This is a genomic window from Rathayibacter sp. VKM Ac-2801 (genome assembly GCF_009834245.1).
Classification (GTDB): domain Bacteria; phylum Actinomycetota; class Actinomycetes; order Actinomycetales; family Microbacteriaceae; genus Rathayibacter.
On sequence record NZ_CP047183.1, the window covers coordinates 903,081 to 959,317 of the forward strand.

The following is a 56,237-nucleotide window of genomic DNA, read 5'->3' on the forward strand; positions in this document are numbered from 1 at the left end:
CGAGCGAGCGGGAGCCGACCGACACCACGCGCTGCCGGGTGTGCTTCTGCAGCGCCTCGACGAACGAGCCGGCGATCGAGCCGGGCGCGATCACCCCCCAGCGCAGGACGGGGGAGTCGAGGAGGGAGGGGAGTCGGGGCTCGGGGAGCGTCAGTGCCATGCGTCCACGCTAGGGCCCCGTGCCCGGCGGGGGCGAGGGGGTGCGCGGCGGTCCCCTAGGGTGTGACGGCACGCGCAGTCGCGGGCGGAGGAGGACGTCATGCCCGAGTGGTACACCCTGGGCGTCGTCGCCCTCGTGATCGTCGTGGTGGTCGTCGCGATCGTGCGGTTCCGGTTCAACCCGGTGCTGGCGCTGGCCGTCGGAGCGGCCGCGATCGGCCTGCTCACCGGGCTCGGCCCCGTCGACACGGTCTCCACGATGACCACCGGCTTCGGCGAGGTGATGATGGAGGCGGGCCTCCTGATCGGCTGGGGCGTGCTCATCGGCGCGATGCTGAACGAGATGGGCGCCGTCGTCCGGCTCGTCGAGGGCCTGCTGCGCGTCTTCGGCCGCCGCGGGATCCCCTACGCGCTCGGCCTGTCCTTCGCCACGTACCTGCAGACGATCTTCGTCGACGCGCTGATCGTGATCGCGGCACCCCTCGCGCGCCGGATCGCGCCGCGGCTGGGGCGCGCGGGCACCGGCATCGTCGCCGTGACCTTCGCCGTCGGGCTGGAGACGGGCATCGTGATGATGGTGCCTGGCTTCGCCGCGGTCGCGCTCGCGGGGCTGCTCGGAGTGCCGCTGGGCGTGATGATGCTCGGCGGGTTCGCGGTGGTGGCGCCGACGGTCGTGGTCACGATCCTGCTGATGTCGCTCGCGTTCCGCCTGGGATTCTGGGACCCGGCGCGCGACGAGCAGCTGGTCGTGCGCGACGACACGACCGGACTCGCGACAGTGGGAACGGCGCCGGCCGCGGACGGCGGACGGCTGCCGTCGTTCGGCGCCCGGGGGAGCGGCGGGGCGTCCTCGAGCGGAGCCGGAGCGGCGTCGGGCGGCTCGTCCGGAACGGACGCGGCGTGCCCGGACGGGGCGCACGACGCCGACGCCGGCCGCGAGCGCCCGCTCCTGCTCCTCTTCGCTCCCATGCTCCTCGCCCTCCTGCTCATCGCCGCGCAGGCGGTGCTCACCGTCTCCGGGATCGAGCTGCCGGTGCTGCAGTTCCTCGGGAACCCCGTCATCGCGCTCCTCCTCGCCGTGATCGGCACCGGAGTGGTCGGCCGGTCCACCGTGGGCACCGCGCGGATGGAGAAGGCTGTCGCCAAGGGCTTCCAGGACGGCGGGCAGATCTTCCTGCTCACCGGCGTCGGCGGGGCGCTCGCCGCGGTGATCGCGCAGGGCGACCTCGGCGAGATCCTGAAGGGCTACTTCTCGACCTCGGCGACCGCGCCGCTGCTGCTCGTCTGGGTGATGGCGGCCGTGCTGCACATCGCGGTCGGCTCGGTCACCCTCTCGGCGATCACGGCGGCCGGAGTCGTCGCGCCGGTCGCGGCGACGCTCGGCCTCGACCCGCTGCTGATCGCGCTCGCCGCGGGCTCGGGCGCGCTGTTCTGCATCCACGTCACCTCGAACACCTTCTGGCTGCTGCAGAGCTTCCTCGGCCAGTCGGTCCGCGGCGCCCTCAAGTCCGTGACCGTCGGCGTCTCCCTCGCCTCCGTCCTCGCGCTCGGCGCCACGCTCGTCCTCTCCCTCTTCCTCTGACCGGAGCCCGCCCTCCTCCCTTCGCGAGATGCCACTTGAGTACGGGACACGCCGCGCGAGGCGTACCCAAGTGGCATCTCGCGCAGGGTGGCCCGGCCGACACCTGACGGAAACATGGAGCCTCTATCTTCCTGAGAGGGTTCACATCCGATTCGGAGATCCAGACGCCGACGGGGGCCCGATCCGTTCCGTCACACCTCGACAAGGGAAGAACTCCGCTTGAGATCTCGAACCGCTTTCGCCTCCGGATGCGCCGCGCTCGCGCTCGCCGCCGGCGGCCTGCTGGTCGCCCCGCCGGCGATCGCCACCACCACAGCACCCGCCGACTACACCCGCGTGGACATCGTGCGTCCGCCGTCCGCCCCGATCGCGGTGCCGACCAGCTACCCGCAGCAGACCCCGCTGACCGAGGTGCCCGTCGACCCGACCGACGCCTCGCTCCTGCGCGGAGTCACCCCCTACGACGCCATCGCGCCGCAGCTGAACGCGCTCGCCGCCCGCTCCGACCGGGTCTCGACCCAGGTGGTCGGGAAGTCCGGCCTCGGCCGCGACATCTACCTGGTCACCGTCACCGCTCCCGAGACCGAGGCCGAGACGGCGCAGCAGGCCCAGTGGCGCGACCGGCTCAAGTACGAGCCCGCGGCCGCGGCCGCCGACGCCGAGCTGATGGACGGCTACAAGGTGCCGGTCTGGTTCAACGGCAACATCCACGGCAACGAGTGGGAGGGCAGTGACGCGATCCTCGAGTACATCGAGGGCGTCGCCACCGCCGAGGACGCCGGGACCGAGGCGCTGCTCGAGGGCAACCGCCTCTACTTCACCGTCACGAACAACCCCGACGGCCGCGCCCTCGGCCAGCGCGCCGTCGCCGCGGGCTACGACCCGAACCGCGACATGATCACCGGAGCGACCAGCGAGGCGGCCGTGATCCGCGACCTCTCCAGCGTCCTCCAGCCCACGTACTTCATCGACATCCACGGCTACACCGGGATCCTCCAGGTCGAGCCCTGCGGCCCGCCGCACGGCGAGAACTACGAGTACGACCTGTTCCTCCCGCACGCCTACGCGACCGCGCTCGAGATCGAGCGCCGCGTCGTCGAGGCCGACGTGCCCGGCAACACGTACCTCGCCGAGGACGGCAGCGCCACGACGGACAACACCGGGAAGATCCTGATCCCCTACCGCGACATCCGCGCGGGCTGGGACGACTGGCCGCCCATCTTCGCCCCGCAGTACGTCGCCTTCCAGGGCGCGATCACCAACACGGTGGAGCTGCCGCTCGGCCGCACGGCGAACAGCACGCCCGAGGAGATCGCCCAGGGCCAGGCCAACGCGGACATCGACGTCGAGGTCGCCGGGATCGTCATGGACGCCTCGGTCGACTACATCGAGGCCAACCGCGACGCGCTGCTGAGCAACCAGGTCGCCATCTTCGAGCGCGGCGTCACCGGCGCCCCCGCCGTCGAGATCCCCGCCGACGTCTCCGCGGCCGACCTGCCCGCGGGCATGCCGACCGAGTGGACCGAGATCTGGGACGAGACCGACGTCTACACGACCGAGTACCCGCGCGCCTACGTCATCCCCGTCGACGGCACGCAGCGCTCCGTCTCGGACGCCGAGACGCTCGTCGCGCAGCTCCTCGCCCACGGCGTCGAGGTGTCGCGGACCACGGCCGCCACGAGCGTCGGAGGAGTCTCCTACCCCGCCGGCACCTACCTGGTCGACATGCACCAGTCGGTCCGCGGCCTCGCCAACGTCCTCCTCGCCGACGGCAGCGACATCTCGAGCCGCGTGCCCGAGATGTACGACGTCTCGGCCTGGAGCCTCTCGCTCCTCTGGGGCGCCGACGTGCAGGCGATCGGCTCCACCGCCGACGCCCTCCCGGCCGTCGGCCTGGAGCCGGTGACCGCCGTCGCTCCGACCGGCTCCGTCCCCGCGGACGCCGACTACCTCGCCTTCGAGCCGCGCGGCGTCCTGGAGTACCAGGCCGTCAACGCGCTGCTGGCCGACGGCGTCGCTCTCGAGCAGTTCGAGGACGGCACGATCGCCCTGCGCGCCGACGCCGCCGGGCTCGCGGCCGCCGAGGGAGCCGCCGCCGTCTTCGGCGTCGACTTCACGGCGACCACCGCCGACCGCGTGCGGGCCGAGGACGGGAAGGCGCTCGACGCCCTCCGCGTCGCCTACTCCGGCACGAACGAGGACCGCGACGCGCTGGCGAAGCTCGGCTTCGCCGACGCGGTCGCCGTCGACGCGGCCGCGCTCACCGCGGGCACCGCGACCCTCGAGGGCGCGGACGTGCTCTACGTGGGACGCGCCCTCTCGTTCACCCCGGAGCAGGCCGCGGGCCGCGCCGTCGTCGAGGAGTTCCTCGCGGCGGGCGGCGACGTCGTCGGGCGCGGCGGTGCCGGAGCGGCGTTCGTGTCCGACTTCGGCCTGGCCGCGCTGACCGCGCAGACCGGCACCAGCGGCTCCAACGGCATCGTCTCGGTCGAGACGCCCGCCGGCGGAGTCCTCGGCGACTACCCGCAGGACACCGCGTTCGTCTCCCCGGCGCTGTGGTTCGCCGGCTTCGACGAGTCGGTCGCGGTCGAGCAGAGCTACTCGGAGGACGGCACGTTCGTCGCCGGGCACTGGGTCGACTCCGAGGGGCAGTCCCGGAGCGACGCGGCCGGGCAGGCCTCGGCCGTCTCGTTCTCGACGGAGTCGGGCACCGAGGGCTTCCTCTTCGGCACCTCGCCGGTGTTCCGCAACCACCCGGTCGGAGCGTTCAGCGACGTCGCCCGGGCGCTGCTCGCCGTGGCGCCGGAGGGCGCCGCCGTCGAGCTGCCGGGGACCCCGGAGCCCACGCCGACGCCGGAGCCGACCGGCTCGCCGGAGCCGACCGCGACTCCGGAGCCGACCGCGACTCCGGAGCCGACCGCGACGCCGGAGCCGACCGCGACGCCCGAGCCGACCGCGACGCCCGAGCCGACCGTGAGCCCCGAGCCCACGGCGACCCCGCAGCCCACGGTCGTGCCGACGGCCGGACCGACCGCCACGGCCGCGCCGATCACCGCGCCGACCGGCCCCGGAGGCCTCCCCTCCACCGGAGTGGAGACCGGCTCCTGGCTGCTGCTCTCGGGAGGTGCTGTCGCCCTCGGCCTCGGCTCGCTCCTGATCGCCCGCAGCCGCCGCCGTGAGGACCAGGAGGCGTAGCCTCCGCCTCGGGGAGGGATCGGGCGCCCGCCGCCCGGTCCCTCCCCGTTCCCGTTCCCCGTCCCCTCGTCGCGCGTCCCGTCTCCGCCCCCTGCCTGCTGCGCCCCTCCCCGTCACTCCCGTCCCGTCCCGTCCGCCCGTTCCCCCTCTCCCGTTCCCGTCCCAGGAGGACCGATGCCGTCCCGCTCCGCCCGCACCACCGGGATCGTCCTCGCCGCCCTCGGACTCGTGGCCGTCGTCCTCGCGATCGTGCTGCTCGTCCGGCCCGCCGACGGAGGAGGGCCGAGCGCCGGCACGGCGTCCGCAGGCCCGTCCTCGGAGCCGTCCGAGACCGCTCCGGCGACGTCCGCCGCTCCGGGCTCCGCCGAGGCGACCGGCGGCGCCGCCGCCCCGGCACCGACGGTCTCCGCCGCTCCGTCCGAGGCCGAGTCGGGCGGCGGATCCGACGCTCCTCCCGCGATCGTCTCCTTCGCCTCCACCCCCGCCTCCGTCGACTGCGAGGGCGACCGCACCGCCTCCGTCCCGCTCGCCCTGTCGTGGGAGACGAGCGGGGGCGACACCGCCCGCCTGGCCGTCGGCACCACCGACGCGAGTGCGGGCGAGCCCGTCGACCTCGCCTCCTCCTCCGCCGCCGTCACCGCCGACTGCCGCGACTCCGAGACCCTGATCACCCTCGCCGTGCTCGCCCCCGACGGCACCACCGCCCAGCGCACCCTCGTCGTCCCCGCCTCCTGACCCCCCTCGCCCGCATCCGTCCCTCCGCGAGATGCCACTCGGGTACGCGACACGCCGGTGCAGGCGGACCCAAGTGGCATCTCGCGGAGGCGGCCACGGAGGCGTCGAGCGGCCCCGGCACGGCAGAATGGGACACGATGACCTCCACACCCCCTCCGCTCGGCCTGCTCCTCGACGTCGACGGGCCCATCGCGAGCCCCGTCACGCGCACGATCTCGATCCCCGAGATCGCCGACGACCTCGTCGCCCTGGCCAACGCCGGCATCCCGATCGTGTTCAACACGGGCCGCTCCGACGCGTTCCTGCGCGAGCGGGTCCTGCCCGCGCTCCTCGAGCGCGGCGTCTCGGCCGAGGCGCGCATCGTGTGCGTCTGCGAGAAGGGCGCCGTCTGGTTCACCGTCGACTACCGCGGCACCTCGGAGCCGATCGTCGACGAGTCGCTCGCGATCCCCGAGCCGGTCGCCCGCGATCTCGAGCGGATGATCCGCTCCGACTACGACGACCTGGTCTTCTTCGACGAGACCAAGCGCGCCATGGTCTCCGCCGAGCAGCTGGTGGACCTGCCGAGCGAGGACTACCTCGAGCGCCAGCTCGTCTTCGACGCCGACGCGCTGCAGATCATGACCGCCGCGGGCCTCGGAGTCGAGCGCCGCGGCATCCGGTACCCGAACGAGGAGGGGACTGTCGACTTCCGCATCGACCCGACCGTCATCTCGACCGACATCGAGTCGAACCGCCTCGGCAAGGACCTCGGCGCTCAGCGCGCCGTGGAGCTGCTCGGAGCGACCGGCGCGATCCCGCAGCGCTGGCGCACCGTCGGCGACTCCCGGAGCGACTACGCGATGGCCGACTGGCTGTTCGAGCACGCCTACGACGTCGCCCACGTCGACGTGCGGCCCGCCGAGGGCGTGCCCGAGAAGCCCTACCCGGTCCTCGTCGTCGACGGAGCCGTGAACGACGCGGCCGGCGCCGCCGTGCTCCGCCGCTGGACCGAGCTCGTCGCCGACGAGACGACGCCCGAGGTCGGCGGCGCGATTTCGCTCCACTCGCGCGTCTGATCCGCCACCCCTCGCCGCCCCCGCCGCGGGCCCGTTAGCGTTCGAGCATGAGAATCGCAGTCACCGGTGGATCCGGCAAGCTCGGCCGCCACGTCGTCACCCGCCTCCGCGCCTCCGGGCACGAGGTCTTCAACCTGGACCGTGCGGGGGACCGGGGCGCGGGATTCGTCCGCATCGACATCGCCGACTACGGCCAGGTCGTGGACGCGCTGCAGGCGGTGAACGACCAGTACGACGGGATCGACGCGCTCGTGCACCTCGCCGCGATCCCCGCGCCGGGCCTGGTGCCCGACGTCGCCACGTTCCACAACAACATGATCGCGACGTTCAACGCGTTCCACGGAGCGATCCGGGCCGGGATCCGCAACGTCGTCTACGCCTCCAGCGAGACCGTGCTGGGCCTGCCCTTCGACGTCCCGCCGCCCTACATCCCGGTCGACGAGCAGTACCCGGCGCGCCCGGAGTCGGTCTACTCGCTCACCAAGCACCTCGAGGAGCAGATGGCGATCGAGCTGTGCCGCTGGCACCCGGACCTGAAGATCACGGGCCTGCGCTTCTCGAACGTCATGGACGAGGCCGACTACGCCGAGTTCCCGTCGTTCGACTCCGACGCGCTGCTGCGCAAGTGGAACCTCTGGGGCTACATCGACGGCCGCGACGGGGCACAGGCCGTCGAGAAGGCGCTGCTCGCCGAGACGACCGGGTTCGACCGCTTCATCATCGCCGCGGCCGACACCGTGATGACCCGCCCCAACGCCGAGCTGGTGGCCGAGGTGTTCCCCGGCGTCGAGCTGCGCGGCGACCTGGGGACGAACACGACCCTCCTGTCGATCGACCACGCCCGGGAGGTCCTCGGCTACGCCCCCGAGCACTCCTGGCGCGACTCGCCGCAGGCCTGACCCGCGCTCGAGACCCGCCGTCCGTGCGTGGCGGATCTCGATCGGCGGGCTCCGCCGACCACCATCCGCGCGCACGGACGCGCCCGGTCCGCAGGATTCCTGCAGGCCGGGCGCGTCCGTGGAGCCGGGGTCAGCTCGGGATCATGTTGAACGTGTCGGGGTCGGGGCCGGTGCGGTGGCCGCGGTCGAGCGCCGTGATGTCGGTCATCGCCTCGTCGTCGAGCTCGAAGTCGAAGAGGGCGAAGTTCTCCTCTACGCGCTGGCGGGTGACCGACTTCGGGAAGACGATGTCGCCGCGCTGGATGTGCCAGCGGAGGACGACCTGCGCCGGGCTGCGGTCGACGTTGCGTGCGATGCGGGTGATGGTGTCGTCGTCGAGGACGAGGCCCTGCGCGATCGGCGACCAGGCCTCGGTCGCGATGCCGTGCTCGGTGCCGTAGGCGCGGAGCTCCTGCTGCACGAGGTAGGGGTGCACCTCGATCTGGTTCACGGCCGGGACGATGGTCGCCTCGGCGCGGAGCCGGTTGAGGTGGTTGGTCTGGAAGTTGGAGACGCCGATCGCCTTCGCCTTGCCGCTGCGGTAGATCTCCTCCATCGCCTTCCACGTCTCGACGTAGTCGCCGACGGCGGGCAGGGGCCAGTGGATGAGGAAGAGGTCGACGTAGTCGAACTGCAGCTCGCCGAGGGTGACGTCGATCGCGGCGAGAGCGTCCTCGCGGGCGTGGAAGCCGTTGTTGAGCTTGCTGGTCACGAAGACCTCGGAGCGGTCGAGGCCGGAGGCGCGGACGGCCTCGCCGACTCCCGCCTCGTTGCCGTACATCTCGGCGGTGTCGATGTGGCGGTAGCCGACCTCGAGGGCCGCCAGGGTCGCGTCCTTGGTCTCGGCCGGGTCGATCTGGAACACGCCGAAGCCCAGCTGCGGGATCTCCACGCCGTTGTTCAGGGTGATCGTGGGGACCGTTGCGGTGTCGTCGCTCATGAGCGAGTACGTCCTTTCGTCGGGGCGAGGGCGCAGTGGAGCCGCGCCGTCGTGCCTCCAGTCCATCGTCTGCGGCTCCCAGCATCAACCCCTTGCGCGCTCGGCGGACACCCAGCTTCTCCACGGCGGAGGGGTCCGAGCGCAGGAGCAGGCGTGCGGCCGTCCGGGAACGCCGAAGGCCCCCGGCACGGATGCCGGGGGCCTTCGGGGAGCGCGACTTACGCGCGGGACTTGCGGCCGACGATCGCGCCGTAGATGAGGAGGACGACGATCGCACCGACGACGGAGACGATGATGCTCACGATGTTGATGCCGTTGACGGCGTCCTGGATGCCGAACAGCGTGCTGAGGAAGCCGCCGAGCAGCGCGCCGACGATGCCGAGGACGATCGTGATGATCCATCCGCCGCCCTGCTTGCCCGGGAGGATGAGCTTGGCGAGCGCACCGGCGATGAGGCCGAGGATGATCCAGCTGATGATGCCCATGATGTTTCTCCTTCAGTTCGTGCTCGATCGGCCGTTCCGATGCGAGCGGAGACACCGGCGGGCCGGCGTCCTGTGAGTCGTGTAAGCGGGGGTCAGCGGAGGCGGCGCTGCACCTTGTCGCGAGCCCTGCTCGCGATGGCGGTGAGCTGCTTGGCCTCGCGCTTGGAGGTCTTCTTGAGCTTCTTGCGCGTCTTCTTCGTGGCCGGGTCGTTCCACACGCCGAGTGCGAGATGGCGGAGCTCTTCGTAGCGGCCACGGCCGGCGCGGGAGCCGAACACGTAGGCGGTGAAGGCGACCAGTGCCAGCAGGACGAGGCGGGGATTCATGCGGTGACCCTTCCATCGGAGAGCACCGGGTCGTGCTCGACACCCATTTGACTCTCCTGCGCAATCCATGACAAACCGCGGCCCGACCATTGACAGGGACCCCTCGCATCGTGTTCCGCGTGCGCGTGTACCGGATTCAGCCGCCGGCCGGAGTCGTCTCGGCCGGGAAGCGAGCGTGGAGGTAGCGGCCGTAGCCGCCCTCGACCCGGTTGTCGCGGCGGCCGGAGGTGACCACCTCGCCGCGGTCCGTCGCTCCGACCCGGGCGCCGCTCGCGCGCAGCCGCTCGACGAGCAGGACGTCCTCGTGCAGCGGCTCTCGCCCGAACCCGCCTGCGGCGAGGTACGCGCTCGCCCGGACGCCGAGGTTCGCGCCGTGGATGCTGCCGATCGACTCCTCCCGCGCGCGGACGTCGCGCCAGCGCGAGTAGGCGCCGGGGGAGAGGTCGGCCGGGTCGGGCCGGACCGTGCCGAGCAGCGCGTCGTGCCGTCGGGCGTGCTCGACGTGGGCGGCCAGCCAGTCGCGGGGGACCACGGTGTCGGCGTCGGTGTTGGCGATCCACACCTGCTCGAGCGGAGCGGAGACGGAGGAGAGGGCGTGCTCGATCCCGGCGGAGCGGGCGGCGCCGACTCCGCAGCGGGCGAGCTCCAGCACCTCGGCGCCGGCGGCACGGGCCCGCTCGACGGTCGCGTCGGAGCAGCCGTCCGCGGCGACCACGAGGCGCATCCCGATGCCGGGCGCCCGGAGGGCGAGGTGGGTCGCGCTCGCCCGGACGGAGGCGATCAGGCCGCCGATCCGCTCCTCCTCGTCGCGCGCGGGCACGACGACCAGCACCTGCGCGAGCCGGCTCACACCAGCCCCGTCCGGCGGGCGACCGAGCGGGAGTCGCGGGCGTGGACCTCGAGCAGGACGTCCTCCTCCTCGTGGCGGGCGAGGCGGTGCAGACCCAGTTCTGCCACGGCGGCCTGCACGGCGTCGCCGTCCAGAGCGAGCCCCTCGATCGGGTGCCGCCAGTGCACGGTGACGAGCTCGCCCGCGGGGGCGAGGGCGTCGCGGATGCTGCGCAGCACGCCGGGGAGGGCGTCGCCGAGGTAGTAGCCGACCTCCGAGAGCACGACCAGGTCGAACGGACCCTCCGGTACTCCGCGGGTGATGTCGTGGTGCTCGACCCGCACGTGGCCGAGCGGAGCGAGGCGGCGGGCGGCACGCTCGACGGCGGCGCTGGACACGTCGATCGCCAGCAGACGGTCGGCCCGGTCGGCCAGCGCCTCGGCCAGCACGCCGATCGAGGCGCCGATCTCCAGCACCGAGCCGTAGCGCTGCTCCGGCAGGCTCGCGAGGGTGAGGGCGCGCTTGCGCTGCTCGTACCAGCGGCTCGTGTAGCCCCACGGGTCCTCGTGGCGGGCGTAGAGCTCGTCGAAGTAGCTCATGCGATCCTCACCAGCCGGTCGTCCCCGGTGAAGGTGCGCAGGAAGAGCGGGTGGAGCACCGGGGCGGTCCCGTCGGGTCCGGGGCGCGTCTGGCTGGGGTAGCGGGAGCGGGCGCGGCGGGTGCGCTCGAGCAGCTCGTCGTCGAGCGGCAGGCGCACGAGGTCGCCCCACGGCACCTCGGGGTCCTCCGGGACCGCCCAGTGCCACAGCCAGATCGGCGCGGCGAGGAGCGGCTGCCCGAGCTCGCGCGCGACCTCCGCGCAGACCTCGCCGACCACGCGGTGGTCCCGGTGCCCGTCCCCGGTCCAGGTGGAGAGGAGCTGGACGGTCCCGGCGTCGCCGGCCGCCCGCTCGCGCACCTCGCGCGCGATGCGCTCGCGGTGCTCCGGAGTCGCCGAGTCCGGCACGTCGAGGAAGGCGAGCCCGATGCCGGGGCCCAGCTCCGCCAGGGCGTCCTCGGCCTCCCGCCGGCGCTCGGTGGCGAGGTCCGCGTCCCGCTCTCCGTGGGCCGCGGCTCCGTCGGTCACGACGACGACGTCGACCGCGATCCCGAGCCGGCGCGCGAGCGCGATGGTGCCCCCGCAGCCGAGGGTCTCGTCGTCGGCGTGCGCGACGACGACCACAACGCGCTGGATCTCGTCGGGCAGGGTCAGCTCGGGGAGCCGGTCGCGGCGGCCGTCCGCGCTCCAGCGCTCGAGAGGAGTGCCCTCGAGGCGCCCGTCGAAGGGCCGGCTCACCAGGAGGCCGCCTCGCCCGAGGCGAGCACGGCACGGCCGAGAGCGGCGTCGTCGCGCTCGGCGTGGTGCTGGCGGACGTAGAGCGTCAGGTCGGCGACGCGCTTGGCGTGCTCGGCGTCGAGGGCGAGCGGAGCCGGACCGAGGGCGCGTCCGGCGCGCAGCAGGATCTCCTCCACAGCATCGGCGACGCTCGCCCGCACGCGCTTGGCGAGAAGCGAGCCGCGGGAGCCGTCGGCCTCGCCCGCGTCGATCGCCGCAGCGGCCTCGTCCAGCGCGCGGCGCGAGGCGGAGAGCGCCGTGTCGATCGCTCCGAGGTGGGCCAGGAGGTGCGGGTCCTCGCGTCGGGCGGCCGCTGCCGCGACGGCCGCCGCGACCCCGAGGGCTCCGCCGTGCCAGCACGCGGCGACGCCGATCCCGCCCCAGGCGAAGCCGGGCCGCGAGAGGTACCAGCCAGCGTCTCCCACGGGAACCGCCCGGGACCCGGAGAAGCGGACCGGTCCGCTCGGCACCTCCGTCAGGCCGCGCGCGTGCCAGGCGTCCTGCTCCGGCGTCGCCGTCCCGTCGTGCAGCGCCACGGCGAAGAGGCGGCGCTCGCCGGAGGCGTCGCCGACGTGAGCGGTGACCAGGGCGGCGTCGAGGCGGTCGGCCAGCGAGCACCAGGGCTTCACGCCGTCCAGCAGCCAGCCGCCGTCGCTCTCGCAGGCGACCAGGGGATCTCCGCCGCCCTCGGCCGCGAAGACCCCCCAGGCGGCGTCGGCGGCGACTCCGAGTCCGGAGGGGGCGAGCTCCGCCTCGCCGAGGATCGCGAGAGCGTCGAGGTGCGGCTCCACAGCGCGCGCGACGCCGAGATCGTGCCGGGCCAGGCGCTCGAGAAGACCGTGCAGCTCGGCGGTGCGACCGGTGCCGGGGCGGGGCGCGTCGGCACTCAGAGCGCGCGCGAAGCCGAGCGCGCTGTCGACGTCGAGAGGGAGGGGGGAGGAGGAGTGCTGGTCCATCGCCTCCGAAACTACGCAGTCCCGCGGGCGGCGTCGGGCGATTGTCCCCGAACGGAGGGGATGCTAAGCGTCAGATGTCCAGGTCGTTGATCCTGTGCAGGAGAGAGGCGAAGAGCTCGACGTCGGCGAGAGCCCAGCTGCGCAGCTCCTCGTGCATCAGCGCCTGGTTCGAGCTGCGGATCTCGCGCAGCCGCGCGGCGGTCGCCGGAGTCACCGCGAGGATCGTCGCGCGGCCGTCCTGCGGGTCGGGAGTGCGCTCCAGGAAGCCGAGGCGGTCGAGCGCCGTGATCTGGCGGCTGAGCGCCGACTTGTCCATCTCGAGCAGCTCGGCCAGCACGCCGGAGTGCACGGGCCCACGGCGCTCGAGCGCCGAGATCGTCTTGTAGCCCAGCGGCGTCAGCTCCGGGTGGAGCCGCTCGGCGTAGGAGCGCATCGCCGCCCGTACGCGGTTGAAGAGGGTGCTGAGCTCGCCCTCCACCGAGGCGATCGCGGAGTCGACGTCGCGGGCGGAGTCGGGGGTCGGGCCGGTCATGCCTCCAGCATCCCGCGCGAGGGCCCTCCTCCTCGACTTGCGCCCGCGCGCCGCGGTGTCGTACGCTTCCCGAAGCCAAAGACCGCCGGTTTCCGGTGTGCGCACGAGCAGGGCCCCGGCCCCGCGGATCGCCACCGGACGAAGGATTCGCGAAGCGAATTGCCCGCGCAGGTGCACGAGTTCAGTTCCGCCTCACCGCGATCCCGAAGCTCCGCGCCCCTGTGCCGGAGCTTTTTTCTTTGCCTGCCTTCGGGCTACCGGCACGAGAATTCACAGGAGTAGCCATGGCGAACAAGGAAGCCTCGGTTGCCGAACTCACGGAGAAGTTCCAGAGCTCGACGGCCGTTCTGCTGACCGAGTACCGCGGTCTCACTGTTGCTCAGCTCAAGACGCTGCGCAAGGACATCAGTGAGCACGCAACCTACGCCGTGGTGAAGAACACGCTGACCAAGATCGCGGCGAACAACGCCGGTATCTCGTCCTTCGACGACGAGCTCGCTGGCCCCTCGGCCATCGCGTTCGTGCACGGCGACCCTGTCGCCGTCGCGAAGTCGCTGCGTGCCTTCGCCAAGGCAAACCCTCTCCTCGTGGTCAAGGGCGGTTACTTCGACGGTAACCCGCTGACCGCAGAAGAGGTGGGCAAGCTCGCCGACCTCGAGTCCCGCGAAGTTCTGCTCGGCAAGCTCGCCGGCGCCTTCAAGGCCTCGCTGTTCGGCGCCGCATATCTGTTCAACGCTCCGCTCTCGAAGGCCGTTCGCACGGTCGAGGCGCTGCGCGAGAAGCAGGAGTCCGCGAGCTGACGTCTTCCCCTTCCGGGAAGCAGTGCGCGCGCGGTTCGTAGACAAAGAAAAACAAGGAGAAAAATCATGGCAAAGCTCACGCAGGACGAGCTCATCGAGGCCTTCAAGGAGCTCACGCTCATCGAGCTCTCGGAGTTCGTCAAGAAGTTCGAAGAGGTCTTCGAGGTCACCGCTGCGGCGCCCGTCGCCGCCGCCGGTGTGGCCGGCCCGGCCGCCCCCGCCGAAGAGGTCGAGGAGCAGACCGAGTTCGACGTCGTGCTCGAGGCCGCCGGCGAGAAGAAGATCCAGGTCATCAAGGAGGTGCGCGCCCTCACCAGCCTCGGCCTCGGTGAGGCGAAGGCGCTCGTCGACGGTGCCCCCAAGGCGGTCCTCGAGGCCGTCAACAAGGAGGCCGCCGAGAAGGCCAAGGCTCAGCTCGAGGGCGCCGGCGCGACCGTCACCGTCAAGTAAGTCCCCCACCCGTCGCGGGTGCCGGCTCCGGCCGGTCGCTCGTCAGGGTGACGCAGGCACGCCTGCAGACGCAGGGCGTCGTCTCCTCGGAGGCGGCGCCCTTCGTCGTTCCCGGCCGACGGCGGCCCGCGCCCCTAGGATCGGAGCGTGACTGCTCACGATCTGCTCGCCGGGCTCCCCGCGCGCGACGTCCCGCCCAGCGAGGTCTCGCTCAGCGAGCTCCTGAGCGACTTCGTCTCGGTGACGCACCGGATCACCCGCCTCGCCGCCCAGGCGACCGGCAATCAGGAGTCGCAGGCCGTCTGGCGCACGCTCTCGGTGCTCCTCTCGATGGGCCCGATGCGCCTGGGGGAGCTCGCCTCGCAGAGCCGCGTCTCGCAGCCCACGATGACCAAGATCGTGAAGAACCTCGTCGAGACCGGCTGGCTCGACCGGATCGCCGATCCCCTCGACGCGCGCGCCTGGCAGATCCGCCTCGCTCCCGCCGGCGCTGACGCGCTGAACGCGTGGCGGACCGACCTCGGCGACGCGCTGACGCCGATCTTCGCCGATCTGACCCCGGAGGACCGCCGCGTCCTCGAGCGGGCTGTCGAGATCATGCACGAGCGCCTCGTCGTCGGCCCGCGCGACTGATCCCCTCCCGCGCGGAGCGGGCGCAGGACGAGCCGGTCCGGAGGAGGGCGCCGTCTGCTCGCTCGAGACCGGAGCGGAACGCCTCCGGAGTGATCAGTCCTCGGGCCAGCGGACCCGGGCGTCGACGTCGGGGTGCTTGCGCAGCCACGCCGCGATGAAGGGGCAGCGCGGAACGACCGTGCCGCCCGCCTCCGAGATCGCGGTGACCGCGGCCCGCGCGAGGATGCTCCCGAGGCCGTGGCCCTCCCAGGCGTCGTCGACGACGGTGTGGGTGAGGACCACCTCGTCGCCCTGGCGGGTGTAGACGGCGAAGCCGGCCGGGGTGCCGCCGACCTCGATCACGAAGCGGGACCGCTCGGGGACGTCGCGGACAGTGGGGGTGTCGGAGTCGCTCATGCTCCGATTCTCGCCCCCCTCGGCGCCGAGGTGCTGGTGCGGATCACCAGCGAGGCGGGGATCAGCGTGTGGCGGGCTGGGGGAGGGGACTCGCCGCGACCGAGGGCGGCCAGCGCGTCCAGCACCAGCGCGACGGCGAGCTCGCCCTGCTGCCGCGGGTCCTGGCGGATCGAGCTGAGACCGAAGAGCTCGGCGAGGGGGTGGTCGTCGATCCCGATGACCGAGACGTCCTCCGGCACCGACAGGCCGAGCTCGCGCGCCGCGAGGATGATCCCGATCGCGATCTCGTCGGAGGCGGCGAAGATCGCCGTCGGCCGGGTCCGGGGGTCGCCGAGGACCTGCCGTCCGGCGCTGTGCCCGCCGGGGATGTCGAAGGTCGTGGGCACGATGTCCTGCGCGCCGGGCTCGAGGCCGGCGGCCGCGAGCGCCTGGCGGAAGCCGTCGCGGCGCTGCGTGTGGACGTGGAAGTCCATCTCCTCCTCCGCGAGCCCGCCGATGTGGACGACCCGCTCGTGGCCGAGGGAGAGGAGGTGCTCCGTGGCGAGGCGGGAGGCGGCGACGTCGTCGATGCTGAAGGTGGGGATGCCGGGGAGCTCGCCGCCGATGCCGACGATCGGCTTGCCCAGGGCGAGGAGCGCCTCCGTCTCGTGCGGCGAGATCTCGAGGGTGACGGCGACGATCGCGTCGACGCGCTTGCGGACGAGGTAGTACTCGAACACGCTCCGGCGGACGTCGAGGTGCTTGTCGATGTTGTAGAGGAGCAGGTCGTAGCCGGCGGCGAGCAGAGCGCGCTCGATGCCCTCGATGATCCCGGCGAAGAACCACTGGTTGATGATCGGGATGATCACGGCGATGTTGTTGCTGCGCCCGGTGACGAGGCTGGAGGCGTTGGCCGAGACGACGTAGCCCAGGCTCGTCGCGGCGCGCTCGACGCGCTGCTTCGTCCCCGCGGAGACGTAGCCCCGGCCGCTGAGCGCGCGCGAGACCGTCGCCTTCGACACTCCTGCGAGCTCGGCCACCTCTTCGATGCCTGGCACGGCGTTCCTCCCGACCGTCCGGCCTCGATGCTGGAAACGGTTCCAGGAAGTTATACCCCGCCCGGGGGCCGGGCGTCGCGTCGAGATCGATCTCCGCCCGGCTCCGCCGCCGCGATCGCTGTTCTGACGCCGAATCGTTATCTCAGAGAGCGCTCTATCACCGGCGTTGTGCTTTCATCGTTCTTGTGGAAAGGTTTCCCTCCGTGGGAGCCCACCCACACGAATCCGGTGATCCGCTCGGAGTTCCTCCTGGCATCGCCATCACCAGCATCCGAGTCGTCGCGGCACACGCTTCGAGCCGCCACAGCCTCCCGATCCCCGATCGCCGAGGAGCGGCCTGCTCAGCTGGTTCCACCACTCAATGAGGAGGAAGAATGCGGTCATCCCTGCACCGCCGTATCACCGTCCCGGTCGCCGTTCTGGCAGCAGCCGGCATCGCACTCGCGGGCTGCTCCAGCAGCAGTGACCCCAACGACCCGAACGCCGGCGGCGGCAGCTCGGCCGGCACGGTCGGCACCGCCGACGGCGTCGTCAACGTCTACGGCACCATCAACGGCGACGAGGCCACCCTTCTCGAGCAGTCCTGGGCGGACTGGGAGAAGGAGAACAACATCGAGATCAAGTACACGGGCGACAAGGAGTTCGAGAAGCAGATCGGCATCAAGGTCCAGGGTGGCGACACCCCCGACCTCGCGATCTTCCCGCAGCCGGGTCTGCTCGCCGACACCGTCGCCTCGGGCAAGGTGCAGGAGCTCCCCGAGGGCGCTCTCGCCAACGTCAAGCAGAACTGGTCCGAGGACTGGCAGAAGTACGGCCAGGTCGACGGCACCCAGTACGGCGCGCCGCTGATGGCGTCCGTCAAGGGCTACATCTGGTACTCGCCGGCCAAGTTCAAGGAGTGGGGCGTCTCCGTTCCCACGACGTGGGACGAGATGGAGGCGCTCGGCAAGACGATCGCCGAGAAGACCGGCGGACCGTCCTGGTGCGCGGGCTTCAACTCCGGTGAGGCCTCCGGCTGGCCCGGGACCGACTGGATCGAGGACGCCGTCCTCCGCGAGGCCGGCCCCGACGTCTACGACTCCTGGGTCGCGGGCGACACCCCCTTCACCGACCCGGCCATCAAGTCCGCGTTCGACTCCGTCGGATCGATCCTCCTCGACCCGACCCTCGTCAACGCCGGCTACGGCGACGTGAAGTCGATCAACTCCACCGCCTTCGGCGACGTCGCCCAGAACATGGCGAACGGCACCTGCGCGCTGACCCACCAGGCCTCGTTCTTCGAGGGCTTCCTGACCTCGGCCGGCGCCAACGTGGCCGAGGACGGCGACGTGTGGGCCTTCCTCACCCCGCCGGTCAAGGCCGACGACGCCCAGGCCGTCACCGGTGGTGGCGAGATGGTCGCCGCGTTCTCGAACGACGAGGACACCGCGAAGGTCCAGGAGTACCTGGCCAGCGCCGACTGGGCCAACAGCCGCGTCTCCCTCGGCGGCGTCATCTCCGCGAACACCGGCCTCGACCCGGCGAACGCGGGCAGCGACGTCCTGAAGGACTCCATCGCGATCCTCCAGAACCCGGACACCACGTTCCGCTTCGACGCGTCCGACCTCATGCCGAAGGCAGTGGGCTCGGACAGCTTCTTCAAGGGCATGGTCGACTGGATCGACGGCACGAGCACCGACCAGGCGCTCGAGGAGATCCAGGCCGGCTACACCTCCTAGCAGCGGAGCAGAGCCGCCGCTCCCGAGTGGCGGCTCAGCTGTGACGGCCCGGCCCCCGGATCCACGGATCCCGGGGCCGGGCCCCTCCTGAGTCCAGAGTCGCACTCGAAAGGGCGTCCATGTCCCCCATCACCATCTCGGGGTTCTTCCAATGGCTGGCGGGAATCCCGCCGCTCGCGCAGATCCCGCTCATCCTCCTGGCCTTCGCGGCCGTGGTGGCGCTCATCCTCTTCTTCGTCGAGATCGCGCCCCGCCGCGGCACCGGCTACACGGTCCTCCGGCTCGCGGTCACGGTCGCCCTGCCGGTCGTCCTCCTGCTGGTCTTCGGCCTCTACAACTCGGTCCTCTGGGTCGCGGTGGTGGCCGCCGTCATCGGCGGCGCGCTGTTCCTGCTCGACTTCCGGTCCCGCAAAGGCGCGGGCTACGGACTCCAGCTCATCGCATTCATGGCACCGGCCGCCTTCTTCATCCTCATCGGCCTGATCTACCCGACGATCACGACGGCGATCAACGCGTTCATGAAGAACGACGGCTCCGGATTCGCCGGCATCGACAACTTCGTCTGGGTCTTCACCAGTCCCGACGGCATCACGGCCTTCCTCAACACGGTGGTCTGGGTGCTCCTGGCCCCCATCACGGCGACCGCCATCGGCCTCGCCTACGCGGTCTTCATCGACAAGAGCCGCGGCGAGAAGTTCTTCAAGCTGCTGGTCTTCATGCCGATGGCGATCTCGTTCGTCGGCGCGTCGATCATCTTCAAGTTCTTCTACGACGTGCGCCAGGGCGAGCAGATCGGCCTCCTCAACGGCATCCTCACCGCCTTCGGCGCCCCGCCGGTCGACTGGCTGGGACTCGAGCCGTGGAACACGCTGTTCCTCGTCGTCGTCCTCATCTGGACCCAGGCCGGATTCGCCATGACGGTGCTCTCCGCCGCGATCAAGGGCGTCCCCTCCGAGCAGCTCGAAGCGGCCTCGCTCGACGGCACCAGCGCATGGCAGTCCTTCTGGAACGTCACCGTGCCCGGCATCCGCTCCTCGATCGTGGTCGTCCTCACGACGATCTCGATCGCGTCGCTGAAGGTCTTCGACATCGTCTCGGCGATGACCGGCGGCCGCTCCGACACCACGGTCCTCGCGTTCGAGATGGTCCGCCAGTTCCAGCTCGGCGCCCGCAGCGGCTACAGCGCGGCCCTCGCGGTCATCCTGTTCCTGCTCGTGCTCCCGATCGTCGTCTACAACGCCCGCCAGCTCGCCAAGCAGAGGGAGATCCGATGAGCGTCACGCCCACTCCGATCCAGGTCCCGGTCGACCGCACCACCGAACGGCGCCTCCTGCGCGGGGAGTCCCGCATCGAGACGGCCAGCGGCAAGGTCAAGAAGGCGACGACGTCGCGCGGAGCCACGCTCGCCGCGCTGATCATCGCCGTCATCTGGACCGTCCCCACCCTCGGGCTGTTCATCTCGTCGTTCCGCCCCGCGAACGACATCAAGACGACCGGCTGGTGGACGATCTTCGCCAACCCCGGCTTCACCCTCGACAACTACGCGAACGCGCTCAACTCGGGCGACAGCCTGACCCTGGGCAAGGCGTTCGTGAACTCGCTCGTCATCACCCTGCCGGCCGCGCTGATCCCCATCACGATCGCCAGCCTCGCCGCCTACGCGTTCGCCTGGATCGACTTCAAGGGCCGCAACACGCTCTTCGTCCTCGTGTTCTCGCTCCAGATCGTCCCCATCCAGATGGCGCTCGTGCCGCTGCTGCAGCTGTTCTCGGACGGCCTGCGCATCGGAGGGCTCTACATCCTCCCCGGCCTCGGGGTGAACGGACTGGACGGCTCCTACGCGAAGGTGTGGATCGCGCACACGATCTTCGCGCTTCCACTCGCGATCTTCATGCTCCACAACTTCATCTCCGAGATCCCCGGAGAGGTCATCGAAGCGGCACGAGTGGACGGCGCCGGACACGGCCAGATCTTCTTCCGCATCGTCCTCCCGCTCTCGGTCCCGGCGATCGCCTCCTTCGGCATCTTCCAGTTCCTCTGGGTCTGGAACGACCTGCTGGTCGCGACGGTCTTCACCTCCGGACAGGGCCTGCCGATCACGAAGGCGCTGCAGGACCTCACCGGCTCCTACGGCCAGTCGTGGGAGCTGCTCACGGCCGGCGCGTTCATCTCGATCATCGTGCCGCTCATCGTGTTCTTCTCGCTGCAGAGGTTCTTCGTCCGCGGCCTCCTCGCCGGCGCCACCAAGGGCTGACGACCCGCGGGGGTGCCGTGGGCGGCGTTGTCGTCGTCGGCTGTAGCTCCGCTACAGCTCTCCTCCTCCGCCTTGCCCACGACACCCCCGCGGGCCGTCAGCACTGCTCATCGGGAGCGAGGGGGGGCACGAACGAAGGCCCGGGTCCTGCTGCGCAGGACCCGGGCCTTCGTCGTGCGGTGGCGCCGGAGGCGGCCACCGAGGGGATACAGCGCCGGGGGCGGCCTTCACGGGGGACGGCGTCGGGGGTGGCCACCAGGGGGTGCGGCGCCTGCGGCGGCCGCCAGGGGGTGCGGCGCCTGCGGCGGGCGGCAGCGGGGGAGTGGCGCCTGCGGCGGCCGCCGGGAGGGGCGGCAGCGGGGGAGTGGCGCCTGCGGCGGCCATCCCCAGGGGTGGTCGAGTAGCCGCGGCGCGGCGTGTCGAGGCCCGGTGATCAGAGGGAGACGCGGCACGGGCGATCGGCTGCGCGACGGCGCGCGAGGCCGGCGGGGCGCGGCGCGGGCTTGCACGACTTCGCCGTGGGCGGAAGGGCGGGGGTCCGGGGGCGGGCGGGGCTAGGGTCGAGCCGTGAGCAGGATGGGTGACGTCGCGGCAGGCGGCGGGATGCGCGGAGGGGCGCGCGGCGGGAGGATCTCGAGCAGCGATCCGGACAGCCAGCGGGAGATCAACGCGGCGGCTCCGAAGGTCGACGACCTGCTCCGGCGCATCGCGGGGCTCTTCCGCGACCACCGCCCCAGGCTCACGCTCACCGTGATCCTCGTGCTCGTCGGCGCCGCCCTCACGGTGGTGCCCCCGCTCCTCACCCAGCTGGCCTTCGACCGCGGGCTCTTCCCGCCCGGCGGACGCCCGAACCTCCCCGTGCTGCTCGAGCTGGTCGGCGTCATGGTGCTGGTCTGGGCGTTCTCGGCGATCCTCGGCGTCTGGCAGACCTACCTCACCGCGACCGTCGGCAACACGGTCATGGGGGAGCTGCGCATCCGCCTCTTCCGCCACCTGCAGGCGATGGAGCTCGGCTTCTTCACCCGCACCCGCACCGGCGTCATCCAGTCGCGCCTCGCGAACGACGTGGGCGGAGTGGCCAACGTGCTCACGAACACGGTCTCGAGCGTGCTCGGCAACACCGTCACGGTGATCGCGGCCGTCGTCGCGATGCTCCTGCTCTCGTGGCAGATGACGATCGTCGCCCTCGTCCTCACTCCGGTGCTCGTCGTGGCCCAGCGCCGCGTCGGCCAGGTCCGGGCCCGCATCGCGACGAAGACGCAGGAGTCGCTGTCCGAGATGACCGCGATCACCCAGGAGACCCTGAGCGTCTCGGGCATCCTCCTGGCCAAGAGCTTCGGCCGCCAGGAGTCGGAGGTGACGCGCTACGCCGACGAGAACGGCCGGCAGATCGAGCTCCAGGTGCGGCAGCAGATGTCCGGCCAGTGGTTCTTCGCGATGGTGCAGATCTTCCTCTCCGTCATCCCCGTGATCGTGTACCTCGTGGCCGCCTGGCTGATCCTCGGCGGCACCACCGTCACCGCCGGAACCGTCGTGGCCTTCACCACTGTGCAGGCGCGCCTGATGTGGCCGCTCCTGGGCCTGATGCGCGTCGCGCTCGACCTGCAGACGGCCGGAGCGCTCTTCGCCCGCATCTTCGAGTACCTCGACCTCCGCCCGGCGATCACCGACCGGGCCGACGCGCGCGAGGTCTCGGGCGAGCTCGGCCGGGTGGAGCTGGACGACGTGGTGTTCCGCTACCCGGACCAGGCGGAGGACGCGCGCCCGACGCTCGACCACGTCTCGGTCGCGATCGAGCCGGGCCAGTTCGTCGCCTTCGTCGGTCCCTCCGGTGCGGGCAAGACCACCATCTCGTACCTCGTCCCGCGCCTCTACGACGTGGCCGGGGGAGCGGTGCGCTTCGCCGGCTCCGACGTGCGCGAGCTGCGGCAGGAGTCGCTCGTCTCGCACATCGGCATCGTCAGCCAGGAGACCTACCTCTTCCACGCGACGATCGGCGACAACCTCCGCTACGCCCGCCCCGACGCGACGCAGGAGGAGCTGGAGGCGGCCGCCCGCGCCGCGAACATCCACGCGACGATCACGTCGTTCCCCGACGGCTACGACACCCTGGTCGGCGAGCGCGGCTACCGGCTCTCCGGAGGCGAGAAGCAGCGGCTCGCGATCGCCCGCGTCCTGCTGAAGGACCCGGCAGTCCTCATCCTCGACGAGGCGACCAGCGCCCTCGACACCGTCTCGGAGCGGATCGTGCAGACCGCGCTCGACGACGCCGCCCGCGGCCGCACCACCATCGCGATCGCCCACCGGCTCTCGACCATCGTCTCGGCCGACGTCATCCACGTGGTCGAGGGCGGCCGGATCGTCGAGTCGGGCACCCACCGCGAGCTGCTCGGCCTCGGCGGCCTCTACGCGTCGCTCTACGCCCAGCAGACGGAGTCGGCCCTCCAGGGCTGAGCCTCGGATCGGCGGCCGGTTCCCGCGGGGCTGCTCGCCGCCGGCGCCGTCCCCGGTTCCGTGCACGACGTCGCCGGAGAGCACGTGCCCGTCCGCAGTGGCGCAGGCACACCGCTCTCAGCCGACGTCGCGCGCTGCGGAGGCTTTCACTCCGCCGGGCGGTCCTCGAGCATCTGCTCCATCAGCGAGATCTCGGCCTCCTGGGCCTTCACGACGGAGGAGGCGAAGTCGGTGGCGACCGTCACCCGGCTGCGGGCGAGCAGCGCCTCGGCCATGTCGATCGCGCCGCGGTGGTGGGCGATCATCAGCTCGAGGAACATCCGGTCGAAGTCGCGGCCGGACGCACTGCTGAGGGCGGTGATCTGGTCCGGTGTCGCGAGACCGGGCATGCTCGCGGGCACGACGCCGTCCTCGGTCCCCATCCCCATCGACGAGTGCTCGTCGGCGGCTCCGGCCAGGGTCGGCCGGCCCATCCAGGTCATCGACGGCTCCGGAGCCGCCTGCGGCAGGCCCCACGAGTTCAGCCAGCCGAAGAGCTGCCCGGCCTGCTGCTGCTGGGTGAGCAGGATGTCCTTCGAGACGGTGAGGACCTCGTCGTCGGTGCTGCGCTCGCGGGCGATCATCGCCAGCTCCGCGCCCTGGAGGTGGTGCACCTGCATGTCGCGCGCGAAGCCCGCTTCGGCGCTCGTGCTCGAGGGTGTCGCCGCGGAGGCGAACGGGGCGAGCGCGCCGAAGAGGTAGCCGCCGGCCGCCCCGAGGAGGAGCGCGACCACGGCGACCGCGGCGACGAGGATCCGGCCCCTACTGCTTGCCGGGCGCATCGATCCCTCCGGTGCAGGGCGCGCCGGGCTCCGGAGCGCTCGAGGACTGCCAGAAGCGCTCGACGAAGGCGTCGATGCGGGGGTCCTCGGGCGAGTCGATCGCGACCTGGGCGTCCCAGGCGCTCAGCACGATGGGCGACTCGAGGCCCTCGTAGGGCGAGACGACGGAGTAGGTGTCGGGCATCGCGGCGATCAGCGCGTCGACCTCGCTCTGCGGGAGCTCGGGGTCGTAGGTGGCCCAGACGGCGCCGTGCTCGAGGTCGTGCACCGCGTTCTCGTTCGGGACGGGCTGGTCGTAGACGCCGCAGTTCATCCAGACGGCGTTGTGCGGTCCGCCGGCCGGCGGGGTCTGCGGGTAGTCGACGGCGCCGGCGACGTGGGTGGCGTCGTTGTCGAAGGTCTGCAGGCCGTCGATCTCGCGCGCCTCGACGATCTGCTGGTTCCCGAAGACGGTGACCGCGACGATCCCGCCGACCGCGAGGACGGCCAGGGCCGACAGCGACCAGATCCAGATGCGGGAGCCGCGCTTGCGGCGGTCCTGCTCGCGCTTGTAGGCCTCGAGCTTCTCCTGTCGGGCGCGGTTCTTGGCGGACATCGTGTCTTTGGGCACGGCGGCGTCTCTCGTTCTGAGGGCGGAAGGCGCCTGTGGCGGGCGCAGGCGCCTGAGAGGCGCTCTCAGAGGATAACGAGCGAGGCTTCGGATCGGATCAATGCGCGGTCAGAGGGGGATCTCGAGACGCCCGCGGAGCGGTCTGCTCGATCAGCGGGACGCGCCGCTGCTCCGCTCAGGGGGCGAAGGTGAGCCAGAGCAGCAGGCCGTTCAGGACGATGAGGAAGACGGCGGCCAGGGCGGCGGCGAGGGTCGTGAACCAGCGGTTCGTCTGGTCGCCCATCAGGCGCCGGTCGCGGGTCAGGATCACGAGCGGCACGAGCGCGAAGGGGATGCCGAACGACAGGACGACCTGGCTGAGCACCAGCGCCCGCGTCGGGTCGAAGCCGATCGCGAGCACCAGGAGCGCCGGGATGAGCGTGACCAGACGACGGGCGACCAGCGGCACCCGCACCTGGAGCAGCCCGTGCATGATCTCGGCGCCCGCGTACGCGCCGACCGAGGTCGAGGCGAGGCCGGAGGCGAGCAGGCCGACGGCGAACAGGGTCGCGACCACCGGTCCGAGCGCAGCCCCGATGGCCGCGTGGGCGCCCTCGAGACTGTCGGTCCCGGCGACTCCGGCGAGGGAGTGCGCGGCGAGGAGCAGGATCGCGAGGTTCACGGTGCCGGCGATGGCGAGCGCGATCGTGACGTCGATCCGCGTGGCGACGAGGATCCTCCGGCGCGCGCCGACGCCCTCGACGTGGCCGAAGCGGTCGCGGGCGAGCGCGGAGTGGGCGTAGATCGCGTGGGGCATCACGGTCGCGCCGAGGATCGAGGCGGCGAGGAGCACCGACTCCGAGCCCTCGAAGCGCGGCACGAGCCCGGCGACGGTCGCGCCCGCGTCCGGCGGATCGACGACCACGCCGACCGTGAAGCCGACGGCGATCAGCACCATCAGTCCCGTGATCACCCGCTCGAACGGCTGCGCGCCGCCCCGCGTCTGCACGAGCAGCAGCACCAGCGAGACCGCGCCGGTGACCAGCCCGCCGGCCAGCAGCGGCAGTCCGAAGAGCAGGTTCAGCGCGATCGCGCCGCCGATCACCTCGGCCAGGTCGGTCGCCATCGCGACCGTCTCGGCCTGCAGCCAGTAGGCCCGGCGGCCCCAGCGGCCGCGCAGGCGGTCGCCGAGCAGCTCCGGGAGGCTGCGGCCGGTCATCAGGCCGAGCTTCGCCGAGAGGTACTGGATGAGCCAGGCCATCAGGTTTCCGAGCACCACCACCCAGACCAGGAGGTAGCCGAACCGGGCGCCGGCCGTCATGTTGCTGGCGACGTTGCCCGGGTCGAGGTAGGCGACTCCGGCGACCAGCGCCGGGCCGAGCAGGCGGAGGAGGTGGATGTCGGCCGGACGCCGCGGCGGTGCGGCGATCGGTGAGGTCATTCGGGGTCCGTTCCGGGTCGACGGCGGCGCTCGCGGATTCCCACGATAGGGCACCGGCGACCGGCGGCACTCCCGTCCCGAGACCGTTCCCTGTGCCTCCGCCCACCCCCGTCACACGCCCGGAGCCGGTTGCTACGCTGGCGGGATGAGCCTGGATCGCGCACTTCCCGCACGCCCGGAGACCGGGATGGCGTACGCCGATTCGGTCCTCGACCTCATCGGCGACACCCCTCTGGTGAAGCTGGGCCCGGTCGCGGCGGGCGTCGAGGCGACCGTGCTGGTGAAGGTCGAGTACCTGAACCCCGGCGGCTCGTCGAAGGACCGCATCGCGACCCGCATCATCGACGCCGCCGAGCGCGACGGGCTGCTGAAGCCCGGCGGCACCATCGTGGAGCCGACCAGCGGCAACACCGGCATCGGCCTCGCCCTCGTCGCGCAGCAGCGCGGCTACCGCTGCGTGTTCGTGCTGCCGGACAAGGTGGGGGAGGACAAGCGCAACGTCCTCACCGCCTACGGGGCCGAGATCGTCGTGACGCCGACGGCCGTCGCTCCGGAGGACCCCGCCTCCTACTACTCCGTCTCGGACCGCCTCGCCCGCGAGATCCCCGGCGCCTTCAAGCCCAACCAGTACGCGAACCTCAACGGCCCGCTCAGCCACTACGAGACCACGGGCCCCGAGATCTGGCGCGACACCGCCGGCCGGCTCACCCACTTCGTCGCGGGAGTCGGCACGGGCGGCACCATCAGCGGAGTCGGCCGCTACCTCAAGGAGGTGTCGGAGGGCCGCGTGCAGATCGTCGGCGCCGACCCCGAGGGCTCGGTCTACTCCGGCGGCGGCGGACGCCCGTACCTCACCGAGGGCGTCGGCGAGGACTTCTGGCCGAGCGCGTACGACCCGAGCGTGGTCGACCGGATCATCGCCTCGAGCGACGCCGAGTCGTTCGCGATGACCCGCCGCCTCGCCCGCGAGGAGGGGCTGCTCGTCGGCGGGTCGAGCGGGCTCGCCGTCTCCGTCGCGCTCAAGGCCGCCGCCGATCTCGGGCCGGACGACGTGGTCGTCGTGCTGCTGCCGGACGGCGGGCGCGGCTACCTCGGCAAGATCTTCAACGACCGCTGGATGCGCTCCTACGGCTTCCTCGAGATGCGCGACGAGGGCACCGTCCGCGACGTGCTCCGCGCGCGGGCGGCGAGCGGGCAGGCCGACCTCCCGGCGCTCGTGCACGCCCACCCGACCGACACGATCCGCGACGCGATCGGGATCATGACCGAGTACGGCGTCTCGCAGCTGCCGGTGCTGACCGCCGAACCGCCCGTCGTGATGGGCGAGGTCGTGGGAGCCGTCGACGAGCGCGAGCTGCTCGACCGCGTCTTCGCCGGCTCCGCCTCGATGAACGATCCGCTCGGCGACTGCGTGGGCGACGCGCTCGCGCTGATCGGGCTCGGCGAGAGCATCACCGCCGCCCGCGCCGCGCTCACCGAGCACAGCGCCCTCCTCGTCACCGACGAGGGCAAGCCCGTCGCGGTGATCACCCGACAGGACCTCCTCACCTACGCCACGGCCTGACGGCCGCCGCCCTCGCACCTCCGACCCAGGGAGCCCGCACCATGCCCAAGAAGCAGCACTTCGACACCCGCGCCATCCACGCCGGTCAGGAGTTCGATCCGACCACCGGCGCGGTCGTGCCGCCCGTCTACATGACCTCCACGTTCGTCCAGGACGGCATCGGCGGTCTCCGAGGCGGCTACGAGTACGCCCGCTCGGCGAACCCGACGCGCGACTCGCTCCAGGAGCTGATCGCGTCGCTCGAGGGCGCCGACGTCGCCTACTCCTTCTCCTCCGGCCTCGCCGCCGAGGACACCCTGCTGCGCGCCGTCCTCGCGCCCGGCGACCACGTCGTCCTGGGCAACGACGCGTACGGCGGCAGCCACCGCCTGATCGACCGGGTGCACAGCGCCTGGGGCGTGCGCAACACGGCCGTCGACATGTCGAACCTCCGCGAGGTGCAGCGGGCGATCGTCCCCGGCGAGACGAAGATGCTCTGGGTCGAGACCCCGTCGAACCCGCTGATGACCATCAGCGACATCGCCGAGCTCGCCGACCTGGCCCACGCGCACGACCTGATCGTCGTCGTCGACAACACCTTCGCCTCCTCGGCCCTGCAGCAGCCGCTGGCCCTCGGTGCCGACGTGGTCGTGCACTCGACCACGAAGTACCTCGGCGGCCACTCGGACGTCGTCGGCGGCGCGCTCGCGCTGCGCTCGGGTCCGCTGGCCGAGAAGATCGCGTTCCTGCAGTTCGCGGTCGGAGCGATCTCGGGCCCGATGGACGCCTGGCTCACGGTCCGCGGCATCAAGACCCTCGGGGTGCGGATGGAGCGCCACTCGATCAACGCGCAGGCGGTCGCCGAGTTCCTCGTCGAGCACCCGGCGGTCACGGCCGTGCACTACCCGGGCCTGCCCTCGCACCCCGGCCACGAGCTGGCGAAGCGCCAGATGTCGCGGTTCGGCGGGATGCTCTCGCTCGAGCTCGGGACGCCGCGCGCCGCCCGGAAGTTCGCCGAGTCGACCGAGCTGTTCCAGCTCGCGGAGTCGCTGGGCGGCGTCGAGTCCCTGATCGGCTACCCGAGCGAGATGACGCACGCGTCAGTGAAGGGCACGCCGCTGGAGGTCTCGGAGTCGCTCGTGCGCCTCTCGGTGGGCCTCGAGGACTCGTCCGACCTGATCGCGGACCTGGCGGCGGCGCTGCCCAGGAAGTAGAGGCGGGAACACCGCCCCGAGGGGCGGCATCTCGATGGTGCGCCCGATCCGGCCCCTGCCAGGATCGGGCGCATGACCTCCTCGCGCCGCTTCGTCGACCTCAGCCACACCGTCGCGGACGGGCTGGTGACCTACCCGGGCCTGCCCGCTCCGCGCATCCGGCCGCACCTCACCCGCGAGGCGTCCCGCGCCTCCTACGCCCCCGGTACCGAGTTCGCCATGGACGTCATCGAGATGATCGGCAACACCGGCACCTACCTCGACAGCCCGTTCCACCGCTACGAGGGCGGAGCCGATCTCGCCGCGCTCCGCCTCGAGACGCTGGTCGACCTGCCGGCCGTCGTGGTCGACGCGACAGGAGCCGCCGGACGGGGCATCGGCGCGGACTCGGTCGCGGGACTCGACGTCCGCGGCGCCGCCGTCCTCCTCCGCACCGGCTGGGACGCGCACTTCGCCACGCCCGGGTACGGCAGGGGCGCCCCCTTCCTCCGCGGCGAGGCGGCGGAGGCGCTCGTCGCCGGCGGGGCTGTGCTGGTCGGCATCGACTCGGTGAACATCGACGACACGGAGTCGGGCGGATCGCGGCCCGCGCACTCGGCCCTCCTCGCCGCGGGAGTGCACGTCGTCGAGCACCTCACCGGCATGGGCGGGCTGCCCGCGACGGGGGCGCGCTTCACCGCCGTGCCGCCGAAGGTGCGGGGCTTCGGCACCTTCCCGGTGCGGGCCTTCGCGGTCGTCGACGAGCCCTGACGGGAGCCGGGCGTCCGGACGCCTCCGGCTAACCTGGACCGATGCATCCCGCTCTCGCCGCCGTCGGCCGGCGCGTCCGGCCCCGCACGCGCCTCGCGGCGCTGGGCCGCCGCGTCCGCCCCCGCACTCGGCTGCGCTCCGCGGCCCGGGTCGTCCGGACCGCCCCTCAGCGCCTCTCGGAGCGCCGCGCCGCCGTGGTCGCCGCCCGGCCGATCGACCACCCCTCGCCCGCGCTCCGGCGCGAGCTGCTGCTGCTCGCCCTGGCCAACCGCTTCTCCCGCCGCTCCGCGGTCGATCCGGCGGGCGAGGTCGTGGTGACGATGACCACGCACGGCGAGCGGCTGCAGCGGGTCCACGTGGCGCTCGAGTCGATCGCCCGCGGCGACGCCCGGCCCGCGCGCCTGGTGCTCTGGCTCGACGACCCGGCCCTGCACGCCGACCTGCCCGCGCCGTTGCGCCGCCTCCGCCGCCGCGGCGTCGAGATCCGCCTGGTCGACGGCTACCGCGTGCACACGAAGTACTACCCGCACCTGCTCTCGGGCCGGGCGGGGGAGCGCGACCTCGTCACCTCCGACGACGACATCGTGTACCCGCGCACCTGGCTGAAGGGCCTGCTCGACGCCCGCTCGCGCTATCCCCTCGAGACCGTGCTCTGCTACCGCGCCCACCGGGTGGGGATCGTCGACGGCGCCGTCGCTCCGTACACGAGCTGGACCCCGGTCGCCGACACGCGCGCATCGACCGACGTCTTCGGCACCTCCGTCTCCGGGCAGCTGCTGCCCGCCCCGCTCCTCGGCGAGATCGCCGCTCACGGGGACGCGTTCCGCGAGATCGCCCCGGACGCCGACGACATCTGGCTGCACGTGCGAGCCGTCGACGCCGGCTACCGGATCGCGCAGATCGAGCCCCGGGCCCAGCTGTTCCCGTTCGTGCCGCGCACGCAGCAGTCCGGGCTCTACCTCGTCAACTACTGGGACGGCGGCAACGACCGCCAGGCCCGCGCCGCCTACACCCCCGAGGTGACGGCGCGGATCGCGGCGGACGCCTCCGCGCGAGGGGACGTGCGCTGATGCGCCTGCTGTTCGTGAGCAACCTCTACCCGCCGCAGGTGCTCGGCGGGTACGAGATGACCTGCGCGCGCGTCGCGGAGGCGATGGCGGCCCGCGGCCACACCGTGCGGGTGCTGACCACGCCGACCTACCTGCCGCCGGAGCCCTCGGGCGTCGAGGTGCACCGCACGCTGAGCCTGCGCACCTACTTCCCGCTGCCGCAGACCGGCGGCGAGATCGCTCAGCTGATGCACCACGAGAGTGCCGTCTCGCGGTTCGAGAACACCCGCATCCTGCTCGAGGAGCTGCGCGACTTCGCGCCGACGCACGTGGTGGCCTTCAACCTGCTCGGGATCGGCGGCCTCGCGCTGATCGACCTGCTGCGGGCGGTGGAGGCCCCGTGGATGTGGAACCTCGGCGACCGCATCCCGAACGCCCTGGTCGACGGGCTGCCGGAGCGCGTGCTCCGCGTCTACGGCGCCCAGGCCCCCGACCACTTCGACCGCGGCGAGATCGTCGCGGTCAGCCGCTCGCTCGTCGACGCGATCGAGGCCGGCGGGCTGAGCCTGGGCGAGGTCGAGGTGATCGGGCGCGGAGTGTCCGTTCCGCCCGACACCGCGGAGCTGCGGCGCTACCGCGAGGACGGGACCACCCGGTTCACGTTCGCCGCGTCGCTCGGCGAGCACAAGGGCGTCGGGCTGGTGCTGGAGGCGGCGGCGTCTCTCGCGGAGGAGACCCGCGACTTCCGCGTGGACCTCTACGGCGACGGAGACGTGGACGGCTGGCGCGCCCGAGCGGACGAGGCGGGCCTCGCCGGCCTGGTCGAGTTCCACGGGGCGACCCCGCATGCCGAGGTGCTCGCCGCGCACGGCCGGGCCGACGCGTTCCTCTTCCCGACCTGGGCCGGAGAGGCGTTCGGCGTCGCGCCGGTCGAGGCCGCTGCGGCGGGCGCCGTGCCCATCGTGACGGCGGCCAGCGGCGTCGCGGAGTTCCTCATCGACGGCGTCGACTGCATCAAGATCACCCGCTCCGCCCCTGCGCTCCTCGAGGCTATGCGGGACGTGGCGAGCGGGGCGGTGGACCTCGAGGCGCTCGGCCGGCGAGGCCGGGCCGCGGCGCGCGGACCGCTCTCGTTCGAGCGCTCCGTCGAGCTGATCGAGGCCTCGCTCGAGCGCCGCTCCCGGCCGGGCCTCGCCGACCGCCTCGCCGACACCACCCTCGAGGCCGACATCATGGACAAGGATCTGCGGGCGATGGACGTGCTCCACCGCCGCTTCTCCGGACGGGACCACGACGATGACCACTGACCACGACTTCCTCCAGGATCCGGCCTCCGCGCCCACCCGGCTCGGCCGCGGCGGCGTCGTGCTCCGCGACGCGGTGCACCGGCTGGTCGCGCCGTGGTTCGAGCAGGCGCGGCTGCGCACGGAGGAGCTCCGCGCCGAGACGGCCGCCCTGCGCGACGAGGTGGCCGGGCTGCGCGGCGAGCTGAGCGCGGTGCAGGGCGACGTCGCCGTGCTGCGCGACGAGTCGGCGGGCCTCCGGGCGGGGCTGGACGAGCTCAGCGCGACGGTCGCGGCCGAGCGGGCCTCGTCCGAGTCGGCGGGCGCGGCGGCCGCCGAGCAGGCCGCCGACACGGCGGCGGCTCTCGACGAGCGCGTCCGCGGGGCCGAGCTCGAGCTGCGCGCGGTCACCCGGCGCCTCGCGGAGGCGCTCGACCGCTGAGGCCGCGAGGCCCTCGGTCGGCGACGGCTCGCGGGCCCGGTGCCACACTGGGCGCGTGGGCAGGCTGAGGGTGGTCGTCGCGCCCGACTCGTTCAAGGGGTCGGCGAGCGCGGTCGAGGTCGCGCGGGCGATCGCCGAGGGCTGGAGCGCTGCGCGCCCGGGGGACGAGGTCGTCCTCGCTCCGATGGCCGACGGGGGAGAGGGCACGGTCGACGCCTTCGCGCTCGCGGTCCCGGGATCGCTTCGGCAGCAGGTCGTCGTGCCCGGCCCGGACGACCGGCAGGTCCGCGCCTGGTGGCTGCTGCTCCCCGACGGGACCGCCGTGGTCGAGCTCGCCTCCACGAGCGGCATCACGCTGCTCGACCCGCTCCGCCCGCTCACCGCGCACACCCGCGGCTTCGGCCGCGCGATCGCCGCCGCCCTCGACGCGGGGGCGCGCGCCCTGCTGCTGGCCATCGGCGGCAGCGCCTCGACCGACGGAGGAGTCGGAGCACTCCGCGAGCTCGGCGCCCGCTTCACCACCGCCTCCGGCCGCGACCTCGGCGAGGGAGGCGGTGCGCTGCCCGCGCTCGCCGCCGCCGACCTCCGCGCGCTGCGTCCTCTGCCGCCCGGAGGCGCGGTCGTGCTCAGCGATGTCGCGACCCCGCTGCTCGGCGACTCCGGGGCGGCCCGCGTCTTCGGACCGCAGAAGGGGGCCGGCCCCGACGACGTCCTCCTCCTCGAGAGCGGCCTCCGCCGTCTCGCCGCGCACCTGGACGCGGATCCCGATGCGCCGGGCTCCGGGGCGGCGGGCGGGACGGGCTTCGGTCTGCTCGCCTGGGGCGCGTACCCGACCTCCGGCGCCGACGCCGTCGGACGGGCGATCGGGCTCCCGGCGCTCCTCGCGGGCGCAGACGTCGTCATCACGGGGGAGGGGCGCTTCGACGCGCAGTCCGCCGCCGGCAAGGTCCCGGTGCACGTCCTCGCGCTCGCCGAGGCGGCCGGGGCGCGGACGCTCCTCGTCGCCGGGGCGATCGCGGCGCCGACCCCCGGCTTCACCGCGGCGGTGTCGCTGACGGAGGCGGCCGGCTCCTCGTCCGCGGCACTCGCGGACCCGCTCCCGCACCTGCGCGCCGTCGCCCGGGAGTGGGCCGCGCAGCTCCTCTGACCGTTCGCGGTGTCGGTGGTCGGGCGTACCGTCCGGGCATGCCCCGCGATGCGATCCGACCACCACATCTTGTGGTCGAGCCGCCGCGCGGACCCCACCGGTCGGGCATGCCGACACGCCGTGGCGCGTTGTACACAGTGAACGGGATCCTTCTGTCCACACCTGTGGATGGTTCGTCCGGATCCGCGTCCTTCCGCGGTTCCACGGGCTCCGGCCTGTGGATGAACGGGGGAGGAACCGGTGGATAACTACACGGCTGTAACTACTACGTCTAGTGGGCTGACACCGGCCCGCCCCCTATATGTAGTATTGCTGAGCAGGTCGGAGCGAGAGCCCCACCGGCACCCAGAACTCACCCGGACCACCCTCCGACCCCGCCCGCATCGCGAGCCGCCGGTCGGGGAGCGGCACCGGGACACCCCCTCCGAAAGGCGACACCCATGGCTGTGACGGTCTACACCAAGCCCTCCTGCGTCCAGTGCACCGCGACGTACCGCGCCCTCGACAGCAAGGGCATCGACTACGAGGTGTTCGACCTCTCCGTGGACGAGAAGGCCCTCGAGGCCGTCAAGGCCCTCGGCTACCTCCAGGCGCCGGTCGTCATCACGGACGACGACCACTGGTCCGGCTTCCGCCCCGACAAGATCGCGACCCTCTGAGGCGCACGGGCGGCGATCCGCGGCGTTGTCGGCGGGCGCCGTAGCGCCGCCACGGCTTCCTTCTCCGCCTTGCGGCTCACCACCCGTGCACCTCAGAGCCGGAACCGAGAACAGCAGCTGACGAGGAGAGGGGCCGGACGATGAGCGGGCTCGTGTACTTCTCCAGCAGCTCGGGGAACACGCACCGGTTCATCGAGAAGCTCGGCCGACCGGCGCAGCGCATCCCGCTCCACGCCCGGCGCGACGGAGCCGCCCTCGACACGCTCCACGTCCACGAGCCGTACGTGCTCGTCCTCCCCACCTACGGCGGCGGCAACGGCGGAGGAGCGGTCCCCAAGCAGGTCATCCGGTTCCTCAACGATCCGTGCAACCGCTCCCTGATCCGCGGCGTCATCGGCGCCGGCAACACGAACTTCGGCGAGGCGTACTGCCTCGCCGGCGACATCATCGCCCGCAAGTGCGAGGTGCCGCACCTCTATCGATTCGAAGTATTCGGAACACCCGACGACGTCCGCGCCGTCGACGAAGGATTGGACACGTTTTGGACGCAGCAGTGATCGACGCTCCCCGCGACGCCGCACAGATGGACTACCACTCGCTCAACGCGATGCTGAACCTGTACGGCCCGAACGGAGAGATCCAGTTCGACAAGGACCGCGAGGCCGCTCGCGAGTTCTTCCTGCAGCACGTCAACCAGAACACGGTGTTCTTTCACACGCTCAAGGAGCGCCTCGACTACCTGGTCGAGAAGGAGTACTACGAGCAGGCCGTGCTCGACCAGTACTCGTTCGAGTTCATCCAGCAGCTCAACGACCTGGCGTACTCGAAGAAGTTCCGCTTCGCGACCTTCCTCGGAGCGTTCAAGTACTACACCTCGTACACGCTCAAGACGTTCGACGGGAAGCGCTACCTCGAGCGCTTCGAGGACCGCGTCGTGATGACCGCCCTCGGCCTCGCCCAGGGTGACGAGACGCTCGCGACCGCCCTCGTCGAGGAGATCGTCGCCGGCCGCTTCCAGCCCGCGACCCCGACCTTCCTCAACACCGGCAAGGCCCAGCGCGGCGAGCTCGTCTCCTGCTTCCTGCTGCGCATCGAGGACAACATGGAGTCGATCGCCCGCGGCATCAACTCCGCGCTGCAGCTCTCCAAGCGCGGCGGCGGCGTCGCCCTCTCGCTCTCGAACATCCGCGAGGCCGGCGCCCCGATCAAGCAGATCGAGAACCAGTCCTCGGGCATCATCCCCGTGATGAAGCTCCTCGAGGACAGCTTCAGCTACGCCAACCAGCTCGGCGCGCGCCAGGGCGCGGGAGCGGTGTACCTCTCGGCGCACCACCCCGACATCCTCCGCTTCCTCGACACCAAGCGCGAGAACGCCGACGAGAAGATCCGCATCAAGACGCTCTCCCTCGGCGTCGTCGTGCCCGACATCACGTTCGAGCTCGCGAAGAACAACGAGGACATGTACCTCTTCTCGCCCTACGACGTCGAGCGCGTCTACGGCATCCCCTTCGGCGACATCTCCCTCTCGGAGAAGTACCGCGAGATGGTCGACGACCCGCGCATCAAGAAGACCAAGATCTCGGCGCGCGAGTTCTTCCAGACCATCGCCGAGATCCAGTTCGAGTCGGGCTACCCCTACATCGTGTTCGAGGACACGGTGAACAAGGCGAACCCGATCAAGGGCCGCATCAACATGTCCAACCTCTGCTCCGAGATCCTCCAGGTCAACACCCCGACGACCTACAACGAGGACCTCTCCTACGCGCAGATCGGCAAGGACATCTCCTGTAACCTCGGCTCGCTGAACATCGCGCTGACGATGGACTCGCCCGACTTCGGCCGCACCATCGCGACCGCGATCCGCGGCCTCACCTCGGTGTCCGACCAGTCGCACATCACCTCGGTCCGCTCGATCGAGGACGGCAACGACAAGTCGCACGCCATCGGCCTCGGCCAGATGAACCTGCACGGCTACCTCGCCCGCGAGCGGATCCACTACGGATCCGAGGAGGGCATCGACTTCACCAACATCTACTTCTACTCGGTGCTGTTCCACGCCCTGCGCGCCTCCAATGAGATCTCGATCGAGCGCGGCACCACCTTCGAGGGCTTCGCCGACTCGAAGTACGCCTCGGGCGAGTTCTTCGACACCTACACCGAGAAGGAGTGGGCGCCGGCCACCGAGCGCGTCGCCCGCCTCTTCGCCGACTCGGGCATCGCCATCCCGACGCAGGACGACTGGCGCGCGCTCAAGGCCTCGGTCATGGAGCACGGCATCTACAACCAGAACCTGCAGGCCGTCCCGCCGACCGGCTCGATCTCGTACATCAACAACTCGACGTCCTCGATCCACCCGATCGCGTCGAAGATCGAGATCCGCAAGGAGGGCAAGCTCGGCCGCGTCTACTACCCGGCGCCGTTCATGACGAACGACAACCTGGAGTACTACCAGGACGCGTACGAGATCGGCTACGAGAAGATCATCGACACCTACGCCGCTGCAACGCAGCACGTCGACCAGGGCCTCTCGCTCACGCTCTTCTTCAAGGACACCGCGACCACCCGCGACGTCAACCGAGCCCAGATCTACGCCTGGCGCAAGGGCATCAAGACGATCTACTACATCCGCATCCGCCAGATGGCACTCGAGGGCACCGAACTCGACCAGTGCGTCTCGTGCATGCTGTAGATCCCGCAGCCCCACCCCCACCCGCACGACCCATCCGCAGCAGCGAGAAGGAATCATGACTCCCCCCGAGAAGCTCAAGCTCGTCGACTCCGTCCAGGCGATCAACTGGAACCGGATCCAGGACGACAAGGACGTCGAGGTGTGGAACCGCCTCACGAGCAACTTCTGGCTGCCCGAGAAGGTCCCGCTGTCCAACGACATCCAGTCGTGGAACACGCTGACGCACGAGGAGCAGCAGCTCACCATGCGCGTGTTCACCGGGCTCACCCTGCTCGACACCGTGCAGGGCACCGTCGGCGCCGTCTCGCTCATCCCGGACGCGATCACGCCGCACGAGGAGGCCGTCTACACGAACATCGCGTTCATGGAGTCAGTCCACGCCAAGTCGTACTCCTCGGTGTTCTCGACCCTGTCGAACACCCAGGACATCGACGAGGCCTTCCGCTGGTCGATGGAGAACCCGAACCTGCAGAAGAAGGCGTCCATCGTGATGGACTACTACCGCGGCGACGACCCGCTGAAGCGGAAGGTCGCCTCCACGCTGCTGGAGTCGTTCCTCTTCTACTCGGGCTTCTACCTGCCGATGTACTGGTCCTCGCGCGCCAAGCTCACCAACACGGCCGACCTCGTGCGCCTGATCATCCGCGACGAGGCCGTGCACGGCTACTACATCGGCTACAAGTTCCAGAAGGGACTCGAGCGGGTCGACCAGGCCAAGCGCGACGAGATCAAGGACTACACGTTCTCGCTGCTCTACGAGCTCTACGACAACGAGGCGCAGTACACGCAGGACCTCTACGACCAGCTCGGCCTGACCGAGGACGTCAAGAAGTTCCTGCACTACAACGCCAACAAGGCGCTGATGAACCTCGGCTACGAGCCGATGTTCCCCAAGCAGGTCACCGATGTGAACCCCGCGATCCTGTCGGCCCTCTCGCCCAACGCGGACGAGAACCACGACTTCTTCTCGGGCTCCGGCTCCTCCTACGTGATCGGCAAGGCCGTGACCACCGAGGACGAGGACTGGGACTTCTAGGCGTCGACACCACGTCCCGGCCTCCACGGCGAACGGCCCCTCCCCTCGCGGGTGAGGGGCCGTTCCTCGTTCCGGGACGGGGTATTCCCTCAGAGCGGCAGGCGCATCAGCACCCGCGGGAAGCCGTTCAGCACGGAGGTGGTGTCCGCGGCCTTCTCGAAGCCGGCCCGCTCGAAGAGGGCGCGGGTGCCGACGTAGGCCATCGTCTGCTCGACCCGCTCTCCGGCGTTGTCGACCGGGTAGCCCTCGACCGCCGGCGCGCCGTGCGAGCGGGCGAACTCGACGGCGCCGGCCAGCAGCGCGTGTGAGATCCCGCGCTTGCGGAAGCCGGGGCGGACGCGGATGCACCAGACGCTCCAGACATCGAGGTCGTCCACGCGCGGGATGCGCCGGTTCTTCGCGTAGCTCGTGTCGGCCCGCGGATGCACCGCCGCCCAGCCGACCACGTCGTCGCCGTCGTAGGCGAGCACGCCGGGCGGAGGGTCCTGAGCCACGAGCTCGCGCATCCGCTCGCCGCGGGCCGTGGACCGCAGCGAGGTGTTCTCGACCGACGAGAGCAGGCGGTAGCTCAGGCACCAGCAGACGCTCGCGTCGGGCCGCTTCGGGCCGTTCATCGTCGCCACGTCCTCGAAGACGGTGGCGGGGCGCACCTCGATCGTCATGGCGGCAGCCTTCCACCGTCCCAGCGGTCGGACAAGCCGTTCACAACTCAGGAAGAACGACGGAGAGCTCCCGTCCTGCCGCGGGATCCTGGCCCGGGCGGCACGTTCTTCCTGCATCCTGAACACCCTCCGCCCATTGACCACTCCGCCGGATGAATCGGACCAGCACCCCCTGTTGGACGACGCCCAGGCGCGCGGCCTACCGTGGACGAGGCATCCAACGAAGGAGCACTCTGTGAAGCACGTCCCCCTCGGCACCTCCGGTGTCGACTCCCCGAACGTCGTCCTCGGCCTCATGCGCATCCCCGACATGACCGACGAGGCCATCCGCGGTCTCGTCGGCGCCGCCCGCGACTCCGGCATCGACTTCTTCGATCACGCCGACGTCTACGGCAAGAAGCTGCACCAGTGCGAGGAGCGCTTCGCCGAGGCGATGGCGCTGACCTCCTCCGAGCGCGAGCAGATCGTGCTGCAGACCAAGGCGGGCATCGTCGGCGACGGCCCGTACTTCGACTTCTCCTACGAGCACCTGATGGCCTCGGTCGAGGGCTCGCTGAAGGCCCTGCGCACCGACTACATCGACGTCCTGCTCCTGCACCGGCCCGACGCGCTCGTCGAGCCCGACGAGGTGGCGCGCGCGTTCGACGAGCTGCACGCGTCCGGCAAGGTGAAGCACTTCGGCGTCTCGAACCAGACGCCGTACCAGATCGAGCTGCTGAAGAAGTCGCTGAACCAGCCGATCGTGGCGAACCAGCTGCAGCTCTCGATCACCCACGCGCCGCTGATCGCGCAGGGTGTCGCCTCCAACATGGTCGGCGAGGACCAGTCCGTCATGCGCGACGCCGGCATCCTCGACTACTGCCGCCTGAACGACATCACCGTCCAGGCCTGGTCGCCCTTCCAGGCGGGGTTCTTCACCGGCGTCTTCCTCGACAATTCGGCCTACCCCGAGCTGAACGCCGTGATCGACCGGCTCGCAGCAGAGTACGAGGTCCCGGCGATCGCCGTGGCCACCGCCTGGATCACCCGCCACCCGGCGGGCATGCAGGTCGTGCTCGGCACGACCAACGAGCAGCGCGTGCGCGATGCGGCCCTCGGCTCCGATCTGCCGCTCACGCGGCCGGAGTGGTACGAGCTGTTCCGCGCAGCGGGCTACCTCGTCCCCTAGAGCTCCCACCCCGGAGAAATGCGCGTCGGCGCAGAGGAGGCACGCACCCGCGAGGGCGCGTGCCTCCTTCTCGTGCGCCCCGCGAGATGCCACCAGTGAGGGCGACACGCCGTCCTGGAGCGTCACAGGTGGCATCTCGCGGGGGAGGGGCGGGAATAGGGACGTCACCCCTGCGTTGAACTTGAGCGTAACCGACTCAACTTCCTCAGGAGGACAGGTGCCCGACAACTACAGCGAGGCCGGAGCGAGCTCGTTCGACGACTTCCTCGCCCGCTACCTCGATGGTGAGCGCGCCCGCGCGGCGCGGTCGATCGACCTCAGCCGATTCCTCACCGCCCGTACCCGCGACATCCTGCAGTCCGCAGGACGCTTCGCCCTCGAGCGCGGCCAGACCGAGCTCGACGCCCTGCACGTGCTCCGCGTGCTCATCGACGACGAGACCGTCTCGCAGGCCGTGCGCCGCATCGGCGTCGACCCCGCCGCCATCGCCACCGCCGCGGAGGCGCGCCTCCCGCAGGCCGACGAGGCCCACGCCTCGCAGAACGCGGCGACCATCACCCCCAGCGCGCAGCGCGCGCTGTTCCACGCCTACCAGGTCGCCCGCTCCAGCGGCTCGACCTACATCGAGCCCGAGCACCTCTTCTTCGCGCTCGTGCTCGGCCAGGACGCCCCCGCCGGGCAGGTGCTCGCCCGGGCCGGCGTCACCGCCGAGGCCCTCACCCAGGGCATGCGCGAGACCGAGGCCCCGCAGCAGCAGGAGGCGGGACAGCCCGCCTCCGACACTCCGATGCTCGACAAGTTCGGCACCGACCTCACCGCTCTCGCCCGCGAGGGCCGGCTCGACCCGGTCATCGGGCGCGCCGACGAGATCGAGCAGACCGTCGAGATCCTCAGCCGCCGCACCAAGAACAACCCGGTGCTCGTCGGCGAGGCCGGCGTCGGCAAGACCGCGATCGTCGAGGGCCTGGCCCGCGCGATCGTGGCGGAGGAGGTCCCCGAGCAGCTGCGCGGCAAGCGCGTGATCTCGCTCGACCTCCCCGGCATGCTGGCCGGCACCCGATACCGCGGCGACTTCGAGGAGCGCCTCACGGGCACCATGGACGAGATCGCGGCGCACGCCGGCGAGCTGATCGTCTTCATCGACGAGGTCCACACCGTCGTCGGTGCGGGCGGCGGCGGCGAGGGCGGCATGGACGCGGGCAACATCCTCAAGCCGCGTCTGGCCCGGGGCGAGCTGCACCTCGTCGGCGCCACCACGCTGAAGGAGTACCGCACCATCGAGAAGGACCCGGCACTGGAGCGCCGCTTCCAGCCGGTCCGCGTCGGCGAGCCCGGCATCGAGGACGCGGTCGCGATCCTGCACGGCCTGCGCCCCGCCTACGAGGAGCACCACCGCGTGCGCTTCACGGACGAGGCTCTGCGCGCCTCGGTCGAGCTCTCGGCCCGGTACCTCACCGACCGCGTGCTCCCCGACAAGGCGATCGACCTGATCGACCAGGCCGGCGCGCGCCTCCGACTCCGCCTCGGAGCCGGCGTCGACACCGGTGCCCTGCTCGAGCGTCTGGCGACCCTGGAGGCCGACAAGAACGCGGCCGTCTCGGCCGAGCACTACGAGGAGGCGTCCCGCGTCCGCGACGAGATCACCGCCGTGCAGGCGGAGCTCGACGCGGCCACCGGCACCGCCCCCGCGGAGGCTGTCGTCGGCGAGACCGAGATCGCGGCCGTCATCGCCCGCGCCACGGGCATCCCGGTGTCGCGGCTCACGGAAGGGGAGCGCGAGCGCCTCGCGCACCTCGAGACCGAACTGCACCAGCGGGTCATCGGCCAGGACGACGCGGTCACCGCGGTCGCCCGGGCCGTCCGCCGCAGCCGCACCGGCCTCGGCGACTCCTCGCGTCCCGTCGGCTCGTTCCTGTTCCTCGGTCCGACCGGCGTCGGCAAGACGGAGCTGGCGCGCACCCTCGCGGGCTCGCTCTTCGCCGACGAGCAGTCGGTGATCCGCTTCGACATGAGCGAGTTCGGCGAGCGCCACACGGTCTCGCGGCTGGTCGGCGCCCCTCCCGGGTACGTCGGCTATGACGAGGCCGGTCAGCTGACCGAGCGCGTGCGCCGGAACCCGTACTCGGTGGTCCTCTTCGACGAGATCGAGAAGGCCCACCCCGACGTGTTCAACCTGCTGCTGCAGGTGCTCGACGACGGTCGTCTGACCGACGGCCAGGGGCGGACGGTCGATTTCCGCAACACGGTGATCATCATGACCTCGAACCTCGGCTCGGAGTTCCTGGCCTCGCGGTCGGGTGCGCTCGGCTTCGTCGCTCAGAGCGACGCGTCGGCCGAGGGCTTCGCCTCGGAGAAGGACCTGCGCGACCGCGTCATGGGCCGTCTCCGCGAGGCGATGCGACCCGAGTTCCTCAACCGGATCGACGAGATCGTCCTGTTCCGCCGCCTCGGGCGCGAGCAGCTGCGGGAGATCGTCGGCATCGTCCTCGACACCACCCGGTCCCGCCTCGCTCCCCGCGAGGTGACGCTCGAGGTCACGGAGGCGGCCGTCGACTGGCTCGCCGAGAACGGCTATGAGCCGCAGTACGGTGCCCGGCCCCTGCGCCGGCGCGTGCAGCGTTCCATCGACGACCGGATCGCCGACCTGTTCGTCAGCGGCGAGGTCTCCGACGGAGGCGCTGTCCGCGTCGACGCCGTCGGCGGCGAGCTGCTGGTGACCTCGGCCGCCGCCCTGCCGCTGGCCGCGTAGCCTGTCCCGCTCCGACCCCCGTCCCTCCTCCCACGAGACATCGCTCGTGACGACAGCACCGGCCGTCGTCACGAGCGGCACCCGTGGAGGGGGAGAGGCGGGGGTCTCCGCGTCCCCGCGGCTTGCCACAGCGGTCCGGGCGGGATAGACACGAGAGCACGAGAACCGGAGGCACGATGTCGAACCCGCGCTACTACGACCCCGTGGGCAAGGCGGTCCGGGCGCTGCTCGTGCTGAGCCTGGTCTGCTTCGCCCTGGCGGTGGGCATGTTCGCCCTCGACATCGTCATGCCCGGCACCATGACGGACGAGCGGCGGCCCTGGGCCGAGGCCAGCAGTGCGCTCGCCTCGTTCGGCGTGCTGGCCCTCATCGTCTACTTCGCGACGGTCGCGATCGTCGGCGCGATCCGGGGACGCGGGCAGTAGCCCGCTCCGACGCCGTCCTCCGACAGGAACGCGTCCGGCCCGCGGGATCCGAGGATCCTCGCGGGCCGGACGCGTTCTCGCGAGCCGTCAGGCGCCGGTCAGGGGCACTTCTTCGCGGTGATCGTCACCTTCAGCGTGGCGTCCGGAGCGACGGGGGAGCCGCCGGCCGGCTCCTGCCCGGTGACCTGGCCGGCGTCGGGCGCCTTCGGGTCCTCCGCGCAGGCGAGCGTGATCTTCGTGAAGCCGGCGGCGCCGAAGGCGTTCTTCGCGGCCTCCAGATCCTGGCCCGTCACGTTCGGCACGGTCTTCTGGTTGCCGGAGCTGATGAACACGGTGATCGCGGTGCCGCGCGGGGCCGAGCCCGACGGGTCGGCGCGGGTGACCGTCCCGATCGCGGCGTCGCTCGCCTCCGTGCCGCCCTGCACGACGCCGAAGCCGGCCGCCTCGAGCTTGGCCTCCGCGTCGGCGGAGGAGAGCCCGACGACATCGGGGACGTCCACCTTCGGGACGACCTGCAGCGAGCCGTCTGCCTCCGGGAAGTCCGTTCCGCCGTACGTCGCGTCGGCGGCGCGCATCACGACCGGCCAGATGCGGTGGCGCGCGGTGGCGGCGGATCCGGAGTCGAAGGAGTAGCGGCCGAGGCGCAGGTTCGCGTCGCCCTTCACGTTGAACACGCCGACGGCGGTCGCGACGCGGGTGCTCGCTCCGGTCATCCAGGTGGCCTTCGCGTCGTCGGTGGTGCCGGTCTTGCCGATCAGCGGCACGCCGTCACCGGTGCGGGAGGCCACGGCCGTCCCTCCGCCGGTGAAGGTCGCCTGCAGCGCGACGGCCGCGGTGGCGGCGACGTTGCGGTCGATCGACTGGCGGCAGTTCGCCGGGGGCACCGGCTGGTCGGCGCCGGCGGAGTCGGTGATGCGGTCGATCGCGACGGGGTCGCAGGTCGTGCCGCCGGAGGCGATGGTGGCGAAGGCGCCGGCCATCGAGAGGGGCGAGACGTAGTTGGTGCCGAGCACCGACGACGGGTTGTGCTCGAGCTCCTCGCCGCTGCCCTGCTTCACGCCCATGTCGACAGCGGTGTCGCGGATGCCGCACAGGTCGAGCTCGCGCGCCATGCCGACGAAGCCGGTGTTGAGGGAGGTCTTCGTGAACGACACCGGGGTGCCGATCTCGCCGGTGCCGCCCTCGTCGTTCTTCGCGCTCGTCTCGTTGCTCGTGTCGGTTCCGCCGGCGACGCAGGAGTCCGTGAAGGTGCCCCAGGTGGACTTGCGCGTCCCGTCGACCGACTCGTTGATGCTGTGGCCCTCCTTCAGCCACTCCACCAGGGTGAAGAGCTTGTAGGTCGAGCCCGGCTGGATCCCGGAGGATCCGCCGTTCGCCTGATCGGTGCTGTAGTTCACGGCGCTGTAGGACGGGTCGGTCGTGAGCACGTCCGGATCCTGCGAGTACTTCTTGTTCTGGGTCATCGCGAGCACGCGCCCGGATCCGACCTCGACGCTGACCGAGACGGCTCCGACGTCGAAGTTCCAGGTCTGCGGGACCTGCGCGTCGACGGCGGCGACGGCCGCGTTCTGCAGGCCGACGTCGAGCGTCGTGTAGACGTCGAGGCCGCCGCGGCGGAAGTTGGTCCAGCGGGTGTCCTCGTCGGCGCCGAAGATCTCGTTGTTCTTGAGGACGTTGGTGACGTAGTCGCAGAAGAAGCCGGCGTTGCCCGCGGTCGAGCAGCCGGTGCTGGGCTGGGTGATGCGGGGCTCGATCGGAGTGGCGACAGCGGCGTCGTGGTCCTCCTGCGAGATCTTCCCCTCCTCGAGCATCTTGCCGATGATGTAGTCGCGGCGGTCCTTGTTGCGGGCGTAGCCGTTCGCGGCGCCGTTGTCCGGGTTGTCGGGCTGGTCGATCCGCAGGACGGCCGGATTGTTGACGATCGCGATGAGGCTCGCGGCCTGGGCGATCGAGAGGTCCGCGGCCGAGGTCGCGTAGTAGTAGTTGGCGGCGGTCTCGAGGCCGTAGGTGGTGCCGCCGAAGAACGCGATGTTGAGGTAGCCCTGGAGGATCTGGTCCTTCGTGTACTGCTTCTCGAGGCCGATGGCGAGCTTCATCTCGCGGAGCTTGCGCTCGGGGGAGGTGCGGGTGGCCTCGTCGATCGCGGCAGCGCGCTCGGCGTCGTCCGAGATGTTGCGGACGGCCTTCTCGACGAGCACGTTCTTCACGTACTGCTGGGTGATCGAGGATCCGCCCTGCACGTCGTTGCCGAGCACGTAGGTCTGCGCGACGGCGCGGAGGGTGCCGGGGAGGTCGACTCCGCCGTGGTCGTAGAAGCGGGGATCCTCACCCGAGACGGCGGCGTCCTTGGCGGCCTGGGCGATGCGGTCGAGCGGCACCTCGACGCGGTTCTCGACGTAGAAGGAGGCGAGCAGCTGCGGGGATCCGTCGGAGCCGGTCGCGTAGATGTTGCTCTTCTCGGAGAGCTTGTCGACCTCGAGGTAATCGGGCAGGCCGTCGAAGACGCCGATCGACTGGTTCGCGGCGACGCCGGCGAGGGCCACGGCGGGAGTGACGGTGGCGGTCACGAGGACTCCGGCCACGACGCTCATGCCCAGGAAGCCCACGATCGCCTTGACCACGCCACCGGTGGTCCTTCTGTCGGACGCCAAACCTTCTCCTTCGCGAATCCCCCCGGATGCTGCGACGACCGCGGTCGACGCCCTGCACGCTCCGTGCGGCAGGTCAACCTCGACAGACTAACCCGAGAGCCCCCGAAGACGAAGGCCCGGCCAGAGGCCTGAAAAGACCCTGACCGCCGCCCGGGCCCCGCCGTTCCCTAGGCTGTCGGGATGTCGAGCCCCTCCTCCGACCCCCGACCGACCGACGCGACGACTCCGGAGGCCGGTCCGGTCGCGCCCCCGCAGGCCGTTCCCTCGCCGCCCACCGGCGCCCTCTCGTACGCTCTCGGCTTCGTCGCGTTCATCGGGATCCCGTTCCTCAGCCTGATCGTGGGCGGCATCGTGATGGCCTCCGTCTACCCCTCCGCCCGGAGGAAGGGCGGGCTCGCGGCCGAGAACGCGCGGAACGCGGCGAACTGGGGTCTGACGGTGATCCTGATCGGAGTCGTGACGCTCGGCGCCCACGTCGTGCTGCTGTTCGTCGCCTCCGACACACCGCTCGCGAAGGGCTTCTACCCGGTCGGCGTCCCGATCACGCTGTTCGGCGTGCTCTGGCTGGTGCACTTCGTCCTGATCATCTGCGGCCTGGTGAAGGCGAACCAGCGCGAGGTGTTCCGGCCGCGCATCGCGATCCCGTTCCTCCGCCCGCCCGCGGCCTGAGCTCACGCGCCGACGGGCCAGAGGTAGTCGAGCCCCGGCGGCGTGCCGGGGAACAACGGGCCGTAGTGCTCCTCGTCCTTGGCGACGAGTCTGGAACGGTGCGAGAGGTGCAGGCGCTCATCGCCGAACCACGGCGGGAGCGGGTAGTCACCGGTGAGGGAGGCGGCGAGATCCTCCGGTACGGCGTCGAGGGCCTCCTCGGTCTTCACCAGGCAGGTGTCGGCGAAGCCGCGCGCCGTCCACTCCGCGCAGGTCTCGCGCTGGTAGGTCATCAGGGCCGGCCGGTAGCCCCGCCACATCCTCGTGACGGGGTGGTTCTGCCAGCCGTACCCCGGGACGATCAGCGCCCGCATGACCTGCAGCGTCTCGACGCGCTGCTTGCCGAGCCGCTTGCTGTCGAGGGCGAGCACGCTGCGGTGGAAGTCGGGGTAGGGGAGGAAGGTCTGCACGCCTCCCAGTCAACAGCGACCCGTCTCCCTCCGGCCACCCTCCCGTCACGCCGATGTCGCCTGGCGTCCGTAGTGTCCGGGGCATGACCGGACTCCCCCTCCTCGCCACCGACGACGTGCAGCTGCGCTGGGCGCGGCCCGAGGTCCTCGACTCCGCCCGCCACCGGATGCTGCGCCTGCTCACCCTCGCCGAGCGCCTGCGCTACGAGGCGACGAGTCGGCGCGAGGTCCGGGACGGCTTCCTCCTCGGCAGGGTCCTCGTGCGCGAGCTGGCCGCCGAGACGCTCGGGATCGATCCCCTCGAGGTCGCGGTGGACGCGCGCTGCGAGCGCTGCTCCGGACCGCACGGCCGCCCGGTGCTCCGCGGCGAGCACCCGGCGCTGGAGCGGATGCGGATCAGCATCGCGCACTGCGACGGCGCGGTGGTCGCGGCGCTGGCGACCGGACGCGACATCGGGATCGACGCGGTGCGCGCCCGCAGCGTCCGCGACCGCGTGGCCTCCGGGGCGACGACGGCGGAGCAGGTGCTCGCCGATCTCCGCTCGCAGGCGGTCGCGAAGGCCGACGGGCGCGGGACCTCGAGCGACGAGCCCGTCCGCTTCCGCACCAGGGAGGGCGCGACCGAGGCCTGGATCGAGGGCTCGAGCCGCTACTTCGCGGTCTCGGAGCCGACGGTCCACTCCGCGCTCGTCGTGGCGGTGGCGGTCGCTCAGGAGTGACCGCGGGGCGCCGTCCCTGAACGGTGTGCTCGTCCGCGCTTACGCGAACAGCGACAGCGTGATCGTCGAGCGGTAGGAGCCGGCCTCGACGTCCGGCTCGGCCAGCAGCCGCAGCTCGGCGTCGGCGCTCCAGGTGCCGGCCCCGCCGGCGGCTCCGAGCAGCAGCGCGTCGCTCAGGCCCGTGCCGCCCTCGAGGGACGAGGCGACCGTCTCGCCCGCGACGGCGCCGGTGCCGGTGATCAAACGCGGGGTCCAGCCGAGGTGGTCGGCTCCGATCGAGGCGCTCGGGCTGGTGAGGGCGCTCGCCGAGGCGAGGACGTACCAGTCGTTCTGCGAGCCGGCGCGCGAGTCGGTGACGGTGACCGTGGGCAGCCCGCCGGTGAACCGGCGCTGGGCGGCGGAGGACCCGGACTCGACGAGGTCGACGGCGTCGGCGGCGACGGAGAGCGACAGGGAGCCGGGCTGCGCGGGAGGGGCGATGTCGACGTCGACGTCCACTCCGTCCAGGTCGTGAAGCAGGGGCGGCGTGCGGGCCGGGTCCTCGCCGGTCAACGGATCGGCGGCGTCGGGCGCGGCGGCGGAGGGGGAGTCGGCGGCGGGGCGGTCTGCGGAGAGCAGGTCTGCGGGGGAGGAGCCGGTCGCGGGCTCCGCGGGATCGACGGGGCCCGTGGAGGAGGGGCTCGAGGAGCGGCGGTCAGAGGAGCCGGATCCCGCTCCGGGAACGGAGGCGTCCGCCGTCGACCCCGCGTCCTCGGCGGGCGCAGCGGCGGTCGGCGTCGACACCGCTTCCGGTGCGGTCATCGCCTCGGGCGCGAGCGCGGCGGAGGCGAACACCACGGAGAGCACGAGGGTCGTCGTCGGGACGAACGCGGCGAGAGCGCGGGTGGTGCGGGTCACGGACGGTCCAGTTCTGCGGGCTCTGCGATGCGCCCGCCTGTGATTCCTACCAGGCGCTCGGACGGCTCTGCACCCCCGCTTCCGGGTGGAGCGCCGCGGAGCCGCCTGAGCTCCGGAGGTCGAACGGTCTGCCGTGGAGTGCTCGCCGTGCACCGTGCGTCCGACTCCCCCACCGGATGCCCGTCCGCACGCGCAGAGGAGGGAGCGCCCGCGGGCACTCCCTCCTCCGTCAGGACCGGTCGCCCGGCCGCCGCGCGCTCAGCAGACCCGGGCCGGGTAGGCCACCGTCTGCGCGAGGGTGTCGGAGCCGGCCGTGGCGGTCACCGTCACCTGGCTGCCCGGCATGCTCGCCAGGCGGGTGGTGAACGCCGCGGATCCGCTCGCGCCCGCGGCCACCGCGGTGACCGTCTTCGAGCCGTACGCCGAGGTCATCGCGACGTCGATCGGAGCGGTGCCGCCGTTCTTGGCGAGGACCGTCAGCACCGCCTTCCCTGCGACGCAGCGCGACGTCACGGTCACCGGCACCGTCAGTACCGGGGCGGCCGCCTCGGGGACGACGATCTCGCCGATCTTGAGGAACGAGCCCGGCGTGGAGAAGGTCAGCTTCAGGCCGGTGGCCGAGACCGCCGCGAACGGGATCGTGGTCAGCGCGCCGTTCGCCGCCGGAGCGACGTTCTGCGCGGTGGTCGGCTTCCAGGTGCCGTCCTCAGCGCGGTAGGCGACGCTCACCGACGCCAGGGTGCCCTCGGTGTTGGTGAAGGTGAGCCCCGCGACGCGGTGCGCCTCGGTGTTCGTCAGCGTGAACTCGGCGCTGCCGGCGAAGGTGCCGTCGGTCCAGGTCGACCAGGGGGTGCTCACGGTGCCGTCGCAGGCGTTCTTCGCGGGGAGGGTCGCGTACTTCGTCTGGCTGAACGACGCCGAGACCGCGGCTCCGGGGACGCGGCAGACGTTCGTCGGCGGCGCGGTACCCCAGATCTGCACCTCCGAGACCGACTGCCACGTGTTCGCCGCGCTGGTGAGGTGCAGGCGGAGGCCGGTGGTGTCGGGCAGGGAGGACAGGTCGAGGATCGCCGTCGGGGCGGATCCAGTCTCGGCCTGACTGAGCGCGGTGGCGACCGAGGAGGTCGTCCACGCGCCGTTCACCTGGTACTCGACCTCGATCCGCGAGGGCCAGGTGGCGGTCGCACCGTCCTTGTAGGTGCTGACCGTCACCGAGTCGAGGTTCTGCGCCGAGCCCCAGGAGAAGGAGAGGCGGCTGTCGCGCGGGTAGCCGGCCGAGGACCAGTCGTCCCAGCCCTTGCCCTTCACGTCGCCGTCGATCAGCTTGCCGGCGAGGTCGGTGCGGCTCGAGACCGCGACGGACGCTCCGGGAGCGAGGTTCGCGATGCCCGGCTCCGCCACCTCGATCGTGCGGGTGAAGCGGCGGCCGGAGGAGAATCCGGCGTCGGCGGCGAGAGTGCCCGTCACCTGCACCGTGCCGAGCTCCGCCGGACCGGGGGCGGCCCAGGTCACGGCGACGTCGCGGGTCGAGCCGTTGCTCGAGACCGAGACCGTCGAGGGCAGCGCGGCGGCGATGTCGGCGCCGCGGCGGACCTGCTTCGGCAGCCGGGCGTCCACGACCGACCAGACGCCCTCGCCGACCCCCTTGTCGTCCCAGTAGGAGAGGTTCCACCCGGAGCCCCAGCGCGCCGGGTCCTCCTGAGCCGGGTTCCGCATCTCGAGGCGGCCGTTCTCACCGACCGTCATCGGGAGCCAGACGTAGGTCGAGTCCGACTTCCCCTCGTTCCAGCGGTCGCCCATGTAGACGTACTTGCCGGGAGCGAGAGTGAGGACGTTCGTCGACTGCGAGCCGAAGGTGGTCTTGCGGGAGTCGCCGATCGAGAGCAGGCCGTCGCCGCCCTCCGGGATCGCGTTGTAGGCGACGTTCTCGTTCGCGTCGCCCTTCTCGACTCCGCGGGTCCACGCGCCGAGGATCGAGTCGGCGGTGTAGTAGGTCTGCGGGTTCGGCGCCCAGCCGGTCGCCCCGGAGGCGATCGTGTAGTACTTTCCGCCGTTGGCGAAGATCGCGGGCGCCTCGAGGTGTCCGCACTCCTTGACGATCTGGAAGTCGGTCCCGCGCACCGGTGCTCCGGCCGTACCGTCGGCGAAGACGTAGGGGTACGTCCCGTCCGCCGAGTACTGGTTCGCGTCGAGGGTGTCGGTCGTGGTGGTCCGCTCGACGTTGGTGTACTCGGCGTCGAGCTTCGCCACGTAGAGCGAGTAGTTCTCCTCGGAGGAGTAGGAGATGTACGCCGTGCCGTCCTCGTCCTGGAAGACGGTCATGTCCCGCGCCTGCCCGGGGACGGCGGAGGTGGTGCAGGCCTTGTAGTCGGTGCGATTGTAGAGGCGGTAGACGCCCTGGAGCGTGAAGGGCCCGGTCGGGCTGTCCGAGACGGCGACTCCCGCCATCGAGCGCGCGTAGGTGCTGCCGCCCGGGGTGGTCCGGCCGTCGGAGTGCCACCACATGACCCACTTGCCGGTCTTCTCGTTGAAGAGGACTTTGGGGCGCTCGAAGATGGCGGTGTTGGGCGAGGCCTGCGTCGTGTCGAGGTGGTAGTCGAGCTCGGCGATGCGGTCGGCGCGAGGGGCTCCGGAGTCGTCGACCGTGTCGTAGAGCGCGTCGAAGTAGGGGGCCTCGAGGTCGGCCGGACCCGAGACGCTGCGGAGCGCGGTGCCCTCGTTCTCCCAGTTGCGGCCGTCGGTGGAGCGGTAGACCGCGACTCCGGGGCTGTTCCAGTAGCCCTTCGTGCGGTCCTCGCCGTACCAGTACTGGACCTGCTGCCCGCCCTCCTCGACGGTGACGATCTGGCCGCCGTGCGCCTGGATGTGGCGGCCGTCGGTGTCGTACCAGTAGGGCTGGAAGTACCCGGGCGCGCCGGCGCCGGGGTCGGCGATCGCCGGGTGGTCGGTGTAGGTCACGGGCGTCGAGGTGCGCGGCACTCCGTCGTTCGGATCCGTGGCCACGGCGGCCGAGGCCGACTGCGCTCCTGTTCCCAGGAGTGCTGCGACGAGCAGCGCCGCCACCGCCGCGGCGGCCGTTCGTGGTCGAGACGTCATGCTGTGCTCCTTTGCACGGGGAAGTCGCGTATGTTCACGCAAACATCAGGCTTCCACGGGCCGGAGTTGACGTCAACATCGGGGTGCGGAGGGGAAGGCCCCGCGGAGAGGGGTCAGTGCGGCGGGAGGACCTCGGCGAGCACCTCGTCCACGACCTCGAGCGGCGAGCATCGGGCGATCGCCTCCGCCATCGCGCGAGCGCCCGCGCGGTAGGACGGCTCGCGGAGCACGTCGGCGACCGCGTCGCGCAGGGCCTCGGGGCTCGGCTGTCCGGTCCGCAGGTCGATCCCGGCGCCGGCGTGCGCGACCCGGGCCGCCACCTCCGGCTTGTCCTCGGCGGCTCCGGCGACCACGAGCGGCACACCGTGGCTCAGCGCCTGGAGGGTGCCGCCGAAGCCGCCGTTGGTGACCACGACCGAGGTCAGCGGCAGGAGCAGGTCGTAGGGCAGGAACTCCGCGGCGCGGGCGTTCTCCGGAAGGGGACCGAGGGAGGCGACCGGGGCGAGGCCGGTGCTGACGACGACCAGCACGTCCTCCTCCGCGAGAGCGTCGAGGGTCGGGCGCGCGACCTTGGTGAGGTCGTGGTTGTCGAGGGTCCCCTGCGTGACGTGGACGACGGGCCGGGAGCCGTCGAGCTCGCCCCACCACGCGGGGACGCCGCCCGTGGACGGCGCCGGCGGGATCGGCCCGGCGAACACCACGTTCGCGGTCAGGTCCGATCTCGGGTACTCGAACTCGGCCGGTCCGAGCTGGACGAAGCGGTCGAAGGCGGCGGTGAGGTCGAGCACGAAGGTGCGCAGCGGCCTGCCCGAGGCCTCCTCGGCGAGCAGGGAGGCGAGCCGCTGCGTCCTCGCGAAGAGGACCCGCGCCACCAGCAGGTTGAGCGCGCGGTTCCGCAGGCGCCCGAGCGGCGTGGAGGACGGCGGCAGCGCGGTGTTGAAGGGGGCGACGTCTCGGCTGACCTGCACGAGCGGCCCGATCCCGACTCCGATGACCGGCGGACGCGTCGACCGGTCGCCCTCGAGCAGCGGCAGCACGCCCGCGAAGTAGGAGTCGGCCAGGACGGCGTCGACCGGCTCGCGGTCGAGGATCGCGCGCACGCCCCGGTACTGGTCGGGGATCGTCACGACGAAGGTGCTCTCCACCTGGTAGCGGGACAGGGCGAGTCCGCGGTGGCGGTGCAGGTCGGGCAGGAAGGACGCCTCGTCGCGCTCGTCGAAGTCGGCCCGGCCGGGAAGAGCCGCGAACTCCAGGCCCGCCTCTCGCGCGCGCTCCTCGAACGCCGAGCCGGTGAGAGCGATCACCCGGTGCCCGCTCGCGGCGAGGTGCCGGCCGATCGCCAGGAGGGGGGCGGCGTGGCCGTAGAGGGGAGTGATGCACAGCAGGACGGTTCTCACGACGGCTCCTCGCTCAGGTGGTCGGGTCGGGCTCGTCCGGGGGGAGGAGGAGCCGGGTGAGGGCGTCGCCGAGGAACTCCTCGAGCTGCTCGGCGGACCAGCCCCGCTCGAGGGCGAGGATGTTCCAGAGCTGTGGGCTGGCCAGCGCGTAGAGGACGTCGCCGGCGTGCTCGGGGCTCATGCCGTCGCGGAGCGGGCCGCGCAGGAGCCGGGCGAACGCCTGCTGGTCGGCCAGGCGTCCGGCGCTCTGCCGGGCGAGGTCCTCCGCGAGCGTCGGATCGTCCTGAGCTGCTCCCGCCATGACGTTCCACAGCGGGGCGGCGCGCTGGGCGAGGGCCACCGACTCGTGAGCGAGACGGCGCAGCTGCACCTCGGGGTCGGGCTCGGCGGCGATCTCGGCGACCCAGGCCTGGTCGGTGACGGCCGCCTCCGAGTCGCCGCCCGTCGTCAGGGCGGCGGTCAGCGCTCGAAGGACGTCGGCCTTCGCGCCGACGGCGAGGTAGATCGTCTGCACCGAGACTCCGGCCTCGCGGGCGAGCTGGCTGATCGTCGTCGCCGCGTAGCCGTGGACGGCGAAGAGACCGGCGGCGGCCTGCAGCACGCGCTCCCGCGTCCGCGCCCGGTCGGCCTCGCCGCGCGCACGGCGCTTGCGGGCGTCGTAGGCGCGCGGGGTGGTCTCCTTCTCGCCGGTGCCGCTCATCGCACCAGCGTAGGCGGGGCCATGGCTCTCCCGTCCCAGGCCGGGGATCGGCCGATGCTCGGTGCGACGGGGTCGAGCAGGGGATCGGGCATGGAGGTCCTCCGGGTCGTGCCGAGCGAGCCGCCGAGCGGCTGCAGAGGACCGAGACGCGATGACGGTGGAACCACTGTCCACTGTGAATGGACGAGTCACTGCGACGAGAGCGCCCCCGGGCCGAAGGGCTCGGGGGCGCTCTCGCCTCTGGGGGGCGGTGTCAGCCGCCCACCGCCTGGCGTGCACTGTCGATCGCGGCCGAGAAGGCGTCGGCGGAGGAGACGTTGCCCGACTCCAGCTCGACGAGGCCGCCCGAGAGGGCTGCGCCGATCGCTCCGGTGTCCGGTCCGTTGACGAACGAGGGGAACTGCTCGACCGAGGCCGCGATCACCTCGCCGATCTTCGAGTCGCCGAAGAACGGGTCGGTGTAGGCGCGGACGCTGTCGCTCTCGAGCGCGCCCGTCGCCGCGGGGAAGGTGCCCGAGGTCGCGAAGTGGTCCTCCTGGCCCTCGGCCGACATCATCGTCTCGATGTACTGCCAGGCCGCCTCGGGGTGCTCGGCGCGCGCCGGGATGGCGATGACGCTGCCGCCCCAGTTGCCGCCGACGCCGGGGACCGTGGTCACACGCCAGTTCCCGGCGGTGTCCGGGGCGTCGGTCTTGATGCCCTGGAGGATCCAGGAGGGAGCGACGGTCACGGCGAAGGAGCCGTTGGCGCGCCCCGGACCCCAGCCGGAGGAGAACGCAGCGATGCCGGCGCTGATGCCGGCGTCGTGCGCCTGCACAGCGGTGTCGAAGGCGTCCTCGACCTGCGGGTTGGTGTCGTAGACGAGCTCGCCGTCGGGGGAGTAGTACTTCTCGGTCACCTGGTTGATGGTCGAGTAGAAGACGCTGGTCTCGACGTTGTCGACGAACGGCTTGCCGGTCGCCGCGGTGTACTTCTCGCCGGTCGCGATGAAGCCGTCCCAGTCGCTCCAGAGTGCGGCGACCTCGTCGGGGTCGGTCGGGAGGCCGGCCTGCTCGAAGAGGTCGGCGCGGTAGGCGAAGCTCAGGCCGCCGACGTCGGTCGGAACGCCCACGACGGTGCCGTCTGGGGCGGTGCCCGCGTCGGCCGCCCAGGGCAGGTAGTCGGAGCCGACGTCGTCGCCGCCGAGAGTGCGCAGGTCGATGAAGTTGGCGCTGTTCTCGACGAAACGGGGCAGGTCGTCGCCCTGGATCATCACCAGGTCGGGGACCTTGCCGCCGGCCAGTGCCGCGGTGAGGGCGGTCGCGGTCTCCTGGGAGGAGCCGACCTCGGTGAGCTTCACCGACGCGTCGGGCTTCTTGGCGAGGTACTCGCTGACGTTGTCCTTGGCCTGGATGCCGGTGAACGACCAGAACTGGACCTCGGCGTTCGGGTCGTCGGAGGCTGCTCCTCCGCCTCCCGATGAGCAGCCGGTCAAGGCCAGGGCGGCGACCATCGCGGCGGAGGCGGCGGTCACGATTCTTCTTCTCACGGTGGATTCCTCTTCGTCGGGGAGTCGCGGTGATGCCCCGCCGTCGAGCGGAGAACGATCTCTGTCCGCACGCTAGCTCGCGCTGCCGAACCTGTGCAACACGTGTCGGTTCACCGGAGATAACGATCTCCCCGAGCGTCGGACGCGCGTCCGCTCCGAAGACCCGACGAGGAAAGACGGCCTCGCAGGAACGTCGTCGTCCGCGACGGCACGACGGCAGCGGAGGACCTCCGAGCACCGGCTTCCCGCAGCGTCACAGGTGGGCGTCGGACATCGTCGCCTCGTCCGCGATGACGGTGAAGGCGGCGAGGGGGAGCACGGCTGTCGGGACCCGGCGGTGCTCCGTGGGCCGGAGGAGGAGGCGGGCGTCCTCGGCGACGCGGCGGGCGAGAGCGGGATGGATCGCTCCCGGCGCCGCCAGGGCGGCGATGAGCTCCTCGAGAGCGCGGGTGGTCTGCGGTCCTGCCATGGCGGCGGCTCCGGTGGAGAAGACCCCGGGAGGGAAGGACGCGGGCTCGTGGAGACCCGACCTCCGGAGACGAGGTGCACAGGGTCAGGGTGCGCGACTTCTCGAGGCTGAGGCGAGCGTACGCTCACCGTGCCTCCACCACCAGGCCGGTCAGGGGCGGATCGCGCGGAGCACGGTCTCGACCGCCCCGTCAGCGGCGAGGCCGCGGGACTGCTCATCCTCCCGCTCGGACTCGTGCAGGATCACGGTGACGCCTCGAGCGGCTCCGCAGTAGTCGACGATCCCGTGCTCGATCTGCGTCCGCAGGGCCTGCGCGTAGCCGTGGCGCTCGTAGACGTCGGCGCTGTCGCCGGCGACGGCCAGCAGGTGGACGGTCAGGCGTCCGAGGTTCCGCCGCATCCCGCCGGCCGGGTCGACGTCGAAGGCCCAGCCGTTGACGAAGACGCGGTCGATCCAGCCCTTCAGCAGAGCGGGCATCGACCACCAGTAGACGGGGAACACCAGGACGAGGTGGTCGGCGGTGTCGAGCCGGCGCTGCTCGCGGGCGACGTCGTCCGGGAAGTCACCGCCCACGGCGTAGGTGTGCCGATCGGCCCCGCCGAACCGGGGGTCGAATCCCTCCGCGGCGAGGTCGGCGAGCTCCGCCTCCGTGCCGAGGCTCTCGGCGAGGCGGCGGGCGAGACCGGCGGTGAGCGAGTCGGAGTCGGGATGAGCGGTGACGAGGAGCGTGTGCACGTGCTCCATCCCAGCGGACAGGCCTGCGAGACCGCTCCGACGGAACGGCGAGGTCGTTCGGGCGGATCGCCGGGCCTCTCCTGCGGCGACGCTCAGCGCGGCGCGCGCAGCTCTCCGAGCGGTCCGTCGTGCAGCGGCTCCGTCGCCCAGCGCGCGGTGAAGGTCCGGTCGGAGGGGGTCAGCTCGACGTGCAGCCGGTGGGGCGTCTCGAGGAACACCACGTCGACGCGCACGCCCTCGTCGCCCGACGGACCGGCCGTTGCAGCGACCGCTCCGGTCGTCGTCCACTCTCCCGAGCCCGGCGCGACCAGCAGGCGGTCCTCGCCCTCGATCAGCGCGAGCGTCCAGCCGGCGGCGTCCCTGGAGACCTCGATCGCGGTCGGACGCGGCGCGACGGCGCCGGAGGCG

The 56,237-nt window shown here is 71.7% G+C and carries 53 protein-coding genes (2 of these 53 cut by a window edge); 28 read left to right on the forward strand and 25 right to left on the reverse strand.

Annotation, left to right across the window (positions count from 1 at the left end; all coding sequences use genetic code 11):
- On the reverse strand, positions 1–160 hold the beginning of the coding sequence (locus GSU45_RS04120; protein ID WP_159912939.1) for a Gfo/Idh/MocA family oxidoreductase. The gene continues 863 nt to the left of window position 1, outside the view; 160 of the gene's 1,023 nt are visible here — the first part of the coding sequence; the start codon lies at positions 158–160; the stop codon falls past the left edge of the window.
- Positions 161–259: 99 nt separating this feature from the next.
- Between GSU45_RS04120 and GSU45_RS04125 the strand changes: the two genes are divergently transcribed.
- The 5 genes from GSU45_RS04125 (at position 260) to GSU45_RS04145 (ending at position 7,628) form a co-directional block, all read left to right on the forward strand.
- Positions 260–1,741, forward strand: coding sequence for an SLC13 family permease (locus GSU45_RS04125; protein WP_159912941.1), 1,482 nt, complete (start codon positions 260–262; stop codon positions 1,739–1,741).
- Positions 1,742–1,960: 219 nt separating this feature from the next.
- Positions 1,961–4,936, forward strand: a complete 2,976-nt coding sequence (locus tag GSU45_RS04130) for a M14 family zinc carboxypeptidase (RefSeq protein WP_159912943.1) — start codon at positions 1,961–1,963, stop codon at positions 4,934–4,936.
- A 174-nt stretch (positions 4,937–5,110) separates the two neighbouring features.
- On the forward strand, positions 5,111–5,671 hold the full coding sequence (locus GSU45_RS04135) for a hypothetical protein (protein WP_159912945.1): 561 nt from the start codon (positions 5,111–5,113) through the stop codon (positions 5,669–5,671).
- Between the two features lie 137 nt (positions 5,672–5,808).
- Positions 5,809–6,729 (forward strand): hypothetical protein, encoded by a 921-nt coding sequence (locus tag GSU45_RS04140; protein ID WP_159912947.1) that lies wholly within the window; start codon positions 5,809–5,811, stop codon positions 6,727–6,729.
- 47 nt (positions 6,730–6,776) lie between these two features.
- A complete protein-coding gene (locus GSU45_RS04145; protein WP_159912949.1) occupies positions 6,777–7,628 on the forward strand; it encodes an NAD(P)-dependent oxidoreductase in 852 nt (283 codons plus the stop codon).
- 130 nt (positions 7,629–7,758) lie between these two features.
- Here GSU45_RS04145 and GSU45_RS04150 read toward each other — a convergent pair whose 3' ends face one another.
- From GSU45_RS04150 to GSU45_RS04185, 8 genes are all read right to left on the reverse strand, one after another.
- Complete coding sequence (locus GSU45_RS04150; RefSeq protein ID WP_159912951.1) at positions 7,759–8,607, reverse strand: aldo/keto reductase; 849 nt, start codon at positions 8,605–8,607, stop codon at positions 7,759–7,761.
- A gap of 218 nt (positions 8,608–8,825) precedes the next feature.
- A complete protein-coding gene (locus GSU45_RS04155) occupies positions 8,826–9,092 on the reverse strand; it encodes a GlsB/YeaQ/YmgE family stress response membrane protein (RefSeq protein ID WP_104224330.1) in 267 nt (88 codons plus the stop codon).
- 92 nt (positions 9,093–9,184) lie between these two features.
- On the reverse strand, positions 9,185–9,418 hold the full coding sequence (locus GSU45_RS04160) for a hypothetical protein (RefSeq protein ID WP_159912953.1): 234 nt from the start codon (positions 9,416–9,418) through the stop codon (positions 9,185–9,187).
- Positions 9,419–9,554: 136 nt separating this feature from the next.
- On the reverse strand, positions 9,555–10,268 hold the full coding sequence (locus GSU45_RS04165) for a glycosyltransferase (RefSeq protein ID WP_159912955.1): 714 nt from the start codon (positions 10,266–10,268) through the stop codon (positions 9,555–9,557).
- On the reverse strand, positions 10,265–10,846 hold the full coding sequence (locus GSU45_RS04170; RefSeq protein ID WP_159912957.1) for an SAM-dependent methyltransferase: 582 nt from the start codon (positions 10,844–10,846) through the stop codon (positions 10,265–10,267). Before GSU45_RS04170 ends, GSU45_RS04165 begins: the two co-directional genes overlap by 4 nt.
- Complete coding sequence (locus GSU45_RS04175; protein ID WP_159912959.1) at positions 10,843–11,583, reverse strand: PIG-L deacetylase family protein; 741 nt, start codon at positions 11,581–11,583, stop codon at positions 10,843–10,845. Before GSU45_RS04175 ends, GSU45_RS04170 begins: the two co-directional genes overlap by 4 nt.
- Positions 11,580–12,578: an acyl-CoA dehydrogenase gene (locus tag GSU45_RS04180; RefSeq protein ID WP_159912961.1), complete on the reverse strand. Its 999-nt coding sequence runs from the start codon at positions 12,576–12,578 to the stop codon at positions 11,580–11,582. Before GSU45_RS04180 ends, GSU45_RS04175 begins: the two co-directional genes overlap by 4 nt.
- 70 nt (positions 12,579–12,648) lie before the next feature.
- On the reverse strand, positions 12,649–13,110 hold the full coding sequence (locus GSU45_RS04185) for a MarR family winged helix-turn-helix transcriptional regulator (RefSeq protein WP_159912963.1): 462 nt from the start codon (positions 13,108–13,110) through the stop codon (positions 12,649–12,651).
- A 284-nt stretch (positions 13,111–13,394) separates the two neighbouring features.
- On the opposite strand from GSU45_RS04185, the gene rplJ reads away from it, so the two are divergent.
- The 3 genes from rplJ (at position 13,395) to GSU45_RS04200 (ending at position 14,993) form a co-directional block, all read left to right on the forward strand.
- The gene (gene rplJ / locus GSU45_RS04190) at positions 13,395–13,910 is read left to right on the forward strand and encodes a 50S ribosomal protein L10 (RefSeq protein ID WP_055791018.1); all 516 of its coding nucleotides are present in this window, start codon (positions 13,395–13,397) and stop codon (positions 13,908–13,910) included.
- 66 nt (positions 13,911–13,976) lie between these two features.
- A complete protein-coding gene (gene rplL / locus GSU45_RS04195; RefSeq protein WP_159912965.1) occupies positions 13,977–14,360 on the forward strand; it encodes a 50S ribosomal protein L7/L12 in 384 nt (127 codons plus the stop codon).
- Between the two features lie 147 nt (positions 14,361–14,507).
- Complete coding sequence (locus tag GSU45_RS04200; RefSeq protein ID WP_244229591.1) at positions 14,508–14,993, forward strand: MarR family transcriptional regulator; 486 nt, start codon at positions 14,508–14,510, stop codon at positions 14,991–14,993.
- A gap of 93 nt (positions 14,994–15,086) precedes the next feature.
- On the opposite strand, the gene GSU45_RS04205 is transcribed toward GSU45_RS04200, so the two are convergent.
- A complete protein-coding gene (locus tag GSU45_RS04205) occupies positions 15,087–15,389 on the reverse strand; it encodes a GNAT family N-acetyltransferase (RefSeq protein ID WP_159912967.1) in 303 nt (100 codons plus the stop codon).
- Positions 15,386–16,426, reverse strand: a complete 1,041-nt coding sequence (locus GSU45_RS04210) for a LacI family DNA-binding transcriptional regulator (RefSeq protein WP_159912969.1) — start codon at positions 16,424–16,426, stop codon at positions 15,386–15,388. The genes GSU45_RS04205 and GSU45_RS04210 overlap by 4 nt, the downstream gene beginning before the upstream one ends.
- Positions 16,427–16,800: 374 nt before the next feature.
- Here GSU45_RS04210 and GSU45_RS04215 point away from each other — a divergent pair, with 374 nt between their 5' ends.
- From GSU45_RS04215 to GSU45_RS04230, 4 genes are all read left to right on the forward strand, one after another.
- Complete coding sequence (locus GSU45_RS04215) at positions 16,801–18,144, forward strand: ABC transporter substrate-binding protein (protein WP_104353895.1); 1,344 nt, start codon at positions 16,801–16,803, stop codon at positions 18,142–18,144.
- A 119-nt stretch (positions 18,145–18,263) separates the two neighbouring features.
- The gene (locus GSU45_RS04220) at positions 18,264–19,418 is read left to right on the forward strand and encodes a sugar ABC transporter permease (protein WP_244248210.1); all 1,155 of its coding nucleotides are present in this window, start codon (positions 18,264–18,266) and stop codon (positions 19,416–19,418) included.
- Positions 19,415–20,398: a carbohydrate ABC transporter permease gene (locus GSU45_RS04225; RefSeq protein WP_159912971.1), complete on the forward strand. Its 984-nt coding sequence runs from the start codon at positions 19,415–19,417 to the stop codon at positions 20,396–20,398. Before GSU45_RS04220 ends, GSU45_RS04225 begins: the two co-directional genes overlap by 4 nt.
- A 576-nt stretch (positions 20,399–20,974) precedes the next feature.
- A complete protein-coding gene (locus GSU45_RS04230) occupies positions 20,975–22,852 on the forward strand; it encodes an ABC transporter ATP-binding protein (protein WP_159916862.1) in 1,878 nt (625 codons plus the stop codon).
- Positions 22,853–22,998: 146 nt separating this feature from the next.
- Here the strand turns inward: GSU45_RS04230 and GSU45_RS04235 are convergent, their stop codons facing one another.
- From GSU45_RS04235 to GSU45_RS04245, 3 genes are all read right to left on the reverse strand, one after another.
- Positions 22,999–23,673, reverse strand: a complete 675-nt coding sequence (locus GSU45_RS04235; RefSeq protein WP_159912973.1) for a DUF305 domain-containing protein — start codon at positions 23,671–23,673, stop codon at positions 22,999–23,001.
- Positions 23,654–24,283: a DUF3105 domain-containing protein gene (locus tag GSU45_RS04240; protein ID WP_244248211.1), complete on the reverse strand. Its 630-nt coding sequence runs from the start codon at positions 24,281–24,283 to the stop codon at positions 23,654–23,656. The genes GSU45_RS04235 and GSU45_RS04240 overlap by 20 nt, the downstream gene beginning before the upstream one ends.
- A gap of 175 nt (positions 24,284–24,458) precedes the next feature.
- Positions 24,459–25,703, reverse strand: a complete 1,245-nt coding sequence (locus GSU45_RS04245; protein WP_159912975.1) for an Nramp family divalent metal transporter — start codon at positions 25,701–25,703, stop codon at positions 24,459–24,461.
- 187 nt (positions 25,704–25,890) lie between these two features.
- Between GSU45_RS04245 and GSU45_RS04250 the strand changes: the two genes are divergently transcribed.
- From GSU45_RS04250 to nrdF, 11 genes are all read left to right on the forward strand, one after another.
- Positions 25,891–27,267 carry a cystathionine beta-synthase gene (locus tag GSU45_RS04250; RefSeq protein WP_159916866.1) on the forward strand — a complete coding sequence of 459 codons (1,377 nt, stop codon included), beginning with the start codon at positions 25,891–25,893 and terminating at the stop codon, positions 27,265–27,267.
- Positions 27,268–27,308: 41 nt separating this feature from the next.
- Positions 27,309–28,460 (forward strand): cystathionine gamma-synthase, encoded by a 1,152-nt coding sequence (locus tag GSU45_RS04255; RefSeq protein ID WP_159912978.1) that lies wholly within the window; start codon positions 27,309–27,311, stop codon positions 28,458–28,460.
- Positions 28,461–28,532: 72 nt separating this feature from the next.
- Positions 28,533–29,210: a cyclase family protein gene (locus GSU45_RS04260; RefSeq protein WP_159912980.1), complete on the forward strand. Its 678-nt coding sequence runs from the start codon at positions 28,533–28,535 to the stop codon at positions 29,208–29,210.
- Between the two features lie 41 nt (positions 29,211–29,251).
- Positions 29,252–30,280: a glycosyltransferase gene (locus tag GSU45_RS04265; protein ID WP_159912982.1), complete on the forward strand. Its 1,029-nt coding sequence runs from the start codon at positions 29,252–29,254 to the stop codon at positions 30,278–30,280.
- On the forward strand, positions 30,280–31,566 hold the full coding sequence (locus tag GSU45_RS04270; RefSeq protein WP_159912984.1) for a glycosyltransferase: 1,287 nt from the start codon (positions 30,280–30,282) through the stop codon (positions 31,564–31,566). Before GSU45_RS04265 ends, GSU45_RS04270 begins: the two co-directional genes overlap by 1 nt.
- Positions 31,556–31,984 (forward strand): hypothetical protein, encoded by a 429-nt coding sequence (locus GSU45_RS04275; RefSeq protein WP_159912986.1) that lies wholly within the window; start codon positions 31,556–31,558, stop codon positions 31,982–31,984. Before GSU45_RS04270 ends, GSU45_RS04275 begins: the two co-directional genes overlap by 11 nt.
- Positions 31,985–32,048: 64 nt before the next feature.
- On the forward strand, positions 32,049–33,131 hold the full coding sequence (locus tag GSU45_RS04280) for a glycerate kinase (protein WP_208543523.1): 1,083 nt from the start codon (positions 32,049–32,051) through the stop codon (positions 33,129–33,131).
- 440 nt (positions 33,132–33,571) lie between these two features.
- Positions 33,572–33,790 carry a glutaredoxin-like protein NrdH gene (gene nrdH, locus GSU45_RS04285; RefSeq protein WP_068255139.1) on the forward strand — a complete coding sequence of 73 codons (219 nt, stop codon included), beginning with the start codon at positions 33,572–33,574 and terminating at the stop codon, positions 33,788–33,790.
- Between the two features lie 140 nt (positions 33,791–33,930).
- Positions 33,931–34,347 carry a class Ib ribonucleoside-diphosphate reductase assembly flavoprotein NrdI gene (gene nrdI, locus GSU45_RS04290; RefSeq protein WP_104224357.1) on the forward strand — a complete coding sequence of 139 codons (417 nt, stop codon included), beginning with the start codon at positions 33,931–33,933 and terminating at the stop codon, positions 34,345–34,347.
- A 26-nt stretch (positions 34,348–34,373) separates the two neighbouring features.
- A complete protein-coding gene (gene nrdE, locus GSU45_RS04295) occupies positions 34,374–36,479 on the forward strand; it encodes a class 1b ribonucleoside-diphosphate reductase subunit alpha (RefSeq protein WP_159916868.1) in 2,106 nt (701 codons plus the stop codon).
- 55 nt (positions 36,480–36,534) lie between these two features.
- Positions 36,535–37,515, forward strand: coding sequence for a class 1b ribonucleoside-diphosphate reductase subunit beta (gene nrdF, locus GSU45_RS04300; protein ID WP_159912990.1), 981 nt, complete (start codon positions 36,535–36,537; stop codon positions 37,513–37,515).
- Between the two features lie 89 nt (positions 37,516–37,604).
- Here nrdF and GSU45_RS04305 read toward each other — a convergent pair whose 3' ends face one another.
- On the reverse strand, positions 37,605–38,177 hold the full coding sequence (locus tag GSU45_RS04305; protein WP_159912992.1) for a GNAT family N-acetyltransferase: 573 nt from the start codon (positions 38,175–38,177) through the stop codon (positions 37,605–37,607).
- Positions 38,178–38,412: 235 nt separating this feature from the next.
- Here GSU45_RS04305 and GSU45_RS04310 point away from each other — a divergent pair, with 235 nt between their 5' ends.
- The 3 genes from GSU45_RS04310 to GSU45_RS04320 all read left to right on the forward strand — a co-directional run bounded on the left by GSU45_RS04310 (position 38,413) and on the right by GSU45_RS04320 (position 42,519).
- Positions 38,413–39,345: an aldo/keto reductase gene (locus GSU45_RS04310; RefSeq protein ID WP_279631108.1), complete on the forward strand. Its 933-nt coding sequence runs from the start codon at positions 38,413–38,415 to the stop codon at positions 39,343–39,345.
- Between the two features lie 217 nt (positions 39,346–39,562).
- A complete protein-coding gene (locus GSU45_RS04315) occupies positions 39,563–42,094 on the forward strand; it encodes an ATP-dependent Clp protease ATP-binding subunit (protein ID WP_159912994.1) in 2,532 nt (843 codons plus the stop codon).
- Between the two features lie 176 nt (positions 42,095–42,270).
- Positions 42,271–42,519 (forward strand): hypothetical protein, encoded by a 249-nt coding sequence (locus GSU45_RS04320; protein WP_159912996.1) that lies wholly within the window; start codon positions 42,271–42,273, stop codon positions 42,517–42,519.
- Between the two features lie 98 nt (positions 42,520–42,617).
- On the opposite strand, the gene GSU45_RS04325 is transcribed toward GSU45_RS04320, so the two are convergent.
- On the reverse strand, positions 42,618–45,170 hold the full coding sequence (locus GSU45_RS04325) for a transglycosylase domain-containing protein (protein WP_244248212.1): 2,553 nt from the start codon (positions 45,168–45,170) through the stop codon (positions 42,618–42,620).
- A gap of 180 nt (positions 45,171–45,350) precedes the next feature.
- Between GSU45_RS04325 and GSU45_RS04330 the strand changes: the two genes are divergently transcribed.
- The gene (locus GSU45_RS04330) at positions 45,351–45,839 is read left to right on the forward strand and encodes a DUF4870 domain-containing protein (protein ID WP_159912998.1); all 489 of its coding nucleotides are present in this window, start codon (positions 45,351–45,353) and stop codon (positions 45,837–45,839) included.
- A 2-nt stretch (positions 45,840–45,841) separates the two neighbouring features.
- Here GSU45_RS04330 and GSU45_RS04335 read toward each other — a convergent pair whose 3' ends face one another.
- Entirely contained in the window at positions 45,842–46,288 is a 447-nt protein-coding gene (locus GSU45_RS04335) for an MSMEG_6728 family protein (RefSeq protein ID WP_159913000.1), read from the reverse strand.
- Between the two features lie 83 nt (positions 46,289–46,371).
- Between GSU45_RS04335 and GSU45_RS04340 the strand changes: the two genes are divergently transcribed.
- The gene (locus GSU45_RS04340) at positions 46,372–47,007 is read left to right on the forward strand and encodes a 4-phosphopantetheinyl transferase (RefSeq protein ID WP_104309716.1); all 636 of its coding nucleotides are present in this window, start codon (positions 46,372–46,374) and stop codon (positions 47,005–47,007) included.
- Positions 47,008–47,046: 39 nt separating this feature from the next.
- Here the strand turns inward: GSU45_RS04340 and GSU45_RS04345 are convergent, their stop codons facing one another.
- The 8 genes from GSU45_RS04345 to GSU45_RS04380 all read right to left on the reverse strand — a co-directional run.
- Positions 47,047–47,904: a hypothetical protein gene (locus tag GSU45_RS04345; RefSeq protein ID WP_159913002.1), complete on the reverse strand. Its 858-nt coding sequence runs from the start codon at positions 47,902–47,904 to the stop codon at positions 47,047–47,049.
- Positions 47,905–48,162: 258 nt separating this feature from the next.
- On the reverse strand, positions 48,163–51,000 hold the full coding sequence (locus tag GSU45_RS04350; RefSeq protein ID WP_159913004.1) for a family 43 glycosylhydrolase: 2,838 nt from the start codon (positions 50,998–51,000) through the stop codon (positions 48,163–48,165).
- A 113-nt stretch (positions 51,001–51,113) separates the two neighbouring features.
- Positions 51,114–52,397, reverse strand: coding sequence for a nucleotide disphospho-sugar-binding domain-containing protein (locus GSU45_RS04355; RefSeq protein ID WP_159913006.1), 1,284 nt, complete (start codon positions 52,395–52,397; stop codon positions 51,114–51,116).
- Positions 52,398–52,410: 13 nt separating this feature from the next.
- Positions 52,411–53,097, reverse strand: a complete 687-nt coding sequence (locus tag GSU45_RS04360; RefSeq protein WP_159913008.1) for a TetR/AcrR family transcriptional regulator — start codon at positions 53,095–53,097, stop codon at positions 52,411–52,413.
- Between the two features lie 253 nt (positions 53,098–53,350).
- Positions 53,351–54,625 carry an extracellular solute-binding protein gene (locus GSU45_RS04365; protein ID WP_159913010.1) on the reverse strand — a complete coding sequence of 425 codons (1,275 nt, stop codon included), beginning with the start codon at positions 54,623–54,625 and terminating at the stop codon, positions 53,351–53,353.
- A gap of 253 nt (positions 54,626–54,878) precedes the next feature.
- Positions 54,879–55,094, reverse strand: coding sequence for a hypothetical protein (locus GSU45_RS04370; RefSeq protein ID WP_159913012.1), 216 nt, complete (start codon positions 55,092–55,094; stop codon positions 54,879–54,881).
- 150 nt (positions 55,095–55,244) lie between these two features.
- Positions 55,245–55,829: an NAD(P)H-dependent oxidoreductase gene (locus GSU45_RS04375; protein ID WP_159913014.1), complete on the reverse strand. Its 585-nt coding sequence runs from the start codon at positions 55,827–55,829 to the stop codon at positions 55,245–55,247.
- A 92-nt stretch (positions 55,830–55,921) separates the two neighbouring features.
- Positions 55,922–56,237 carry the final stretch of a serine hydrolase domain-containing protein gene (locus GSU45_RS04380; protein ID WP_159913016.1) on the reverse strand. Its footprint extends 1,058 nt past the window's final position, so 316 of the gene's 1,374 nt are visible here — the last part of the coding sequence; its start codon lies beyond the right edge, outside the window — the gene reads right to left on this strand; its stop codon occupies positions 55,922–55,924.

Coding starts and splice junctions, on each gene's coding strand:
- GSU45_RS04215 (WP_104353895.1), top strand. CDS start 16,801: ATGCGGTCATCCCTGCACCGCCGTATCACCGTCCCGGTCGCCGTTCTG.
- GSU45_RS04205 (WP_159912967.1), bottom strand. CDS start 15,389: ATGAGCGACTCCGACACCCCCACTGTCCGCGACGTCCCCGAGCGGTCC.
- GSU45_RS04275 (WP_159912986.1), top strand. CDS start 31,556: ATGACCACTGACCACGACTTCCTCCAGGATCCGGCCTCCGCGCCCACC.
- rplL (WP_159912965.1), top strand. CDS start 13,977: ATGGCAAAGCTCACGCAGGACGAGCTCATCGAGGCCTTCAAGGAGCTC.
- GSU45_RS04305 (WP_159912992.1), bottom strand. CDS start 38,177: ATGACGATCGAGGTGCGCCCCGCCACCGTCTTCGAGGACGTGGCGACG.
- GSU45_RS04125 (WP_159912941.1), top strand. CDS start 260: ATGCCCGAGTGGTACACCCTGGGCGTCGTCGCCCTCGTGATCGTCGTG.
- rplJ (WP_055791018.1), top strand. CDS start 13,395: ATGGCGAACAAGGAAGCCTCGGTTGCCGAACTCACGGAGAAGTTCCAG.
- GSU45_RS04140 (WP_159912947.1), top strand. CDS start 5,809: ATGACCTCCACACCCCCTCCGCTCGGCCTGCTCCTCGACGTCGACGGG.
- GSU45_RS04220 (WP_244248210.1), top strand. CDS start 18,264: ATGTCCCCCATCACCATCTCGGGGTTCTTCCAATGGCTGGCGGGAATC.
- GSU45_RS04340 (WP_104309716.1), top strand. CDS start 46,372: ATGACCGGACTCCCCCTCCTCGCCACCGACGACGTGCAGCTGCGCTGG.
- GSU45_RS04155 (WP_104224330.1), bottom strand. CDS start 9,092: ATGGGCATCATCAGCTGGATCATCCTCGGCCTCATCGCCGGTGCGCTC.
- GSU45_RS04160 (WP_159912953.1), bottom strand. CDS start 9,418: ATGAATCCCCGCCTCGTCCTGCTGGCACTGGTCGCCTTCACCGCCTAC.
- nrdH (WP_068255139.1), top strand. CDS start 33,572: ATGGCTGTGACGGTCTACACCAAGCCCTCCTGCGTCCAGTGCACCGCG.
- GSU45_RS04135 (WP_159912945.1), top strand. CDS start 5,111: ATGCCGTCCCGCTCCGCCCGCACCACCGGGATCGTCCTCGCCGCCCTC.
- GSU45_RS04145 (WP_159912949.1), top strand. CDS start 6,777: ATGAGAATCGCAGTCACCGGTGGATCCGGCAAGCTCGGCCGCCACGTC.
- GSU45_RS04245 (WP_159912975.1), bottom strand. CDS start 25,703: ATGACCTCACCGATCGCCGCACCGCCGCGGCGTCCGGCCGACATCCAC.
- nrdE (WP_159916868.1), top strand. CDS start 34,374: ATGGACTACCACTCGCTCAACGCGATGCTGAACCTGTACGGCCCGAAC.
- GSU45_RS04370 (WP_159913012.1), bottom strand. CDS start 55,094: ATGGCAGGACCGCAGACCACCCGCGCTCTCGAGGAGCTCATCGCCGCC.
- GSU45_RS04180 (WP_159912961.1), bottom strand. CDS start 12,578: ATGGACCAGCACTCCTCCTCCCCCCTCCCTCTCGACGTCGACAGCGCG.
- GSU45_RS04270 (WP_159912984.1), top strand. CDS start 30,280: ATGCGCCTGCTGTTCGTGAGCAACCTCTACCCGCCGCAGGTGCTCGGC.
- GSU45_RS04330 (WP_159912998.1), top strand. CDS start 45,351: ATGTCGAGCCCCTCCTCCGACCCCCGACCGACCGACGCGACGACTCCG.
- nrdI (WP_104224357.1), top strand. CDS start 33,931: ATGAGCGGGCTCGTGTACTTCTCCAGCAGCTCGGGGAACACGCACCGG.
- GSU45_RS04235 (WP_159912973.1), bottom strand. CDS start 23,673: ATGCGCCCGGCAAGCAGTAGGGGCCGGATCCTCGTCGCCGCGGTCGCC.
- GSU45_RS04320 (WP_159912996.1), top strand. CDS start 42,271: ATGTCGAACCCGCGCTACTACGACCCCGTGGGCAAGGCGGTCCGGGCG.
- GSU45_RS04260 (WP_159912980.1), top strand. CDS start 28,533: ATGACCTCCTCGCGCCGCTTCGTCGACCTCAGCCACACCGTCGCGGAC.
- GSU45_RS04255 (WP_159912978.1), top strand. CDS start 27,309: ATGCCCAAGAAGCAGCACTTCGACACCCGCGCCATCCACGCCGGTCAG.
- GSU45_RS04225 (WP_159912971.1), top strand. CDS start 19,415: ATGAGCGTCACGCCCACTCCGATCCAGGTCCCGGTCGACCGCACCACC.
- GSU45_RS04150 (WP_159912951.1), bottom strand. CDS start 8,607: ATGAGCGACGACACCGCAACGGTCCCCACGATCACCCTGAACAACGGC.
- GSU45_RS04185 (WP_159912963.1), bottom strand. CDS start 13,110: ATGACCGGCCCGACCCCCGACTCCGCCCGCGACGTCGACTCCGCGATC.
- GSU45_RS04350 (WP_159913004.1), bottom strand. CDS start 51,000: ATGACGTCTCGACCACGAACGGCCGCCGCGGCGGTGGCGGCGCTGCTC.
- GSU45_RS04360 (WP_159913008.1), bottom strand. CDS start 53,097: ATGAGCGGCACCGGCGAGAAGGAGACCACCCCGCGCGCCTACGACGCC.
- GSU45_RS04170 (WP_159912957.1), bottom strand. CDS start 10,846: ATGAGCTACTTCGACGAGCTCTACGCCCGCCACGAGGACCCGTGGGGC.
- GSU45_RS04265 (WP_159912982.1), top strand. CDS start 29,252: ATGCATCCCGCTCTCGCCGCCGTCGGCCGGCGCGTCCGGCCCCGCACG.
- GSU45_RS04250 (WP_159916866.1), top strand. CDS start 25,891: ATGGCGTACGCCGATTCGGTCCTCGACCTCATCGGCGACACCCCTCTG.
- GSU45_RS04230 (WP_159916862.1), top strand. CDS start 20,975: ATGGGTGACGTCGCGGCAGGCGGCGGGATGCGCGGAGGGGCGCGCGGC.
- nrdF (WP_159912990.1), top strand. CDS start 36,535: ATGACTCCCCCCGAGAAGCTCAAGCTCGTCGACTCCGTCCAGGCGATC.